Origin of the sequence: Pseudomonas sp. lyk4-TYG-107, assembly GCF_030209055.1 — a bacterium.
Classification (GTDB): Bacteria; Pseudomonadota; Gammaproteobacteria; order Pseudomonadales; family Pseudomonadaceae; genus Aquipseudomonas; species Aquipseudomonas putida_A.
In genome coordinates, this window is sequence record NZ_JARVST010000026.1 from 1 (window position 1) to 55,601 (window position 55,601).

The window sequence follows — 55,601 nt, forward strand, 5'->3', positions numbered from 1 at the left end:
TTCAAGCACCGCGGACTCACAGCTTGCCATCCACCCCTCTCACCCCAGAGTTTATCCCCTTACTCAGACACAAGCGGGCTTGCTCGCGAAGAGGCCAGTTCTATCGCCGAAAAAATCAGCCAGCCACTACTATCCGGTTACGCCCACCTTCCTTGGCCTGATACAGCGCCTTGTCCGCTGCAAACAACAACTGCTCCAGCGTCATCTCGCTCGCCGCCGTCCACGTCGCGATGCCAATACTCACCGTCATCGGCCGTTCGGCCCCGTCGACCAACGGCATCTGCTCGACCGCCTGGCGGATATGTTCGGCAATCTGCCCTGCGCCGCTGCTGTCGGTTTCGGCGAGTATCACCGAGAACTCTTCGCCACCGTAACGGGCGACCAGATCCCCTGGTCGTCGTACGTTCGCCGTGATCACCTTGGCCAATTCACGCAGCGCCTGATCACCGGCCTGGTGCCCATGCCGGTCGTTGAAGGCCTTGAAGTGGTCGGCATCGATCATCATCACCGACAGCGGCTTGCCCGAACGCTGGGCGCGGAACCATTCGTGGCGCAGCGCCTGATCGAGCATCCGCCGGTTGGCCACGCCGGTCAGCGCATCGGTGGCGGCCAGTTGCGCCAGTTCACGTTCGGCGCGCTGGCGCAGGCGCAGCTCACGGGCAAGTAGCCAGGTCAGCCACAGCAGCCCGGCACACAGCACGCCGGTGGCGCCGCTGATCAACAGCGCGGTGCGGCGCCAAGTGCCGAACACCTCATCACTGGACAGCGCGACCATAACGGTCAACGGCAGATTGCCGACCCGCGAGTAGGTGTAGAGCCGTTGCTGATGATCCATGCTCGAAGTGCTGGTGAAACTGCCACTGCCGTCCTTGTCGCCTAGAATCCGCACCACGTTGGGCCGGTTGCCGAAACTCTTGCCGATGGAGTCACTTTGCAGATAAGGCTTCTGCGCCAGCAGCACGCCGTCGCTGTTGATGATGTTCAGCGTGCTGTCTTTACCGATATCGAGGCTGTTGAACAGTTGATCGAAGTAGTCGAGTTTCATCGACGCCACCGCCACGCCGGCGAATTCTCCGGTGTCCGAGGAAATCCGCCGACTGAAGCTGATGCGCCACTCATTGGCTTCGTCGCAATCGCAACGGGTCTTGAACGGGCGGCTGATGAACATGCCCATGTCACGGTTGAAGGCATGGGCGAGGAAATAATCGCGGTCGGCGAAGTTGCCCGGTTTGGGTTCGATGCGCGATGAGTCGGCGACCACATCGCCATGCTTGTCGAGCAGGAGGATGTCGCCCTTGAAGCGCGCGGTGGTCGAGCGGTCGAACAGTGCCAGATGGCGGATCTGCGGGGTGACGTTGCGCAAGTCGTCGCGCTGGGCGGCGGCGATCAGGCCTTGCAGGGTCAGGTCGTACAGCTCGACCGTGCGCAGGACATCGGCGTCGATCAACTGGGCGATGGTGGTGGCACTGCGGGTGGCCGACTCCTGAGCGTTGGCGTGCTCACGAATCAGCAGAAAAGTGACGATGCACAGAATCGCGATCACGGTCAGCGAACTGCCGCAGATCAGCAGCAATTCGGGGCGTCCGGTCTTGCCCGCCAGAGGTGGGGTACGGCTCGCGATCATGATGGGGGCTGTCGGTTGGGGTAAGACTTATAAGAGTAGTTGCACAAACACTGCTGCTGAAGCCAGAAACCATTCCCAATGTGGGAGCGAGCCTGCTCGCGAAAGCGCTGTGTCATTCAACCTGGATGTCGAATGGTAGACCGCTTTCGCGAGCAAGCCCGCTCCCACAGGGTATATCTCTAAATTCAAGACCGTGGTGCAGGGGGGATCTTAGAAGACGTTGATCGGGTAGTCGACAATCACCCGGTATTCATCGGTATCGGTATCAATCGCGCCGTAACCGTTGCCACCCCGGTTGGTCGCCCATTGCAGGCGTACCGCGAGGTCTTTTGCCTGACCGCTCTGCACCACGTATTTCAGATCGAGGTCGCGTTCCCAGTGCTTGGCGTTGCGACCGTCAGCGCTGTACCACGAGGCATAGCCTTTGCTGCCCGGATCGACCTTGGTCAAGTCCACGGTGCCGCGCGAATAGGAAACCGCCGAAGTCAGGCCCGGCACACCGAGACCGGCGAAGTCGTAGGCGTACTTGAGCTTCCACGAGCGTTCGTTCGGGCCGTTGAAGTCCGAGTACTGTTGCGAGTTGTCGAGGTAAACGCTGTCGCCCTGGCTGATGTAGTCGAACGGCGTGTTGCCGTTCACGCGCTGGTACGCAGCGGTGACGCTGTGGTTGCCGATGCCGACGGTGAAATGCAGGCTGTAGGTGTTGTTGTCGATGTTACCCAGCAGCGCGTCGCCGGTGTCCTGCGTGTGATAGAAGTGCAGGCCCGGGTTGAGGCTGACCAGATCGTTCAACTGCCAGGTGTAATCCAGGTCGTAGTAGTACTGGTTCCAGATGTCCTTCAGCTCGGCGGCGTACAGATTGCTGGTCAGGCCTTCGACGCCGCTCCAGGACACGCCGGCCCAGTTCAGGTGACGGCTTTCGTCGCCCTCGGCGAGTTTGCCGTAGGACGTGCCGATGCGCTGGCGACCGCTCTGATTGTACGGCTTGGTAAAACTGGCCTGACCACCTTCGAACATCCAGCCGTCGAAGCTGTGGTTGGTCAGGCTCACGCCACGAAAGGTCTGCGGCAGCATGCGCGAATCACCGCCGGCAATCACCGGGTTGGTGAGGAACAGGTCACCGGCCTTCAGCTCGGTATCGAACGCGCGCATCTTCAACGTGCCGCCCGCAGTCGAGAACGAGCCCGGCGCTTTGCCGTTGCCATCGCTGATCGGCAGGATGCTCGAACCATCGGTACCGCCACCGCCGTCGAGCTTCAGCCCGAGCATGGCGTGGGCATCGATGCCGAAGCCGACCGTGCCTTCGGTGTAACCCGACTGGAAGATCCCGAGAAAACCTTGGCCCCACTCGATGTTGTCGTCCGTCTGCTGCAGACGGTTGCGATTCATGTAGTAGTTGCGGGCGTTGAGGTTGAGGCTCGAGCCTTCGATGAAGCCTTGTTTGGCGGCTTCGTCGGCGTGAGCGGCGGGGGCAATCGTTGCGGCAATTGCAATGAACAGCGAGGTGAAACTGTCTGGGTAACGCACTTGCGACGGAGCTCCTTGGGTCAACTGACACTTCAATGTCTTGAGGTGCGGGATGTTTCTTGTTTTTTACAGACGAACCAAACGGCTTTCAGACCACAACGAAAAAAGGCCGCTGAAAGGCAGCGGCCTGGAAGGACGACGGTTGAACGGGAAGAGCCAAACAACCGCGTCGAGGGAATTGTTTCGCGGTGCGCGACTCAGCTGTCTTTCTCGGCCGCTTGAGCCTGGGAAGTGGCGGCTTGAGGGGCTTGCGAGGCGTCCTGCGACTTGGCCATCACTTCTGCCTGAGATTGTTCGAAGGCGTGAGCGCGAGCGGCATTCTGCGCTACGAACGCTTGCGATTCTTCAGCCATCGCCATCGGCGACAGGATCAATGAGGACAAAACGAAAGCGCTGGCAATACCCATACTGTTGGACATCTTGAAAACCTTCTTGCTTGGCAAGTGCTGTTTGGTGCGGGCAAAGATAAGGTTGCCGGGCGCCGAGAAACAGCGTGATTTTCATAAATGACTGTTACAGCAAAAGCAAAGATCAACCGCGGGTTGACTCCATTCCCTGTGGCGAGGGGATTCATCCCCGATGGGCTGCGAAGCAGCCCTCAATCCTTTGTACTGGTTGTGTCAGGAAGATCGCGATCGCTGGATTTTGGGGTCGCTTCGCAACCCATCGGGGATGAATCCCCTCGCCACAGGGGACTTTAATCAGCGATTAAACGGGGAGGTGAATCCCGAAGGTATTCATCCCCCGATCACTGCGCACAAACACATCACCACCGTGCATCAGCGCAATCGCCTTGACGATCGCCAGCCCCAATCCATGGTTGTTGCCGCTGTTGCTGCGCGAGGCATCGACCCGGTAGAAGCGTTCGAACAGACGCGGCAAGTGCTCGCTGGCAATCGGCGATCCGGGGTTGGCCACGCCGATGCTGACCTGATGGTCTTCAACTTCGATGCACACCTCGATCATCTGGCCCGGCTCGGTGTGCTGCACGGCGTTGCTCAGCAGATTGATCAGTGCCCGGCGCAGATGCGCGATCTCGATCCGCACCTGCGCATCGCCACTGACGTGCACCTGCACTTGCGCATCTTCGAGGATGAAATCCAGGTACTCCAGAGTGGTCGCGACTTCATCAGCCAGCGAAGTTTCGGTGAGCTTGGTCGCCTTGCTGCCCTGGTCGGCGCTGGCCAGAAACAGCATGTCGTTGATGATCGAACGCAGGCGTTCCAGCTCTTCGAGGTTCGATTGCAGCACTTCGAAGTAATGCTCGGCGGAGCGCCCGCGGGTCAGCGCGACCTGGGTCTGGCCGATCAGGTTGGTCAGTGGCGAGCGCAGTTCATGGGCGACGTCGGCGTTGAACGATTCCAGGCGCGAATAGGCCTGTTCGACCCGCTCCAGGGTTGAGTTGAACGAGTCGACAAACTGCTCCAGCTCCGGCGGCAAGGGCGACATGCGCAGGCGTCCGGCCCGCAGTGGCGGTGCCAGGCGCTGGGCTTCGTGAGACAGTTTGATCAGCGGCTTGAGACCGATCCGCGCCACCCAGTAACCCAGCGCCGAGGCCAGCAGCACGCCGACAATGGCCAGGCTGACCAAGGCGATCAGCAGGCTGTGCTGAGTCTCGTGGAAAGTCTCGGTATCGATGCCGATCATGAAGCGCAGCGGCGGGCGCTGGTCCTTGGCGGGTAACTCGGTCAGCAGCACTTTCAGCGGATAAGGATGCTCGGGCAACTGCAGGTCATGCATGCCGGTTGGGCCTTTGGCGAAGGCGCGGATTTGCGCGTCCGGCTCGCCGTACTCGTAACCGGGATCACCGCTGACCACCCAGAAACGAATGCGCTTGTCTTCCTCGCCGAGCAGCTTGAGCTTGGCGTTGATCTTCACCCAATGCTCAGGCGTGCCATAACGATTGAGCGCCGACTCCAGCACGCTGTAACGCGCATCCAGCTCGGCTTCCGGCAGCAGACCCAGGCCTTTGTCGACCTGCTGATACAGCGCGCCGCCAATCAACAGAAACACCAGCAGCGCCACCAGCGTAAACATCCCGCTCAAACGCAGGGCAATCGAATTACTGGACACCACGGCTCTCCAGCACATAACCCATGCCACGAATCGTGTGCAGCAGTTTCTCGTCGAACGGCCCGTCGAGCTTGGCGCGCAGACGCTTGATCGCGACTTCGACGACGTTCGCGTCGCTGTCGAAATTGATGTCCCAGACCATCTCGGCAATCGCGGTTTTCGAGAGGATTTCACCTTGCCGGCGCGCCAGAACACTGAGCAGCGAGAACTCTTTCGCCGTCAGGTCCAGCCGGGTGCCGGCGCGGGTAGCCTTGCGGCTGATCAGATCGATCCACAGGTCGGCGATGCTCACTTGCACCGGTTCATGGCCACCGCTGCGCCGGGTCAGCGCCTGCAGGCGGGCCACCAGTTCCAGAAAGGAAAACGGTTTGCCGAGGTAATCGTCGGCGCCGTCTCGCAGGCCCTTGATCCGGTCTTCGACGCGCTCGCGGGCGGTGAGCATGATCACCGGCGTCTGCTTGCGCGCACGCAATGCGCGCAGCACGCCAAAGCCATCCAGGCCCGGCAACATCACGTCGAGGACGATCACCGCGTAGTCGCTTTCCAGCGCCAGGTGCAGGCCTTCGACGCCGTCGCGGGCCAGGTCCACGGTGTAACCCTGTTCCGTCAGACCGCGGTGCAGATAGTCCGCGGTTTTTTCCTCGTCTTCGATAATCAGAACGCGCATGACCCTGCCTCAGTCTGTGGTCGCCAGTGCCGTCGCGGGCATTGGTTTGGGCCTGTGGAAAAGCCGCTCAAGCCACAAGTATATGACCGGCGTGGTAAACAGCGTCAGCATCTGGCTGACCAGCAAGCCGCCCACCACCGCGATCCCCAGCGGCTGGCGCAGTTCGGCGCCGGTGCCGTAACCGAGCATCAGCGGCAACGCGCCGAGCAGCGCGGCGAGGGTGGTCATGATGATCGGCCGGAACCGCGTCAGGCACGCTTCGAAAATCGCATCCTGCGGCGCCAGTCCGCGATTGCGCTGGGCTTCCAGGGCAAAGTCGATCATCAGAATGCCGTTCTTCTTGACGATACCGATCAGCAACACCAGCCCGATCAACGCCATGATCGAAAAATCCTGACCGCAGATCCACAGCATGATCACCGCCCCGAGACCGGCCGCCGGCAGGGTCGAGATGATTGTCAGCGGATGTACGAAGCTCTCATAGAGCACGCCGAGAATGATGTACACCGCCACCAGCGCCGCGAGAATCAGCCACGGCTGACTGGCCAGCGAACTCTGGAACGCCTGCGCCGCGCCCTGGAAATTGCCGCTGATCGCGGTCGGCATGCCGATCTCGGCCTTGGCCTGATTGAGCAGGATCACCGCGTCGCCCAACGCCACGCCGGGCGCCAGGTTGAACGACAGGTTGGCGGCGGGGAACATGCCGTCATGGGCAATCGACAGCGGGCCGATGGTCGGCGCATCGAATTTGGCCAGCGCCGACAGCGGCACCATCTCGCCACTCAGCGGCGAGCGCAGGTAGAAATAGTTGAGGCTTTCGGCCTTGCCGCGCTGCTTGGTGTCCAGCTCGAGAATCACGTTGTACTGATTGACCTGGGTCTGGAACTCATTGATCTGGCGCTGCCCGAACGCATCGTACAGCGCTTCGTCGACATCACTGGCGGTCAGGCCGAAACGCGCGGCGGCACTGCGGTCGATGCTGATGTGAGTGATGCTGCCGCCCAGTTGCAGGTCGTTGGAAATGTCGCGGAACGCCGGGTTGCTGCGCAGTTTTTCGGTCAGGCGCTGGGTCCATGTGGCGAGGGTCGCGCCGTCGTTGCTCTTGAGCACGTATTGATACTGCGCGCGACTCGGGCCGGAGCTGAGGTTGATGTCCTGGCCGGCGCGCAGATACAGGACGATGCCCGGGACTTTCATCAGTTGCGGACGAATGCGGTCGATGAACTGGCTGGCCGAGACGTCGCGGTCGCCGCGTTTTTTCAGGGCAATCCAGAAGCGGCCGTTGGCGATGGTCTGGTTGCTGCCGGACACACCGACCGAGTGCGAGAACGCCTGAACGGCCGGATCGGCGGCGACGATTTCGGCCATGGCCAAGTGTTTTTTCACCATGTCGCCGTAGGAAATATCCGCAGCGGCTTCGGTGGTGCCGAGGACAAACCCGGTGTCCTGCACCGGGAAGAAACCCTTGGGGATAAAGATGTAACCGGCAATCGCCAGTGCCAGCGACAGGCCGAACACGCCGATCATCAGTTTCTGGTGGGCGAGGGCGCGGCGCAGACCTTTTTCGTACCAGCCGAGCAAGCGTTCACTGAAGCCCGGTTTGTCGTGGGCGTGGTGCACCGGTTTGCGCATGAACAGCGCTGCCAGCGTCGGCGCGAGGGTCAGCGACACCACCACCGAAATCAGAATGGTCGAGGTCGCGGTCAGGGCGAATTCCTTGAACAGCCGCCCGACCACACCGCCCATGAACAGCAGAGGAATGAACGCCGCCACCAGCGAGAAACTGATCGAAACCACGGTGAAGCCGATCTCGCCGGCACCTTTGACCGCCGCTTCGCGCATGCTGTCGCCGGCCTCCAGATGCCGGTGGATGTTCTCCACCACCACAATCGCATCGTCCACGACAAACCCGACCGCGACGACGATCGCCACCAGCGTCAGGTTGTTCAGGCTGAATCCCAGCAGGTACATCAGGGCGAAACTGGCGGTCAGCGATACACCGAGCACCGCCGACACAATCATCGTCGCCGACAACTGCCGCAGGAACAGCGCCATCACCGCCACCACCAGCAGGATCGCGATCAACAGGGTGATCTCGACTTCATGCAGCGAGGCGCGGATGGTCTGGGTGCGGTCGATCAGGGTTTTCACCTGCACCGAGGCCGGGAGCATGGCTTCGAGGCCGGGCAGGGCGGCTTGAATGCGGTCGACGGTTTCGACGATGTTCGCGCCGGGCTGGCGCGAGATCACCAGGTTCACCCCGGGTTGATCACCAGCCCAGGCTTGCACGTAGGCATCTTCCGAACCGTTGACGACTTTGGCGACATCCCGCAGGTGAACCGGGGCGCCGTCCTTGTAGGAAACGATGAGTTGGCTGTAGTCCTCGGGTTTGAATAACTGGTCGTTGGTCGACAGTGTCGAGATGCTCGATTCGCCGTACAACGCACCTTTGGCGAGGTTGAGGCTGGTCTGCTGGATCGCCAGACGAATGTCGGCCAGGGTCAGGCCGATGGCCGCCAGTTTGTCGGCCGAGGCTTGCACGCGAATCGCCGGACGTTGCTGACCGGTGATGTTGATCTGGCCTACGCCGTCGATCTGACTGATCTGACGCGAGAGCAGGGTTTCCACCAGATCGCTGAGTTCGGTGCCGGGCATTTGCGTCGAGCTGACGCTTAAGATCAGCACCGGGCTGTCGGCCGGGTTGACCTTCTTCCAGGTCGGTAGGGTCGGCATGTCCTTGGGCAGCTTGCCGGCGGCGGTATTGATCGCCGCCTGGACTTCCTGGGCAGCGGTATCGATGCTCTTGTCGAGGGTGAATTGCAGGGTCAGCAGGCTGGAGCCGAGCGCGCTGCTGGAGGTCATCTGGGTCATGCCGGGGATGGCGCTGAATTGCACCTCCAGCGGCGTGGCCACGGACGAAGCCATGGTGTCGGGGCTGGCGCCGGGCAACTGCGCCGAGACCTGAATTGTCGGAAATTCCGCTTCCGGCAGTGGGGCGATCGGCAGGCGCGGGAAGGCAATCACGCCGACCAGCACCAATGCGATGGTCAACAGAATCGTCGCGACCGGGTGATCGATGCACCAGGTGGAGACGCCTTTGTGCGCCTTCATGGTTTCGGCTCCGCTTGCACCACCTGTGGCGGCTCGCTCATGACCTGCACGGTCGAGCCGGGTTTGAGCCGCGACTGGCCGTCGGTTACCAGCACGTCACCGGCCTTCACGCCTTTGATGATGTCCTGGCCACTACCCTGATAGACCATCTGCACTTGTACGGCTTCGACTTTGTCGCCACTCACCCGGTAAACGAAGTGTTGATCGAGACCGCGCTGTACGACAGTGGGCGGCACCACCAGCGCATTCTTATCCAGTGCCGTCTGAATTTTTACCGTCACCAGCAGGCCCGGCCAGAGCTTTTGGCTGGCATTGTCGAATTCGGCCTTGGCGCGGATGGTGCCGGTGTTGGCGTTGATCTGGTTGTCGATCAGGGTCAGGTGACCTTCGCCGAGCAGGTTGCCGGTTTCGCCGTCGGTATCAGCGCCGATGTAGGCCTTGACCTGTGCGTGCTGCGGATCGTTGATCAGGCCTTGCAGGGTCGGCAGCATTTGTTGCGGCAGGGAGAATTCCACGGCGATCGGGTCGATCTGGGTCACGGTGAACAGGCCGGCGGTGTCGGTCATGCGCAGGAAGTTGCCTTCGTCGACGGTGCGAATACCGACGCGGCCGGTGACCGGGGAGCGGATCTGCGTGTAGGAAAATTGTACTTGCGCCGCGTCGATTGCGGCCTGGTTGCCTTGGGCGGTGGCCTTCAACTGGTTGACCAGTGCTTGTTGCTGGTCGTAGGTCTGTTTGGAGACGCCGTCGTCGACGCTGAGCAGTTTGTAGCGTTTGAGGTTGACCAGGGCGACTTGCAGTTGCGCCTGGCTTTCGCCCAGTTGTGCGCGGGCCTGGTCGAGGCTGGCGCGGATCGAGCGGTCGTCGATGGTGGCGAGCAGGTCGCCTGCTTTGACGAGTTGGCCTTCCTTGACGAGGATTTTGGTGAGGATGCCGTCTATTTGTGGGCGTACTACGACGCTGTGTAATGAGAGTACGGAGCCGATGCCGGTGGTGTAGCGGGGGACGTCTTTTTCGCTGACCGCGATCACTCGCACGGGGATGGCGGTGGGGGTGGCGAGTTTGGTCGGGGCGGGTTTCAGGGTGTACCACAGACCTGCGCCTGCGAGGACGATCAACAGGATGGCGAGCAGGGCTTTGTTCTTTTGGATTCGCATGCGGGGTGGGCGCCGGACGGAGTTTGGGCAGGGTTGTTGTCTTTATAAACCTGTCTGCAGGTCAGTAGGGTGACGGCTAGCTGTCAGCGCTGTCAGTTTCGCCGGGGTGTATATCCGTTTCTGCGGGTGTGGCTGATTACGGTTCCGCCCTTACGGCGGGTCACTTTTTACAAACGCCTAAAAAGTAACCAAAAACGCTTGCTCCTACGTTCGGCCCGCTCGCTGGGGCTCGGGGTCCCTTCGCTTCGGGATCGATCCGGGCGCAGCGCCTCCGGTTTGCTTCGCTGCACCTCCTCTCGCTGTGTTTGGCTTCGCCAAACGGTCGCTGCGCTCCCACCCCCGGATCAATCCCTCCACTCAGCCTTCCGATGTCGCCCGTGGATCAAGATCAAGATCAAGAGCGACAGCCGAGCTTGCGCTCATCCTGGAGTGGGGCGGCATGCGCCGCGTGCGGGTTGTACTTATCTTCCCTGTAGGAGCTGCCGCAGGCTGCGATCTTTTGATCTTGCTTTTGCTCTTTTGTGGGAGCTGGCTTGCCAGCGATGACGGCCTGACAGCCGACCAATCTCCGGTAGGTGTACTCGGTTCAACGGTGGGAGCGGGCTTGCTCGCGAAGAGGTCTGTCCAGTCAGCCGATTACGTTGAGCTGTTTAATTCTGTGCCAAATAACCAGAACCTTCCCACAAGGTTTTCAGGTTGTCCGTCGGAAGTGCGGTCTCTAGTCTTTGGTTGTCGCTGCAAATTCAGCGATCGGGTGTGGAAACCCGATTCAAGTAGAAACAATGCACCAGCACCGTAATCGTTGCCGACGTCTTTTTTCGTCTGCAAACTGCGTCGCGGCGGCTGTGCGTGGGCAGACTTCGGTCTGGCCGGTTGCCTACTTATCGGTTTTCCACCCCGCGCACAGTTGCCACCTTTTGTCGTGTGGAAACGACAAAGGCTGGCTCCCAAATACAAGTAGGAGCTACACCATGGATAAACTGATCCCAGACCCACCCCCCGAAACCACAACCCCGCTCGCCGAAGCCATCCGCGCAGAAGACCTCGCCAAAAACCGCGAAGCCATCAAACGCGCGCTCGACTTTTACCTCAGTCCGCAACCCGTCCCGCCGCGACAGCCAAGCACCATGTTTCTGGTCAACCCAGGCATCGACACCGAAACCCTGCTCGCCCACGCTTACGAATCGTTGGCCTCTGCCAGTGCCATCGCCAGCAATTTCGCCAATGAACTCGGCGGTCCGCAACGCAGCACGGCGTTGGCGATCCAGCAGATCGTCATGCTCGCCGAACTGGCGGTGAACCGGGCGCTGGATCGGGTTGATCCACGCACTTGATTCGTCCGAGCACCGCGTCATCGTTCATCGCGAGCAGGCCCACTCCTACAGGTTAAAAGACAGTCCACCTGTGGGAGCGAGCCTGCTCGCGAAGACGTCTGTGCGGGCGACGCACCTCTGCCGGCTATTGTTGTTAACCGGTCCCAAAAAGGGACCGATCATTCCCAATTTGGGAAACATTGCACCATCATCTACATCCGAACCGTTCGGCGTACGCTGCAAATCTTCAGGTGCCGAGTCCGGGCGCGCAGGTATACTGCGCGCCTTCGCGGCTCACTGTTCGGGCCCGACTTTTTTGCTTTGCGGAGCTTTTATGACTTCCCCGACCCAACCGCCGGTTGACGACGCTGTGAGCGATGTCCCGGCTGAACTGGCTGACGCCAGCGAGAGCAAACCCGAGATCCCGGCTTTCAAGTTCCCGTTCAAACCGGGGGAGCTGGCTGCTGCCAAGGGTTCGAATCAGCCGTGGTACAAGAACGGCGCCAAGAACGGCCACACCAAGACCCCGGGCATGGCGCCGCCGGGCACCCGTCGCTCGATGGGCAAGCGCTGAGTTTTATCCCGCCTTCAGCCATCGACTGCGATTTTCGGTCGCAGTGATGGCTAAGTGCTCAGATCCTGAGCCAGATCAATATTTGACCAATTGGTGCGCTTAGAGTCAGCAGCCCTGCCGACTCTTCCCATAAAACGAGCGCGCTTTCCATGAAGATCAATCTCCCGGTAACCGGCCGTAACGTCGATGTGGCGCCGGACGCGAACATTCTCTCGACCACTGATCTGACCAGCGCGATCACTTACGCCAACGACGATTTCATCAGAATCAGCGGCTACAGTCGCGACGAATTGCTCGGCCAGCCACACAACCTGTTGCGCCATCCGGACATGCCGGCGCTGGCGTTTGCGCATATGTGGCAGACGCTGAAGGGCGGGCGCTCGTGGATGGGGCTGGTGAAGAATCGTTGCAAGAATGGCGATCATTATTGGGTCAGCGCGTATGTCACGCCGGTTACGCAGAGCGGCGTGGCGGTGGAGTATCAGTCGGTACGCACCCGGCCGGATGCACGGCAGGTGGCGGCGGCGGAGCGGGTGTACGCGCAGTTGCGTGGAGAGTTGAAGGGACGGCGGCCGCTGCCCACTTTAGGTCTGCGTGGCAGGATCACGGTGTTGGCCAGTGCGTTGCTGGGGCTGGTGTTGGGGATCGAGGCCTGGTTGCGTCCGGAGTCGGCATGGATCGATGGGCTGGCATTTGTTGTCGGCAGCAGTCTCTGCGCGTTGGGCGTGCGCTGGATCCTGCGGCCGCTGGAGCGGCTGAGCGAACGGGCGCGGCAGGTCGCGGACAATCCGTTGAGTCAGAGCATTTACACCGGGCGCCGCGATGAAATCGGCCAGATTGAATTCGCCCTGCAGATGCTCGAAGCCCAGGTCGGCGCGGTGGTCGGGCGCATCGGTGATGCATCGCAGCAGTTGGCCGGGCATGCGGCGCAACTGGTTGATCATTTGCAAAGCAGCCACAGCAGTTCGTTGGCGCAGCAAGCGGAAACCGATCAGGTGGCGGCGGCGATTCATCAGATGGCCGCCAGCGTCGCGCAAGTTGCCAGCCATGCGCAGCAGGCCTCGGTGGCGGCGGACATGGCCGGCACGGAAACCCGCGAAGGGCATTGGCTGGTCGGCGAGAGTCGCAGTGCGGTGTTGCGTCTGGCCGAGGAGTTGCGGCGGGCGACCGAGGTGATTCATCAGCTCGAAGGCCACAGCAGCGAGATTTCCGGGGTGCTGGAGGTGATCCGCAGCATCGCCGAGCAGACCAATCTGCTGGCGCTCAACGCGGCGATCGAAGCGGCGCGCGCTGGTGATGCCGGGCGCGGTTTTGCAGTGGTGGCCGATGAGGTGCGCGGGTTGGCGCAACGCACGCAGCAGTCGACCAACGAGATTCAGCGGATGATCAGCAGCCTGCAAAATGGCGCGCGCGATGCAGTGCTGGTGATGCAGCAGAGCAGCGAGCATGTGGATAACAGCGTCGAACAGGCACAGCGCGCGGCGCGGGCGCTGGACGGGATCAGTGAGCGGGTCGAGCAGATCACCGAGATGAGCCTGCAGATTGCCGCGGCGGTGGAGCAGCAGAGTGCGGTGAGCGAGGACATCAATCGCAACATCGTCAGCATTCGCACGGCGTCGGAATTGACGGTGGATGAGGGGCGGCAGAGTCAGCGTAACTCTGAGGACGTGGCGGGGCTGGCGGGGGATTTGCGGTCGTTGGCGCGGGAGTTCTGGGGGCGGCGGGTTAGGGATTGAGGTTGCCTGGGCCGGCCTCTTCGCGAGCAGGCTCGCTCCCACATTTTGAAATGCGATCCATTGTGGGAGCGAGCCTGCTCGCGAAGGGGCCATTCGCCCCGACAAAAATTCCGGATCAAGCCGCCCGCAGCGAAATAAACGCATACGTCTGCGCCGGCTCCGTCACCACCTGCGCCCCGGCCGCCACCAATTGCCCGGCAACGTCGTCCCCGGACAGATGAAACAGCCATTCACTGGATTCCGTATTCAGCGGCTGTGCTGAAACCTGATCGATCACAGCCGCAAAAGCGTCCATCTGCGGCAAATACGCGGTAAACCCATCGCCCTTGAGCGCCGTGGTGCGAATCCCCAGCGCCGCGCAGATCGCATCCTTGATCCGGATGTCATCGCGATCGGCCTGACGCGAACGCTGGATCAACGCCAGCAGTTCCTGATCGACCAGCTCCCCGCCGACAATCAGCAGCGGCCCCTGTTGCCACGACTCCGGCGGGCAATCCTTGGCCGCCGGGTTGAGCGGAATGTGCGGATTGATTTCTGCCGGATAAATCCTGCACACCAACGGTCGGCGTTCGTAAATGCGGCACAGGTTGTCTTCGTCAAGATTCCGGCAGCGCCCGACGTTGTACGCGGCGAAGGTGATGGCCACGTGGGCCTCGGTCGTGCCGCTGCGTACCACCAGCGAACGCCGTTCGGCGTGTTCACGCTGCTGCGCCGGCAGGCCCAGGCCGTTGCCGAGAAAGGCCTCCACCAGCACGATCACCTGGCCGCCATCCGCCGCCCACATGCGGGCTTCGGCGAGGGTCAGGGGCACATGGTGGTCGGTGCAGCATTTGCCGCAACCGACGCAGGAAAAGGTCGTATTCATTGCACGATCAATCTTCAATCAGAGTGTGATACGGCGACGTAAAGTCGCCAGGCTGAGGCTGATCGAAGCAAGTTGTGCGCCAGCCCTCAAGGCTTGGCGGTCGGGCGGATCGAGTCCCATTCGGTGACGAACGCGGTTTTCGACTTTTTGCTGTACAGGCACAGCTCAGTGCCTTGCTGGCCTTTCATGTGTTTTTGCGGGTATTGGCCTTGCAACAGCACGGCGGTGTAGCCGACGCGATCATCGAATTGCGCGGGTGTGCCGACGGGTTTGGCGTCTTTCAGGCCGCTGGCCTTGGTGCAACTGGCGAGCACGGTTTTGTCGTAAGCGGCCCAGGCGTCGGGGCTGGAGGCGTGGGCCTGTGAGGCCAGGGCGGCGAGGCAGAGCAGGCTTAGGGTGAGGGCTTTCATAGTGGGCGTCCTTGGTCGTGGGTGGCCAAGGTTGGAGTCTGCCCGGGAAGGGAAGTTGCCTGTGCTGGCCTCTTCGCGAGCAGGCTCGCTCCCACAATTTGAAATGCATTCCAGGGTGGGAGCGAGCCTGCTCGCGAAGACGGTCGATCAGTCCGGTACAGGTTCTCGGCGAACCACCATCATCCCGGCACTCTCATACAACCGCTGCGCCCGCAGATTGTCTTCCAGCACCTTCAGATCGACAAATCCTTCGCGCCTTTGCTGAAATACCTTGAATGCATTCAACAGCAACGCCCGACCCAAACCTCGGCCCTGAGCGCGCGGATGCACCACCAGATTCTTGATGTACGAACTGGTCCAGCATTGCGCAACGCCGATCACGCCTTCGGCATCGCTGGCAATGAAACACAGCGCCGGGTCGTATTCGGGATCGCTCTCGAAGCGCTGCTGCCATTCCTCCAGTGCCGGCACCCGACCGCCGCCCTCACGGTAGCCGAGTTGCATCAGCTGATGCACCGCCGCCGCCAGTTCCGGACGATAGGTGCTCAGCTCAATGTCATCCGGCCAGTGGATCGGCGGCACGTCTTGGCGAAGGTCGCGCCTCATCAAAAAGCAGTATGTCTGGCCCAAGACTCAGTGACCGTTGGCGGCGACGTGTTTGGCCGCTTCGATCAGGCGCTGGGTCAGCTCTGGCGAGGAGAACTTGGTCAGCACCGCGTTGGCCCCGGCCAGGCGCGCTTTCTCGCTGTTCATCGCGCTGTCGAGCGAGGTGTGCAGCAGCACGTAGAGGTGGGCGAAGTCCGGCGTCTCGCGCAGGGTACGGGTGAAGGCATAGCCGTCCATCTCGGACATTTCGATGTCGGAGACGATCAGGTTGATCTGCTGCGCGGTGCCTTGCAGATCCAGCAGGCAGTCGATGGCTTCCTTGGCACTGCGCGCGGTGTGGCATTGCAGGCCGAGGTTGCGCAGGGTGTGCACCGATTGTTGTAGCGCCACCTGACTGTCGTCGACCACCAGAATCCGTGCGTTGCCCAGCACTTCGGCGTCTTCCATGCTCAGGTCGGTCGGGGCCATCTCGATCTGCGCCGGGGCGATGCTGTGGATGACTTTCTCGATGTCGAGCACTTGTACCAGCGTGCCGTCGACCGAGGTCACGCCGGTGATGTAGGCGCGCGAGCCGCCGGAGCCGAATGGCGGCGGCTTGATGTCGGTGGTCAGGCAATGGACGATTTTGCTCACCGCCTGCACGTGCAGACCCTGCTTCGAACGGCTGACATCGGTGACGATCAGGCAGCCGCCGTTCGGGTCTTCCAGTGGTCGTTCACCGATGGCGCGGCTGAGGTCGATCACCGACAGCGACGCGCCGCGCAGGGTGGCGATGCCTTTGATGTGCGGGTGCGACTCGGGCATTTTGGTCAGCGGCGGGCAGGGGATGATTTCACTGACTTTCAGCAGGTTGATCGCCATCAGCTTGCCGCTGCGCAAGGTAAACAGCAGAAGCGAAAGTGAATCTGCGCGGGCTTTGTTGGAAGACATAAAAACCTTCTGTGGAAAAAGGTGATGGGCGAGGGTGCAAATCGCCAGAAACTATTGATGCCGGGTTATCGGCGTTAATGGGGTGGGCTTTAGGTCGGTTATCGGGTAGGGCAAGAATCACCTGTGGCGAGGGGATTTATCCCCGATGGACTGCCCAGCAGTCCCATTTCCTGGTGCCGCTGCGCAGCACATCGGGGATAAATCCCCTCGCCACAAGGAATCCACTCAAACTGGATGAAGTGATTATTTCATGCCTAATCGCTTGGCCAACCGCCCAAGATTCGCCCGGTCCAGCCCCAACTCCCGCGCCGCACTGGCCCAGTTATCCTGATGACGCTCAAGCGCAGCACTGATCAACTGCCGCTGATATTGCTCGGTGGCGCTGCGCAGATCGCCGTTGATCAACGGCATCGCGGGCACCTCGGCAGCCGGCTCAATTGAGTTATCCACAACCTCCCGCGGCAGATCCAGATCCGCCGCACTCAAACTGAGGATCTTCGGCCTTACCTTGCAATTGCCCAGCGCCTTCAGTGCGCTGCGGCCGATCAAATGTTCCAGCTCGCGCACGTTGCCCGGCCAAGTGTAGGCGAGCAACGCGTCCTGGGCATCGCTACTCAAACGCAGGCTGTTGAGGCCCATGCGCGAGCGGTTCTGTTCCAGAAAGAAGCCGCTGAGCAGCAACACATCGCGGCCGCGATCGCGCAGCGCCGGCACTCGCAGCGGGTACACGCTCAGGCGGTGATAGAAGTCGGCGCGGTAGCGGCCGCTGCGCACTTCTTCGGCCAGATCGCGGTTGGTCGCGGCGATCAGGCGCACATCGACCTGATGTTCCTTGTCCGAGCCGAGCCGCTGCAACTGGCCGCTTTGCAGCACGCGCAGCAACTTGGCCTGTACGGTCAGCGACAGTTCGCCGACTTCATCGAGAAACAGCGTGCCGCCATTGGCCAGTTCGAACTTGCCGCGGCGGTCGCTGGTGGCGCCGGTAAAGGCGCCGCGCACGTGGCCGAACAGTTCGCTTTCGACCAACGTATCGGGCAGAGCGGCGCAGTTGAGGCTGATGATCGGTTTGTCGGCGCGCGGCGAGGCGGCGTGGATCGCTTGCGCCACCAACTCCTTGCCGACCCCGGTTTCGCCGGTGATCAGCACGGTCAGGTCGCTGCCGCCGACCAGATTGATTTCCTCCACCAGTCGTTTGTGCGCTTTGCTCTGGCCGATCATTTCGCGTTGCTGCTGGCCGCTCGCCTGGCGGTAGACCTCGGCGCGTTGGCGTTCGTCTTCGGCACGCAGCGCCAGGCGCTCAATGCGTTCGGCGGCGTTGACCGTGGCCGAGGCGAGACTGGCGAAGGCTTGCAAGGCGTCGAGTTCGATCGGTTCGAAACGCTCCGGATCGAGCGCATCAAGGGTGATCAGGCCCCAGAGTTTTTCATCGACGAACAGCGGACAGCCGAGACAGTCATGTACCTCAAGGTGATCGCCCAGACCATCGACCAAGCCGTCGTAAGGATCGGGCAAGTCGCTGTCGGCGGCGAACCGCGTTGGCCCGGCGCCGTCCAGCAGGATCTCGAAACGGGGATGTTCGCTGACCTTGAAGCGCCGGCCGAGGGTGTCGGTGCTCAAACCATCCACCGCCAGCGGCACCAGCCATTCGCCGTCCAGGCGCAGCAACGCGGCGGCATCGCACGGCAGCAGGGCGCGCATGGCTTCGAGCAGGCGCCGATAGCGCTCGCCCTCGGGCAGTTCGCGGGACAGGTCGGAGACCAGTGGCAGTAGAGCGGTGAGCAGGGATTTGGCGGTCATGGTCTTGTAGTCAAAGAGACTCGATGTAGTCGTGATGACTATAAAGCGCTTTGAGTCTAAATGACTACGTAAAAAATAAGTCATTGATTCATAACGATAAATGATCTGGCACGAAAACTGATAAGCCTAAGGTAATTCTCAAAAAGCTCAGGAGTCATTCTTATGCTTAGCGTCCAGGATCGTGCCATCGTCAAATCCACTGTGCCTCTGTTGGAAAGCGGCGGAGAAGCGCTGATCACCCACTTCTACCGCATGATGCTCTCCGAATACCCTGAGGTGCGCCCACTGTTCAACCAGGCGCATCAGGCCAGTGGCGACCAGCCCCGTGCGCTGGCCAATGGCGTGTTGATGTACGCCCGGCACATCGATCAGCTCGACCAGTTGGGCGATTTGGTGGCGAAGATCATCAACAAGCACGTCGCCCTGCAAATCCTCCCGGAGCACTACCCGATTGTTGGCACCTGCCTGCTGCGCGCCATTTCCGAAGTGCTCGGCGACGAGATCGCTACGCCTGAAGTGATGAGCGCGTGGGGCGCGGCGTACGGGCAATTGGCCGAGATTCTGATCGGCGCTGAAGCCGCGATCTACGACCAGAAAGAACAGGCAGTCGGCGGCTGGCGTGGCGCGCGGGAGTTCATCGTGGTGGACAAGGTCGAGGAGAGCGCGGAAATCATTTCGTTCTACTTCGAGCCGGCGGACAAAGGCCCGATCCTTGCCGCAGAACCGGGTCAGTACATTGGCATGAAGCTGATCCTTGATGGCGAAGAAGTCCGTCGCAATTACTCGCTGTCGGCGCTGGCCAATAAAGGTCAGTACCGCATCAGCGTCAAACGCGAACCGGGCGGTCGTGCGTCCAACCACTTGCATGACCAATTGCACGTCGGCGCGAGCATTCAGCTGTTCCCGCCATCGGGCGAGTTCACCCTGACTGCCAGCGACAAACCGCTGGTGCTGATCAGTGGCGGGGTCGGCATCACTCCGACCCTGGCGATGCTCGAAGCAGCGCTGCAAACCGAGCGCCCGGTGCACTTTATCCACTGCGCGCGCAACGGCAGCGTGCATGCGTTCCGTGACTGGATCGATGGGTTGGCGGCGCGTCATCCGCAGCTCAAGCGCTTCTATTGCTACGCCGAAGACGACGGCGTGAGCCCGGCGGCGGACAAGGTCGGGATCCTCAGTCAGGAGCAGTTGGGCGAGTGGCTGCCTACACAACGTGACGTCGACGCTTACTTCTTGGGGCCGAAGGGCTTCATGGGCGCGATCAAGCGGCATTTGAAGGCGCTGGGTGTGCCGGAGCAGCAGAGCCGTTATGAGTTCTTCGGGCCGGCGGCGGCTTTGGAGTGATCTGAAACCGGGTTGTCTTCATTCGCGAGCAGGCTCACTCCCACAGGATTTGTGTTCAACGCAGATCCAATGTGGGAGCGAGCCTGCTCGCGAAGGCCGTTACGCGGTCTCGATTCTTAAATTCTGTTTAAAGGTTAATCGTTTCTTAACCGGTTTATCGTTTATTCCCCGATGCTGATGATAGGCGCTCGTTCGTTTAACTGATCAGGATCGCCCCCATGTCGCACATCATCTTCTCCTCTCGTCTGAACCTGGCAATGCTTGGCCTGTCGGCCGCTTTGCTGGCCAGTCCGTTTGCTGCGGCCGAATCGGCGTTGATCGCACCACAGACCCTGGTCGTCGATCAGAGCCTGCCCAAGGCTCAGCGCGATGCAATGGAGTTGGCGGCGCGGCGTTACGGCAGTTTCTGGAACAGTGGGGAAGAGGCCCTGGCCACGGCAGCCTTGTCGCCGCAGTTTGTCGACAAAACCCCGCCCGAAGGTCGGGTGCAGGGGCCGACCGGGCCGTTGCTGGCATCGAAGTTCTTTCGTACGGCGGTGCCGGACCTGAGCTGCGAGATCGAGCAAATGATCATTGCCGGTGACCGCGTGGTGGTGCATCTGCACTTTCGCGGACACTTCAGTGGGACCTTCAAGGCTCTCAAAGGGCAGGGCCAGCGTGTAGACTTCCGGGCAACCGATATCTATCAGATCGACAACGGTCGCATCGCGGCCAATTGGCATATCGAAGACAACATCAGTCTGATGGCGCAACTGCAAGCGCAGCCGCCAGCCAGCTGAACCATGGACATACAAGGGAAACGCGATGAGCGAGGAAACGATTCGACTGGGACGTGAGCGGCGCTTTCTGGTGCTGCTGGGCATCATCTGTCTGGCACTGATCGGCGGCGCGCTGTACATGCAGATCGTGCTGGGCGAGGCACCATGCCCGCTGTGCATCCTGCAGCGTTATGCATTGCTGCTGATTGCGCTGTTCGCGTTTATCGGCGCGGCGATGCGCACCCGCCGCAGCATCACGGTGTTCGAAGTGCTGGTGGTGATCTGCGCGATCGCCGGCGCCGGTGTTGCCGGGCATCACGTGTACACCCAGTTCTATCCGGCGGTGAGCTGCGGAATCGATGTGTTGCAGCCGATTGTCGACGACCTGCCGCTGGCGAAGATCTTCCCGCTGGGCTTCCAGGTCGATGGTTTCTGCTCGACGCCGTACCCGCCGATCCTCGGTCTGTCGCTGGCGCAATGGGCGCTGTTGGCGTTCGTGCTGGTGGTGATTCTGGTGCCGCTGCTGACCTCGCGTAACCGAAAAGCACTGCGCTGAATCAACTCTTCGGCAGATTGGCCGATACAGAAAACGCCCCGATTTGCGTATCAGCCGATCGGGGCGTTTTGCATTTCAGAGTGTTTGTGAAATCACCGTGACGAACGGCAATGGAGAGTGCGGCAGATGTGCGACATGTTGTCACACGCGCCCTGTCGCAGGGCGTTTCGGCGACGCGGATTGGCGTAATGTTACAAAAAAGGATTGGTCTGTTTCGGCATTTTTCTGGTTTTGCACGCAGGTGCCAGATCAGGCAGTTTTAACAGGCTCTGGCAGATGGCCAGAGGCCTTTGAATGTCGGGCTTTGCGCCGATTCGCTGCCGGGAAAATCCCTTCGGAGCTGTCTGAACTGAGGTGTATAGGCCTACATTTTTTGGTGTTTTTGTTGAGAATCGATTTCGATAACATGCGGAACTTTTGCAAAAACGGTGATGGATTGTTGCTCTGAGCGATAAAAATTATTTCGGGATAAGACATGGTGTATAGGGCGCTACCTATCTACAATCGCCCGCACTGAATTCCCGGCACTGTTCAGCCTTTATTAAGGAACTGGACAGGAAGTCGGGTGTCGAGCGGGCCGAAAGGCTTTTGCGACACCCAGGTGTCGGTGCCTTCCAACTTTCCGCACCAAATGGAATTGGTCTGTAACAAGGCCTTTGACCACGAATTCGAATAAGAACTGACCGCTGTCCATGGTTTTGTCGAGCGTCTGACGCGCGACGGGCGGCCCTTATTCAATCCAAAGAAAATGCCAACCCTTGGCAGGGTGAAGTGTTGGCGATCAAAACCCAACTGCATTGCGCAAGCTGCTTTAGAGGTCGTGAGATGAGTAAAAACAGGTACCCCAGATTACTAGGCCTAGTGCCGCTGCTCGGCACGTTGTTGCTGGGAGGCTGCAACATGACCCTGCTCAATCCAACGGGCCAGGTCGGCCTGGAACAGCGCAACCTGATCATCACCGCCACGCTGCTGATGCTGTTGGTCGTTGTGCCGGTTATCGTCATGACCTTCCTGTTCGCCTGGAAGTACCGCGCGTCCAACAAGGATGCCGTCTACACCCCGAAATGGTCGCACTCGACCAAAATCGAAGTGGCGGTCTGGACCATCCCGGTTCTGATCATCATCGCCCTGGGTTACATCACCTACATTTCGACCCACAAACTGGACCCGTACCGTCCGATTGAATCCGACGTCAAGCCGGTGACCATCGAAGTCGTTGCGCTGGACTGGAAGTGGCTGTTCATCTACCCGGAACAAGGCATTGCCACGGTCAACAAGATCGTGTTCCCGGCGCACACTCCGGTCAACTTCCGGATCACCTCCGACGCCGTGATGAACTCGTTCTTCATCCCGGGCCTGGGCGGCCAGATCTACGCGATGGCGGGCATGACCACCAAGCTGCACCTGATCGCTGACCGCAACGCTGAAATGGACGGTATCTCCGCCAACTACAGCGGCGCTGGTTTCACCGGTATGAAATTCAAAGCGATCGCAACTTCTCAGGAAGATTTCGACGCCTGGGTAAGTGAAGTCAAAAAGGCACCTAAACAGCTTGAACAAGCTGAATACGCAGCCCTTGCCAAGCCAAGCCAGAACAATCCAGTCGAGCTCTACTCCTCGGTCACGCCGAACCTGTTCCAGACCATCGTCGACAAGTACGAAGGCATGAAACCGGGCAAGCCGCTGAAGCACGAGAAGAAAGAGAAAGAAGTGGCGGCAACGGACATGGACTCGAATTCGCATTCAGCTGCCGGGGCAGAGGAGTAAACGATGTTTGGTAAATTAAGTTGGGAAGCGATCCCTTTCCACGAGCCGATCGTGATGGTCACCATCTCGATGATCGCGCTCGGTGGTCTGGCGTTGTTCGCTGCAATCACCTACTTCAAGAAGTGGACCTACTTGTGGACCGAGTGGCTGACGTCGGTCGACCACAAGAAAATCGGTGTGATGTACATCATCGTTGCCATGGTCATGCTGCTGCGTGGCTTTGCCGACGCCATCATGATGCGTACCCAGTTGGCCATGGCCACCGAGGGTTCGCCTGGCTACCTGCCGCCTGAACACTATGACCAGATCTTCACCGCTCACGGTGTGATCATGATCATCTTCATGGCGATGCCATTCTTCACCGGCCTGATGAACCTTGCAGTGCCGCTGCAGATCGGCGCGCGTGACGTTGCCTTCCCGTTCCTGAACTCCCTGAGCTTCTGGCTGCTGGTGTCCGGCGTTGTGCTGATCAACCTGTCGCTGGGTGTCGGCGAATTCGCCAAGACTGGTTGGGTTGCCTATCCGCCGCTGTCGGGTCTGCAGTACAGCCCTGGCGTGGGGATGGACTACTACATCTGGGCGCTACAGCTATCCGGGTTAGGTACGACGCTGACGGGGGTCAACTTCCTCGCCACCGTGCTGAAAATGCGTACCCCTGGCATGAAACTGATGGACATGCCGATCTTCACCTGGACCTGCACCTGGGCTAACGTCCTGATCGTGGCTTCGTTCCCGATCCTGACCGCTACCCTGGCACTGCTGACCCTCGACCGTTACATGGATTTCCACATTTTCACCAATGAACTTGGTGGCAATCCAATGATGTACGTCAACCTGTTCTGGGCCTGGGGCCACCCTGAGGTTTACATCCTGATCCTGCCGGCATTCGGCATCTTCTCGGAAGTGATCTCGGCGTTCACCGGCAAGAAACTGTTCGGCCACCACTCGATGATCTACGCTTCGGGCGCGATCTCGGTACTGGGCTTCATGGTTTGGCTGCACCACTTCTTCACCATGGGTTCGGGTGCCAGCGTCAACGCCTTCTTCGGTCTGGCGACGATGCTGATTTCCATCCCGACGGGTGTGAAACTGTTCAACTGGCTGTTCACCATCTACCAGGGCCGTCTGCGCTTCACCAGCCAGGTTCTGTGGACCCTGGGCTTCATGGTGACCTTCGCCATCGGCGGCATGACCGGCGTACTGCTGGCCATCCCGGGTGCTGACTTCGTTCTGCACAACAGCCTGTTCGTGATCGCGCACTTCCACAACGTGATCATCGGCGGCGCGGTATTCGGCTACATCGCAGGTTTCGGCTTCTACTTCCCGAAAGCGTTCGGCTTCAAGCTGCACGAAGGCTGGGGTAAAGCAGCGTTCTGGTTCTGGATCTCGGGCTTCTTCGTCGCGTTCATGCCGCTCTATGCACTGGGCTTCATGGGCATGACCCGTCGTCTGAACGCCACCACCAACCCTGAGTGGGTACCGTACCTGTACGTTGCCATGTTCGGTGCGGTGATGATCGCTGTCGGTATCGCCTGCCAACTGATCCAGCTGTACGTCAGTGTGCGTGACCGCAACAAGCCAGAGAACATGTGCGAACACGGTGACCCGTGGAATGCCCACACTCTGGAATGGTCGACCTCGTCGCCACCTCCGTTCTACAACTTCGCTGTGCTGCCTAAGGCTGACTGCATCGACCCGTTCACCGAAGCCAAGGAAAACGGTACTGCGTACCAGGCTCCGGCCAAGTACGAGCCGATCCACATGCCGAACAACACCGCCACTGGCGTGGTGATGGGCGCACTGCTGACCGTCTTCGGTTTCGCGATGATCTGGCACATCTGGTGGTTGGCGATCGCCAGCCTGGCCGGCACTGTCATCTACTTCGTGATCCACGCCGCACGTGACGACCAGGGCTACATGGTTCCGGTTGAAACGATCGAGCGCATCGAAGCCGAGCAGCACAAGCGTCTGGTCGCGGCAGGGAAAATCCCGGCCAATGCCACCCGTGTAACCTCGTTGGAACAGGCTTAAACCATGTCGAACTTAGTGACCAATGTTGGACACGCCCATGGTGACCATGGGCACGATGACCATCACCACGACTCGGGCGAGATGACCGTATACGGTTTCTGGCTCTACCTGATGACCGACTGCATTCTGTTTGCGTCGATCTTCGCGGTGTACGCAGTACTGGTAAACAACGTTGCCGGTGGCCCGTCGGGCCACGACATCTTCGAGCTGCCATACGTGCTGGGCGAAACCGCTCTGCTGTTGTTCAGTTCGATCACCTACGGCTTCGCCATGCTGGCGTTGTACAAAGGCAAGAAGCAGCAGGTTCTGGGCTGGTTGTTCATGACCTTCCTGCTCGGCGCAGGCTTCATCGCCATGGAGATCAACGAGTTCCACCTGCTGATCTCCGAGGGCTTCGGTCCTAGCCGTTCGGGCTTCCTGTCGGCGTTCTTCACCCTGGTCGGTACCCACGGTCTGCACGTGTCCGCGGGTCTGATCTGGATGGGCATCATGATGTACCAGGTCAACAAGCACGGCCTGACGGCGACCAACAAGACCCGTCTGAGCTGCCTGAGCCTGTTCTGGCACTTCCTGGACGTGGTGTGGATCTGCGTATTCACCGTTGTTTACCTGATGGGGACTCTGTAATGGCTAATGCACACTCCCATGACAGCCATGATGCTGGCCACGGCAGCGTAAAGTCGTACGCCATCGGCTTCATCCTGTCGGTGATCCTGACTGCCATCCCGTTCGGCCTGGTGATGTTCCCGACCTTGCCGAAGTCGACCACGCTGGCAATCGTTCTGTTGTTCGCAGTCATCCAGGTGATTGTTCACCTGTACTACTTCCTGCACCTGGACCGTTCGATTGCGCAACGTAACAACGTGATCGCGTTTGTCTTTACGGCCATCGTGATCCTGCTGCTGGTTGGCCTGTCGCTGTGGATCATGTTCAGCATCCACACGTACATGATGGCGAAGTGAGGTAGACCCGATGTCGCTCAAGCACTTTATCCAAATCACCAAACCGGGGATCATTTTCGGTAACGTGCTTTCTGTGGCAGGCGGGTTCTTCCTGGCCTCGAAAGGGCATGTAGATCTGGCGGTGTTCCTGGCCGCCATGATCGGCACATCCCTGGTTGTGGCCTCCGGTTGCGTGTTCAACAACTGCATCGACCGCGACATCGACCTGAAGATGGAACGCACCAAGAACCGGGTGCTGGTGCAGGGCTTGATCTCCCTGAAACTGGCCCTGGTCTACGCGACCATCCTGGGTGTTCTCGGCGTTGCCTTGTTGTACAAGGTGGCCAACCCGTTGGCCGCCCTGTTCGCGGTAATCGGCTTCATCATCTACGTCGGCTTCTACAGCCTGTACCTCAAGCGCAAGTCGGTGCACGGCACGCTGGTGGGCAGTCTGTCGGGCGCCATGCCGCCAGTGATCGGTTACGTTGCCGTAACCAACAGCTTCGACATGGCCGCATTGACCCTGCTGGTGATGTTCAGCCTGTGGCAGATGCCGCATTCCTACGCCATCGCGATCTTCCGTTTCAACGACTACCTGGCCGCATCGATTCCGGTGCTGCCCGTCAAGCGCGGAATCGAAGTGGCCAAGAAGCACATCCTGCTCTACATCCTGGCGTTCCTCGTGGCGACCTTGATGCTGACCTTCAGCGGTTACGCTGGCATGAGCTACCTCGCCGTTGCCGCAGCCATGGGCATGTACTGGTTGTACATGGCCTGGACCGGCTACAAAGCGGTGGATGACACGGTCTGGGCACGCAAGTTGTTCGTGTTCTCGATCTTCACCATCACCGCCCTGAGCGTCATGATGTCCCTGGACTTCAAGGTGCCGGCCGAGCTGCTGCTGACGTACGCGCCGTAAGGCTGGATGGTTTCAAGAAAAACCCCGCACATTGAGAGATGTGCGGGGTTTTTTGTTGATCGGATGTTTATCAAAGGACGAATTTGTTGATAGTCTCTCTATGGGCAAGTTGCCTATAGTTTGCCCATGCGAACCGTATTTTTTGAAACCACAATATTCACCGCGAGCGTTGGTCGTTACCTGACGGACAATGAGTATCGGGAGTTGCAGAATTATCTGCAGTGCAATCCAGCGACGGGCGACGTAATACCGCGAACTGGCGGCTTCCGGAAATTACGTTGGTCTGACGCTCGGCGTGGCAAAGGCCGACGAGGTGGCTTGCGGGTCATCTACTATTGGCTTATGAATGATCGTCAGTTCTGGATGTTTGCGATTTATGACAAAGATGAGCTTGAGAATCTGTCCGCCGAGAAAGAGAAGGCGCTCAAAAAAGCCATTGAGATAGAGTTGAGAAAAAGAGGTGCCTCATGAAAAAACGCGACCTGTTTGCGGAATTGATGCAGGGCGTTGAAGAGATGGCCGCCCATCGCGAAGGTAAAATTACGCTGCGCAATACGGTCGTCGAGGACAAACCGGTTCCCGAGGTTGGTGCACAAGAGATCGTTGCACTGCGTGAAAAATTGCACATGTCACAAGCGGTATTTGCAAAGCGAATCAGGACCAGCCCGAGCACGTTGAGGAATTGGGAGCAGGAGAAGTCCAAGCCCAATGCTCAGGCGGCACTGTTGATCCGCTTGGTGGAGAAATTCCCTGATATGGTTGAGCGCTTGGGCGCTGTGTAGATAGTTCGTTGATATACGTCATCAAGCCCCGCGATTCGATAGAGTCGCGGGGTTTTTCGTCCAGAACGGCAGGTTGCGGTATCGCCGCAAACCACCTAGATTTGGATCCAGTCCTTAGTGATAGCGCCATGCCACTTCCTCGGCGCTCAACTGTTCCACTCCGCGATTCTTCATGCACTGATCAAAAGGCTGGGCGAAATGACTGAGAGGATGACCTGCGACGAACGCTTCATTGCCCTGGCACAAGAGCTGAACTACGACATCTATGGCGAGAACACCGCCGGCGGCAATTATGCGCCGCTGATCCGTCATCGCGATGAGTTGTACATCAGCGGCATGGTGCCGCGGGTCAATGGCAGGATTCTGTATCCCGGTCGCGTGGGGTTGGAGTTGACCCTCAAGGACGCCCAGGCTGCCGCGAGCATCAGTGCCATGCGCTGCCTGGCGCTGATTGTCGATGCGGTGGGTTCGCTGGACAAGATTCGGGCGTTGTTGCGGGTCACGGTGTATGTGAAGTCGACCCCGGACTTCGTAGACCTGAGCGAAGTGGCCAACGGTGCATCGGATGTATTCAGCCATGTGCTCGGCGATGCCGGCCGGCACACTCGCACTACGGTCGGTGTCTATCAGTTGCCAAAGAACGCCGCGGTTGAAGTCGACATGATCGCGGCGGTGCAGCCGGAAGTCTGACCGTTATGCCGCCCAACAAAAAGCCCCGCCTGAATCTCAGAGCGGGGCTTTTTTGTCGGTGCCGGGATTACTGCGCGGCGATGCTGTAACCATCGAACGCGGTTTGCTGTTGCAGGGCGGTGATAATGTTCTTGCGGTTGATCGCGTGTTCGGTGCCGGCGTTGTCGATGAAGGTCTCGCCCTCCAACTCGGCTTCTTCGCCTTCACCGATGAAGGTGAAACCGAGGAACTCCAGCGCTTCACGGTCAACGTTCAGACGCGAACGCGGCGTGCGCAGCGGCAGGGTCACGCTGCTGCCGTCCTTGCTGATGGTGAAGATTTCCAGTTCTTTCTTCTTGGCAGCCTTGCCCTTGCCGCCACTCGGATTGCTGATCGCCTGGTGGGTCTGATTCAGCACTTTGAGCGCGAGGCCGTAAACGATTTCCTGGAACGCCGGATCGTCCTTGAAGCAGGACAGGATGCGGCCGATCGAGAACTTGCTGCTCAGGTCTTCGAGGGCGGCGAGGTCGGCGGCCTCGGCGTCTTTCAGCGCCTTGAGCTGGCCCATCAGCTCGTAGGCCTTGTCGTCATCGAAGCTGTCGTGCGCCTGACGGATCGCGGCGCGCAGCTCGCGGATCTGGTCACTTTCGCGGGTCGACTGGAAAGCATCCAGCACCATCTCGCTGATGATTTTGGCTTGTGGAAGGTGTTGTGAAAGATTGATGGAGTTTTCGTATTCCGCTTTGGACGATTCGGTGACTACGGATTCAGCGGTGTTGAAATCGGACATTGAAATTTCACTACTTTTTTAACTTGAGTGGAAACGAGAAAGCGCGAGGTCTTTTTCAGGCCGGTTAATTTAGGGGAGCGGGGCGGCGTTGTCACGGAACAACAGTCCGGTGGTGCGGATTATTTGTCTGGCGTGTTCAGGTTCATCGAGCGCACCATCCACTGTTCAGCGGTTTGCTGATCGGTCGGCAGCGTGAAGCGGAAAGTCGCCCCGCGCCCGGCGACATCGATCAACTGAATCTCACGCCCGTGCAGTTGCAGGATGCGGTGGACGATCCGCAGGCCCAGTCCACCGTCACGCCGCGCGCCGCCAATATTGAAAGGACGCAGGAACAGACCTTCGCGCAGATCCGGAGCGATGCCGGGGCCGGTGTCGCTGACCGTGACTTCGACCAAGGCGCCCAGGGGTTTCAAATCCAGCTCGATTTCACCGCCCGCAGGCGTGTAGCGCAAGGCGTTATCCACCAGGTTGGTCAGCACCCGTTCGATCAACCCAAGGTCGGCGCACACCGTCGGCAGGTTCGGACCGAAGCTGGCCTTGAGTTCGACGTGGCGTGCTTCGGCGGCCAGTTCGAATTTCTGGAAGATGTCCTGCAGCAGATCGATCAGCGAGAAGCGCTCCAGTACCGGCTGCACGAAACCGTGCTCCAGACGTACCAGCTCCAGCAGCGATTGCGCCAACCCGCCGACCTTGCGGCTCTGATCCAGCGCGATGCCCAGATACCGGCGGCGTTCTTCGGCGGTGAGTGTGGCGTCCTTGAGCGTCAGGGTTTCCAGATAGCCGTGCAACGAGGCCAGCGGTGTGCGCAGGTCGTGAGAAATGTTCGCCACCAGTTCGCGGCGCTCCTGATCCTGGCGGGTCAACGAGCGCCACTGTTCACCCAGTCGGTTTTGCATCTGCCGGAAGGCGCCATTGAGTACGGCGATTTCATCCGGGTCAGCGCTTTTATCCACAGCCACTGAAGGTGCAGGCAGAGGTTGCGGCGCGCCATCAATGTCGAACCGGCTGACGGTTTCGGTCAATCGGCGCAGTGGCCGGGTGATCAGGTTGAACGCCGTGAGACCCGCGATCAGGCACAACAGCGCCACCAGCCCGATCGACAGCAACGCCGTATTGAGTGCAGCACTGGTCGCGCCCCGTTCAGCGAAGCGATCGTGTTCTTCACTGAGCAACACCACGTACAGATAACCGGCGGGCTTGCCGTTGACCCGTAACGGCGCGGCACTGAAGACCTTGCGCCCGTCGGCACTGCGCGGGTCATCGCCGAGAATAGGCAACGGCTGGTCATCGAGCAGCCGGCGGATCGGCGCCAGATCAACCGTTTCCCGGCGCAGATGTCCTTCCGGTGCCGCATTGCCGACAATCCGTCCCTCGGGGTCGAGCAGGTACACCTCGACACTCGGGTTGACCAGCATCAGCTTGCTGAACAGTTCGCGCACGGCGCCGGGCATCAGGCCATTGCTGTCCATCAGCACCGTGTCATGGGCGATGTGCTGCGCCAGATCCCGCGACAGGCCTTGCACCACTTCCAGTTCATGCATCTTGCTGGAGCGCACCTGCAGCCATGCCGAGGTGCCGCAGCACACCAGCAGCAAAACGGCGAACACCAGCGACAGGCGCTGCGACAGGTTCAGTCTCATGGTTGTTCCGTGCCGAATTTATAGCCGCGACCCCACACAGTGAGGATGCGTGTCGGTTGCGCCGGATCGCTTTCGATTTTCGCCCGCAGGCGATTGATGTGCGTGTTCACCGTGTGTTCATAACCCTCGTGGCTGTAGCCCCACACCGCGTTGAGCAGGTCCATGCGTGAGAACACCTTGCCCGGCTGTCGGGCGAAGAAATACAGCAAGTCGAACTCTCGCGGAGTGAGGTCCAGACGCGCACCGTTGAGGGCGACGTCGCGGGTGATCGGGTCGATGCTCAAACCATCGAGACTGAGGCTGCCGGCGTCCATTTTCAGGTTGCGCGCCATGGCGTCGACCCGGCGCAGCAAGGCTTTGACCCGAGCCACCAGTTCCAGCATTGAAAACGGTTTGGCAAGGTAATCGTCGGCACCCAGCTCCAGACCCAGAATGCGGTGCAATTCGCTGGAACGCGCGCTGGTGATGATGATCGGCGTATAGCGCGCCATCGCCCGGGCGCGGCGGCAGATTTCCAGGCCGTCGACCCCCGGCAACATCAGGTCGAGGATCAGTGCATCCCATTGTCCCTGTTGCAACAGGCGCATGCCTTCGTCGCCGTCTGCACAGTGCACGACGTCGTAATGCTCATCGCGCAGGTGCAGGCAAATCAAATCGGCGATGTGTTGGTCATCCTCGACCACGAGGATGCGTCTGGTTAATTCCATCAAGCTCAATCCTTCGGCGCAGTGAGCGCATTGTGCGGGTTTTCCTCGGGGCGAGTTATCACGAATTCGTTAACTTCCCGTGAGGATTTGGCGATCAACCCAAGCCTAGGCTGTGTTCCATGACAGGCACCTGGAATTTTTGGAGACGGCCATGTTTTCACGGCGACAGATTCTCGTAGCGAGCGGCGGGCTGGGGGTTGCAGCTCTGGTGGCGGGTGTATTGCCAAAATTTTCCTCGGGCTCCGCACTGATCGAGCAAGCCCATGCCGATGAGGTTTTCGAGGTGAGCCACAGCGACAGTGAATGGCACTCGCTGCTCTCGGACGAGCAGTACGCCATCCTGCGCGAAGAAGGCACCGAACGGGCCTATACCAGCCCGCTCAACGACGAGCATCGCAACGGCACATTCGCCTGCGCGGGTTGTGATCTGGCGCTGTTTTCATCGGCGACCAAGTTCGACAGCCGCACGGGCTGGCCGAGTTTCTGGGCACCGTTGGAACATGCGGTGGCCACGCGTCAGGACCGATCGTTCGGTATGTCACGCAATGAAGTGCACTGCCGACGCTGCGGCGGGCACTTGGGACATGTGTTCGACGACGGCCCGAAACCCACCGGCCTGCGCTATTGCATGAATGGCCTGGCGATGACGTTCAAACCCGTGGCGGCATGAGCCATGGCCATTTTTCGATGTTCACTTTCTACAGGACGACACCATGTGGCTCTTGGTTCTCGCTTATCTGGGCGGTGTGCTGACGATCGTCAGTCCGTGCATCCTGCCTGTTCTGCCTTTTGTCTTCGCTCGCACCGGGCAGCCGTTTATCAAGAGTGGCTTGCCGCTCTTGGCCGGGATGGCGCTGACTTTCGCCCTCGTCGCCACGCTGGCGGCGGTGGGCGGCGGTTGGGTGGTGCAAGTCAATCAGTACGGGCGCTGGCTCGCGTTGCTGTTCGTTGCACTGTTCGGGCTGACGCTGCTGCTGCCGCGCCTCGCCGAGCGCCTGACGCGACCGCTGGTCTCGGCCGGCAGTCGGCTGTCCGAGGCCGCCGGCCAGGACAATCGTCCGCGTCCCGGCGCCTCGTTTCTGATCGGTGTTGCCACGGGGCTGCTCTGGGCGCCGTGCGCAGGGCCCATCCTCGGTTTGATTCTGACCGGCGCCGCGCTGCAAGGGGCAAGCATCGCCACCACGCTGTTGTTGCTCGCCTACGCGGCGGGCGCCGCGACTTCACTGGCGGCGGCGCTGCTGCTGGGCGGTAAGGTCTTTGCGTTGATGAAACGCTCGATCGGCACCGGTGAGTGGATCCGGCGCGGGTTGGGGGCGGCGATGCTGGCGGGTGTCGCAGCGATTGCGCTGGGCCTCGACACCGGGCTGTTGGCGCGGCTGTCGACGGCTTCCACGGGCGGGATTGAACAGGCGCTGGTCGGCAAGCTGACCAGCAAATCGCCGACGGGCAACGGAACCATGATGGCGCAGATTCCTGCTGCCGGCGGGGCGATGAAAGTTGCCGACAAGGCACCGGGAACACTACCGGTCGAAGGCCAGTTGCCGCTGCTCAATGGCGCCGTGCAATGGCTCAATTCGCCACCGCTGGACGCCCAGGCATTGAAGGGCAAAGTGGTGCTGGTGGATTTCTGGACCTACTCCTGCATCAACTGCCTGCGCACCCTGCCGTACGTCAAAGCCTGGGCGGAAAAGTACCGCGATCAAGGCCTGGTAGTGATTGGCGTGCACGCCCCGGAATTCGCTTTCGAGCGCGATGTCGGCAATGTCACTAAAGCCATGAAGGAGTTGGGTATCAACTATCCGGTCGCCATCGATAACGACTACAAGATCTGGCGTGCTTTCAACAACGAATACTGGCCGGCGCATTATTTTGCCGATGCTCAGGGACGGATTCGTTACCACCATTTTGGCGAAGGGGATTACGCCGAGTCGGAACGGGTCATACAGCAGTTGCTGCGTGAGGCCGGGGCGAAAACCGTCGCCGACGGCTTGATCAACGCCGATGCCCAAGGCGTGCAACAGGCGCCGGACATGAATCAGGTGCTGTCACCGGAAACCTACGTCGGCTACCAGCGTGCGGAACATTTCGTACCGGAAACCGGGCTGGTGCCTGACAAGGTCGCGACCTATAACCCACCCGCCAACCTGACCCTGAATGACTGGAGCCTTGGCGGCCAGTGGGCCGTCGGTGCCGAGCAGGCCACCGCCAGCGCGCCGGCCAGTCGCATCGTCTACCGCTTCCACGCCCGCGATCTGCATCTGGTGCTGGGCCCGGGTGCGGATGGCAAACCGGTGCGTTTCAACGTGTCGATTGACGGGCAGGCGCCGGGTGACGCCCACGGTGTCGATGTCGCCGCGGATGGCAGCGGCCGCGTGACCGAGCAGCGCCTGTATCAACTGGTACGGCAAACCGACGAGGTGAAGGACCGGACCTTCACCATCGAATTTCTTGACCCGGGCGTATCGGCTTACGCCTTCACCTTCGGCTGATCGGGAGTGCGCAACATGAAAGCTCAAAACAACTGGCGCCGTGCACTGCTCGGCGTCGCCATGGCTGGTGTGCTCGGTCAGTGCTCGGCGTTCTCTTTCGGTGCAGAGGACGCGGTGGCCATCCCGCCACCGGCCCTCGACGAAACCACTCAGGCGCACAGTGAAACCGCGGTGTTCGCCGGTGGTTGTTTCTGGGGCGTACAAGGGGTTTTCCAGCACGTCAAAGGCGTGCAGAAAGCCGTCTCCGGTTATGCCGGAGGTACGGCGAACACGGCGGAATATGAGCGGGTCAGCGAAGGTGATACCGGTCATGCCGAGTCAGTGCAAGTCACCTTCGATCCGACGCAAGTCAGCTACGGCAGCCTGCTGCAGATCTACTTTTCGGTGGCCCACAACCCGACCGAACTCAACCGCCAAGGGCCGGACAGCGGCACGCAATATCGCTCGGCGCTGTTCCCGGTCAATGCCGATCAACAACGTGTGGCCCAGGCCTACATCGCCCAACTCGACGCGGCGCATGCCTACAACAAACCGATCGTCACCCAACTGGAAACCTACAACGGCTTCTACCCGGCGGAGGACTATCACCAGGATTTCCTCACCGAACACCCGAGCTATCCGTACATCGTGATCAACGACATGCCCAAGGTGGCGCAGTTGAAGCAGTTGTTTGCGCAGCGTTATCAGGAGAAACCGGTGTTGGTGAAAAGCGGGAGTTGATTCTCACGTGTTACTTGAGCCTTGGGCGCTCCATGGCAATCACTGATGTTTCAAACCCCAAACTGGCAAAAAACGCCTCCGCACCTTCGCGCCCGGCGCGCAGGACCCAAGTGATCTCGGGGTTGTCCCCCATGACATGCTCGACCAGTGCGCGCCCGACGCCAGCACGGCGATACTGGTCATCGACCACGACCATCGACAGATAGCCGTTGGACAAACCATCGGTGATGCCTCGGGCAAAACCGATGATTTGTTCGCCGCTCAGTGCGACGGCAGTGCGTTGCGAGTTTTCGATCAGTTGAGTGAAGTAGTCGCCGGAGCCTGTTCGGTGTCCCCAGCCATGTAGGCCGAGAAACAGCCGAACTGGCTCCACTTCGTCGGGCAACAGATCGCGTACGGTAAGGTCGTTTCTCATCGATAACAGCATCCTTGTCGGCAATCACCGGAGCGTAGTCGATAGCAATTGAGTCAGGATCTGCCCCAGGTTTTCATCGCGAACTCGACGAAGCGCCGCAGCTTGGGCAAACGATAACGATCCGGGGCATAGAGCAAATGCAAAGGGCGGCTCGGGGGCTGGTAATCGGGTATCACCGTCACCAGTTTGCCGTCGCGCAGATCCTGTTCCACCAGCGCATCCGGCAGCATCACGATGCCCATCCCGGTGCGTGCCGCCTGATGCAGGCCGGCGGAGGTGTTCATCAGCATCGGGCCGCTGACGTCGACCAGAATCTCGCCTTCCGGGCCGCTGAGGCGCCAGCGTTTTTCCACCGATTGCCAGTCGTCGCCGGCAGGGTAGGCGAAGGACAGGCAGTCGTGTTGTTGCAGGTCTTCCGGGGTGATCGGCATGCCGCGTCGGGCGACGTAAGCCGGCGAAGCGCACACGGTCAGCGTGTAGTCGATCAGCGGCCGGGCGATCAGGTTCGACTGCTCGAAATGTCCCAGCCGAAACGCTACATCGAGGCCGCTTTCCAGCAGATCCGGGCGGCGGTTGGTCAGCACCACATCCATTTTCACCTGCGGGTATTGCAGGGAAAATTCACTGAGCGCTGGGGCCAGGCGTTCGACACCAAAGGTCAGCGGCGCGGTGATGCGCAACAGTCCGCGCGGCTCGTCTAGGGCCTGTTCGGCCAAGCGTTCGGAGTCGGCCACCAGACCCAGAACGTCCAGACAGCGCTGGTAGTACACGCTGCCGAACTCGGTCAGTCGCTGCCGGCGAGTGGTGCGCTGCAGCAACTGCACGCCGAGCCGTTGCTCCAGTGCGCGCAGGTGATTTCCGACCATGGTCGTGGACATTTCGCACTGCAACGCGGCCGCCGTCATGCTCCCGGCTTCTACAACCTTCACGTACACGCTCATTGCCTGCAACAGGTCCATTATCAAACTCTGCTTTTAAATGATTGAAGTTTTACCGAGTTTATCCAGTTCTGGTGGCTAACCATACTGCAAACACACCGACCTTCACTGGAGTTTGAAGTCATGACCGCCGCCCTGATGAACACCTACCAATCGCTGGCTCTGAGTTTCACCAGAGGTCTGGGCACTCGCCTGTGGGATCAGGCCGGTCGTGAATACCTGGATGCCGTCGCCGGGGTTGCGGTGACCAATGTCGGGCACTCGCACCCACGGATCGTCGCGGCCATCAGTGAGCAGGCCGGAATGCTGCTGCACACCTCCAATCTGTACAGCATCGACTGGCAGCAGCAACTGGCCAAACGGCTGACTGAGCTGTCGGGCATGGATCGCGCGTTCTTCAATAACTCGGGTGCTGAGGCTAACGAAACCGCACTGAAACTTGCGCGCTTGTACGGCTGGCGCAAGGGTATTGAACAGCCGCTGGTGGTGGTCATGGCCAACGCATTTCATGGCCGCACGCTGGGCACGTTGTCGGCGAGTGATGGCCCGGCGGTGCGGCTGGGCTTCAATGATCTGCCGGGGGATTTCGTCAAAGTGCCTTTCGGTGATCTGGCGGCGCTGGATCAGCTGCAGCAAAAGCATGGCGAGCGCATCGTGGCGATTCTGGTCGAGCCGATCCAGGGCGAAAGCGGCGTGCAACTGGCGCCGCCCGGCTACCTCAAAGCTCTGCGGGAAGTGTGCAATCGGCGCGCCTGGCTGCTGATGCTCGACGAAATCCAGACCGGCATCGGCCGCACCGGTCAGTGGTTTGCGTTCCAGCATGAAGGTATCGTGCCGGACGTCATGACCCTGGCCAAAGGCCTCGGCAACGGTGTGCCGATCGGCGCCTGTCTGGCGCGGGGCAGAGCGGCGGACCTGTTCACGCCCGGTAGCCATGGCAGCACCTTCGGCGGCAACCCGCTGGCCTGCCGGGTCGGTTGCACGGTGCTGGATATCATCGAAGAACAGGGCTTACTGGAAAATGTCCGGGTGCAGGGTGAGCGCCTGTTGACCCGCCTGCGCGCCGAACTGGCAGACAACCCCAATGTGTTGGCGATTCGCGGGCAGGGCTTGATGATCGGCATCGAGTTGAAACAGCCGATTCGCGATCTGACGCTGATTGCGGCGCGGGATCATGGATTGCTGATCAACGTGACGCGTGGCAAGACGATACGGCTGTTGCCGCCGCTGACGATTGATGAGCGGGAGGTGGGGATGATTGTCAGAGGTGTGGGGCTGGCGGTCTCAACTGACTGAGAGGCACGAAATTGAACGAAGAGGCGTCCGTATTTGCACGAATTCCATTGTGCATTTCTGCGATAGATCTCAGCAGCCTTCTAGCATTGGCCGGGGAGCTTAAAAGGTAAGTCGTTGTATCGATTTCTAAAGGGTCTGGCTTTCTTTTTCGCATGGCTCTGCTTCCTGTGTAAGGGAGGCAGAGTATGAACCAGCGATTCCAGAGATGTTTCCTTAAAAACTGTAATCCCCTTCCGACTACTTTGACGTCTTAAATCCGCTGTATCTGTCAGGAAGTTCGGCGCCTGTTAGCAGGCAGTCGAAAACAATCTCTGGATCTACCTGGCACCAATATACAAATCTCAACTCTTCCAAATTGACCAGTGTCGACTGGGCGTCGACCAGAAAACGCGGCTCCCGCCATTGTTGGGCAACTACAGCTAGGGCCTGAGGGCCGCGTACGATCCAGGTCGCACATCCACCAGCAATGCTTGGCAGATAACCATTGTGGAGTAGTAGGCGCAGGGCATCCTCCAGGGTTTCACTCACTTGCAGGTTGATCCAGCGCGCATGGGGAGCCTCGCAATCATCGCCGGCATGTACGCTGTCGCGGGTGATAAGTAATCGCGAAGGTATCGTCATTGCAATCTCACTATGGGCAAAAGGAAACCATATCAATCAGGATAATCCCCCAACTCCGGCGCCAGCATCCGCGTCTTCAGCGCCCCGTTCGAATTGTGCTGAATGATCTCGCTCGGCTGCCCCTGCGCATTGAAAAATACCTGGCCGATCCCCGCCGAATTCCACAGCCGTTCACCCGCTTCGGCATGTTCCGGGGTATAGGGCATGATGCGCATGCGTCGGCGTTTGGTGAACCAGTTCAACGGCGAGCGCGGCGAGTAGAGCCAGCGGTTGAGGCGGTCAAACCATTCCAGCAGGGTTTTCGGGAACTCGTTCTTGATCCCGCTGCTGGTGATCTGCCAGATCCGTGGCCCGGCCTTGCGATGTCGGATAAGCACTTCGTAGACGAAGGAATAATGCACATCGCCGGACAGCACCACGTAGTTTCCGGGTGTGCGGGTGTGTCGGAAAATGTTCAGGATTACCTGCGCCGCACCGCGATGAGCCATCCAGTTTTCGGCGTCGACCAGCAGCGGATAGCCGCACCAGCTGAAAACCTTCTGCACGGTTTCAATCAGCTTCACGCCGAAGATCGGCGCCGGTGAAACGATGATTGCTGACGGATGATCAAGTAGTTCCTGCTGCAGTTCGCTCAGCGCTTCCCAGTCCAGTAAACCGGAGGGTTGCTTGAGTGCCATCTCGCTGCGCCAGCGCCGGGTGCGGGTGTCGAGCACTACCAGCGCCGGGCTGCTCGGCAGCACGAAATGCCAATGCTGAAAGCGCAGCAAGTCATCGATCAGCGCGTCCTGCACCGGGCTGTCGAGATAACGATCGTTACCGCTGGCGCTCAGACGTCGTGTGTTCTCCAGCACATCCTTGAACGCATCCGGATTATTGCCCCAACCCTGGCACAACATGTACGCAATCAAGGCGTTGCCGATGATGCGTTTGGAGAACGGATGGCCGTAGGCGGTTTCCTCCCATTGCGCGGAAAGATTCCAGTCATCGGTGATGTCGTGATCGTCGAAAATCATCAGGCTCGGCAGGTGCGCCAAGGCTCGGGCGACGTTGCCCAAACCGGCCTTGAAGCCATCAATGCGGGTTTGCTCCAGGGTGTAGCGCTTCAAGCGTTCAGGCGTCAGGGACGGAACAGCAGGATTGATCAGCGTCCAGGCAACCGGCGACCACACCAGCAAGTACATCGCCATCACTTCGGCGAACGTGACCAGATGATTGTCGGCGCTGCTGCTGGTGAAAATCGGCTTGCGCGCACCGCCGAAAAATCGCTCGCGCAAGGTCTCGTTGCTCTCCAGCGCCGGTAACAGATCCGCGCGGTGGTAGTAGCTGGCCGGGTGTTCGTAGAGTTTGGCGCTGTCGCTGACTACGGCACCGTCGAGGTATTCGTCGAACAGACCGAGGCGCTCGATCAACGCATGAATCGCCCGCAGCATCGGGCCGGCAACATCGTCGGCGTAGATCTGGTCGCCGCTCATCATCAACAGGGCGGGGCGTTGTTGTGGATCGGTTTCGCCAGACAGCAGTTGATCGACGCACAGCAGACCGTCTGCCGCCGGATGATGTGGCTTGCGGCAGGAGCCATGCAGCAACTGATCAATCCGTGAGCGCACGACAAAGTTCGGGCAAGTAGCATCGCCATACACCAGATGTGGTGCCCAGTCGGCAATTCGCTGCTGGCCATCGATCAGCAAGTCGTAACCCACAACGGTGTCGCAGGGCAGGGCGCTGTCGAGCACAACGTCAATCAAATGAACGAACGCATGACGGCCTACAGGAATGACCGTGCACTTCCCGGCATCGAGAGGGATGTCTCCTACGCCTTGCAGGCGCAACGTCAGCGACAGTTGACGCGTACCGACCACCCACAGCACCACGCGCGTGGTTTCCAGCCGGCGCAGCAGTGGGCCGGCCAAGACGGGAGGCAGCGGATTCAGGTCAGCAGGTATCGGGGACATTCAGGGGCAAAGCTCAAGACGCACAGGCTGGCGATGATAGCGCAGCCGGCGCCTTGAACCCTTAAACGAGGCTTAAGAGTCAGCCTTCTGCAGCTTCAGCGCCAGCAGTCGCCATTCGGCGGACGCAGGTTGCTCCTGCACCGAGCAGTCGAAGCGATAAGTGACGTCATCGCCGTTCATGTTGCGCGCGGTGACCTTGTTGCTGAGGGTGTAGACCTGATTCTTGAAGCGCTTGGTGACAATGGCAGAACTGTCGGCGAAGCGCTCCGACGCTGGGAAGCGCAGTGTGCTGGTGACCACCGTGCCGCACATGACATACGCGAGCATCGATTTATCGCTGTCGGCATTTTGCCCAAGCTTGTCGCGCAGCGCGGTGAGCGCTTTACGGCCCTGCGCGTCGCTCTGATCCAGGACGGTTTTTTCCGATATCGATTTCGGCGCCCGGCTGGCGTAATTCGGCAGCAGTGCGGAATCCGGCGGAGAAGGTTGGTTATCCGGCTCGATCGCGGCAAAGCCCGGCGCGTTTTCCAGCACCGCGGACGTTGAATCCGACTCGGCTTCGGGCAACAGACTGGTGGTGACATCGTTCTGTGCGATCACGTCTTCGACTGGCGCCTTTTCGGCTTTATGCGCGGACGGGAACAACGACAGGAAGATCGACAGCACCACCATGCCGACGATAAAACCGCCCGCCGCGCCAACGATGTTGCCGTAAAACAGATTCCAGCTGCCGCGGTTTTTCACCACCCAGCGCCACATCAAACCCCAGGCGGCGATAAATGCCAGAAAACTCAGAAACTCCATTCGATCCTTTCCTTAACCCTTCAATAGCCTGCAAAACAGCACTCACTGGCGGTGAGTGCTGAAGATGGACGGCAAGATATCAAAATAGAGGTCTGACGCCACGAAGACATTCACATGCCGAGATTGGGCGGATTGATCTGAACAAAAAACATGATCGCCGTTATGCCGGCCACAACGCCGCAAAGGCCGGCCAGTAGCTGACGCGCGACAGGGTGTTCGACCTGCGAGCGACGGGCCACCAGCATCCATACGCCGGTCAGCGCCGCGGCAGTCGCCAGCATTTCCAGAAGCGATCCCATGACCCCCGGGATCGGTGGCCGGCTAGAGCCGAACAGACCGACACAAAGCTGCGAAACCACCAGGCCGACAATCATGCCGCTGGCCGCACCCAACACATTGGCGAGTAGCAGATTCCACGCACCACGCTGCCTGACGACCCAGACCCACATGCCTATCCAGGCGATAAAGAAAAACACAACATCCATCGTATCCATCCTTCGAAACCCGTCACGGTACAAACGCTCGGCACCTTGCCGACAGTGGACGGCACGATAGCAAAATAGTAGCGTCGCGCCACTTTCTTGATTCCTGTAATGGACTACTCATGCCAAAAGCCGCTTCTGTTCTGCGCTTGCTCTGTGCAATCACCTGCGCCGCTGTCATTACCCCGGCATTCGCCGAGTGGAAGGAGCCCCCGGAAAGCAGCTGGCAGTATTACCTCGCCAACTGCCAGCGAATGCAGGAGAAAATCGCCGACGTCCAAAGCGGTCGCGTACCCAGCGCCTATGAGGTGATCGGCGACCTCGACAACAGCCTGCGGAGCATGAACCAGCGCCGCTCGAACCTGACGCCCCAATACCTCGGCTCCCGCGAATTCGCGCAATGCGAAAACGTCGCCGGCCAAGCCGAGGCAACCATTGCGCAAGGCAATGCCGAGTTCGCCGCCAGAATGAACCAGTCCGCCGAACAAGGCCGCATCGCCCACCAGAACTCCCCCGAATACAAACGCGCCCGTTCACTCGGCTACAGCGACGTCGGCGACATCTCCTTCCTCAAACTCCACGAAGACATGGACGGCGAAGCCCGCCTGAAAACCATGCTGATCACCGTCGACGAAATCTGCGGCCAACACTTCCGCGCCACGCAATACGTGAAGCCGTATGTGATCTATACCGTGCGCCCGTCGGATGGCGGCTGTGGCGAGGAAAAACGCGTGGCGATCGTCGGTGGCCGGTCGGTGGAGAAGGGCGATTACATCGATGAGCGGGGCGAGTTTCAGTATGTGGGCTGGAAGAAGATTGTGGGGGCGGATGGATTTCCCACGGATATTCGGGTTTTGAAGGCTCGACGCTGAAAGGTCAGCGCGTGAAGCAACTGATCAAAGAATGTCTTTCAGATAACCCTTGAGCGCGAGGAGCGGTTGATCAAGCTGCTCCAGCGACTGCGCCTGACTGAAATCGGCTGACAGCTTGTGCAGCTCCCGCCCCAGCGGTTTCTCGACGCCGCCCAACGCATCCATCGCCAAGCCCAGGCACTCGTTCATCTTGAACTGGATGGTCTCGACATCACCCCGGCGCACCAGCAGTTCGAAAACGTCTTTCTGATAGTCACCCATAACCATGTCATCCCGCAGAATCGGGCTCAGGCCTTCCTCCTCGTAAGCGAGTTTGAGAGAGAACAGGGCGACGGTTTCCAGTGACTTTTCCATGGTTGGCCTTGGAGGTCCTTAAGCATGAGTCTTGAAAGTCGGAACGACCAACGAAAGCCGCTACGGGCGGCAGACCGCGTGCGGGCGGGCGTGATTATACTGAGCGGACGCATCAGGTGCAGTCCTTAGGCAAAACAGGTTGCACGGACAGCGCCGAGACATTCAATGACCTAAGCAACAGAACGAGTTTCTCAGGATAGCCAGCGAGTATGAGGTGCCAGACAAACTCAACGTTAGTTCAGACACATGAGCGGAGCGACGATCATGGAATACGACGAAAAGTTGATTGAAGAGGCTGTGCTTGCCCTGTTGGCCGCTTTCAGTTCCGACGACGGCAATGCATGGAAAGGATTCGATTTTGAAGTCATGAACCGATTGCATGAACAGGGTCTCATCAGTAATCCGGTAAACAGGAACAAATCGATCTGGTTGACGGAGGAGGGCCAGGAACGAGGTCGTCAGATAGCTGAGCGTTTGTTTGGGGGAGTTGTTCAAGCCCCGCGTGCGCCTGATCCAGATATCTGAGTTCCTGTATCGGCTCGTCGTTTGAACTGCGCCGCGCCAGTGGAACGCAAATGGAGGGGTTTTCCCGTTGGAGCATTTTCTGAATGAACCACAACTGAAAAACGTTAGAGCTGCACTGTCCGAACCGTTCAACCATTTTCCCACTGATTACGATTACATCGCATGCCAGCTAAAAGGCGTCGATCCAGCGGTGCTCTACGAGATTTTTTATTCAGAAGTAGCGCCGGTGTGCTTTATGAACATTGCAGCGGTCTTGCCGACTGTCTGGACAGGTTTTGACCCTGATTGGCTCAGGGGCGAGATAGAGGAAAGGCTTGTGGCGCGGCAGCGTAATTGGTTTCGCAGGTTGTTCGACAAGTTGCTGATTCGTTGGTTGAAATACAACTACGACCATATGTGGCAAGAAATCGCCAGCAGGCTTTGAGCTTGTGGCGAGCGTCTGAAGTTCTTCGCTTTTAGCGATCAATACTTCGCCAAGTTTATCGCGCAACCGGTCTCGTCGCTGGTGAGCAGGTGGCCATTGAGTGGAGAGGGGGCACTTTCCGACAGACGAAAAAAAAGGCCTTGCTAAGCAAGACCTTTCTTAATTTTGGTGCCCCGAGGGAGACTCGAACTCCCACTCCTTTCGAAAACGGATTTTGAATCCGCCGCGTCTACCAATTCCGCCATCAGGGCTCAATGGCGGCGAAGTATAGAGAGGTGATTACCGTTGGTCAATCACGTTTCATGGTCAATTTTTGATAATTCCGCTAGACTTTCCGGCCCTGCTAGACGAACCCCATCATGCGCGTTGCTGACTTTACCTTCGAGCTTCCTGATTCGCTGATCGCCCGCCACCCGTTGGCCGAGCGTCGCGCTAGTCGCCTGCTGACCCTTGATGGGCCGAGCGGCGCCCTTGCACACCGTCAATTCACTGATTTGCTTGAGCATTTGCGCCAGGGCGATTTGATGGTATTCAACAATACCCGGGTGATTCCGGCGCGGTTGTTCGGGCAGAAAGCCTCGGGCGGCAAGCTGGAAATCCTCATCGAACGCGTGCTCGATTCGCACCGCGTGCTGGCCCATGTGCGCTCCAGCAAGTCGCCGAAGCCGGGTTCGAAGATCCTCATCGACGGCGGTGGCGAAGCCGAGATGCTCGCGCGTCACGATGCGCTGTTCGAGCTGGGCTTTGCTGAAGAAGTGCTGCCGCTGCTCAATCGCGTCGGGCACATGCCGTTGCCTCCTTATATAGACCGCCCGGATGAAGGCTCGGATCGCGAGCGCTATCAGACCGTGTACGCCCAGCGCCTGGGGGCGGTGGCGGCGCCGACGGCGGGGCTGCATTTCGATCAGCCGCTGATGGAGGCGATTGCCGCCAAGGGCGTCGAGACCGCGTTCGTCACGCTGCACGTCGGTGCGGGGACGTTCCAGCCGGTGCGCGTCGACAAGATCGAAGATCACCACATGCACAGCGAGTGGCTGGAAGTCGGCCAGGACGTGGTCGACGCCGTTGCCGCGTGCCGTGAGCGTGGCGGGCGGGTGATTGCCGTGGGCACCACCAGTGTGCGTTCGCTGGAAAGTGCCGCGCGCGATGGCGTGCTCAAGCCGTTCAGTGGCGACACCGACATCTTTATCTACCCGGGCCGGCCGTTCCATGTGGTCGACGCCCTGGTCACCAACTTCCATTTGCCGGAATCCACGCTGTTGATGCTGGTTTCGGCGTTCGCCGGTTATCCCGAAACCATGGCCGCTTATAAAGCCGCCGTCGACAACGGCTACCGCTTTTTCAGCTACGGTGATGCGATGTTCATCACCCGTAATCCCGCCCCGACTGCCCCTGAACACACAGGCCCAGAGGAAACAGAATGAGTCGCGAATGTCGCATGTCCTTTGAACTGCTTGCCACCGATGGCAAGGCTCGTCGTGGTCGGCTGACCTTCCCGCGTGGCACCGTCGAGACCCCGGCCTTCATGCCGGTGGGCACCTATGGCACGGTCAAGGGCATGTTGCCGCGTGACATCGTCGCCACTGGCGCGGAAATCATTCTGGGCAACACCTTTCACCTGTGGCTGCGCCCGGGCACGGAGGTGATCAAGGAACACGGCGACCTGCACGATTTCATGCAGTGGAAAGGCCCGATCCTCACCGACTCCGGCGGTTTCCAGGTGTTCAGCCTGGGCGCGATGCGCAAGATCAAGGAGGAGGGCGTGACCTTCGCCTCCCCGGTCGACGGCTCGAAAGTGTTCATGGGCCCGGAAGAATCGATGCAGGTGCAGCGCGATCTCGGTTCCGACATCGTGATGATCTTCGACGAGTGCACGCCGTACCCGGCTGACGAAGATGTCGCTCGCGTATCCATGGAGCTGTCGCTGCGTTGGGCCCAGCGCTCGAAAAACGCGCATGGCGACAACACCGCGGCGCTGTTCGGTATCGTTCAGGGTGGCATGCACCAGGATCTGCGCATGCGCTCGCTGGAAGGCCTCGACAAGATCGGTTTTGACGGCCTGGCCATCGGCGGTCTGTCGGTGGGCGAGCCGAAGCACGAGATGATCAAGGTGCTGGATTATCTGCCGGGCATGATGCCGGCTGACAAACCTCGTTACCTTATGGGCGTTGGCAAACCGGAAGATCTGGTTGAGGGTGTGCGCCGCGGTGTGGACATGTTCGATTGCGTGATGCCAACCCGTAATGCCCGCAATGGGCATCTGTTCATTGACACAGGCGTGCTGAAGATCCGTAACGCGTTCCATCGCCATGATGATTCGCCGCTGGATCCGACCTGCGATTGCTATACCTGCCAGAACTTCTCCCGCGCTTATCTGCATCACCTGGACAAGTGCGGCGAAATGCTCGGCAGCATGCTCAATACCATCCATAACTTGCGCCATTATCAGGTGCTGATGGCTGGTTTGCGCGAGGCTATTCAACAGGGTACATTGGCCGCCTTTGTCGATGCCTTCTACGCCAAACGCGGGCTCCCCGTTCCGCCTTTGGACTGAGTTTTCTGACCCCAAGATTCAACATTTGCAACTGGAGTGCTAAATGAGCTTTTTTATCTCTAACGCCATGGCTGACGCAGCTGCACCGGCTGCTGCAGGCCCAATGGGCGGCGGCTTCGAGTGGATTTTCCTGGTCGGTTTCCTGGTCATCTTCTACCTGATGATCTGGCGTCCACAGGCCAAGCGCGCCAAAGAGCAGAAGAACCTGCTGAGCAGCCTTGCGAAGGGTGACGAAGTGGTCACCACCGGCGGCATCGCCGGCAAGATCACCAAAGTGGCCGATGACTTCGTGGTTCTGGAAGTTTCCGACACCGTGGAAATGAAGTTCCAGAAGGGCGCCATCGCCGCCACGCTGCCAAAAGGCACGCTGAAAGCGATCTAAGGTTCCAACTTCTACTCAATCGACGGGGCGCGCAAGGCGCCCCGCGTTCATAACGGGCGGCGTGATGCTGAACAAATATCCTCTGTGGAAATACATTCTGATCCTGGCGGTGCTGGCGATCGGTCTGATTTATTCCGCTCCCAATCTATACCCCGATGACCCGGCCATTCAGATCAGCGGCGCCAGCACGGCACTGCAGGTCAATCAGGCCGATCTGGATCGCGTCAGCACCGCGCTGCGTGAGTCCGGGATCAACGTCAAGGCAGCTTCGCTGGCCGCCAACGGCAAGGGCGGTCTGATCCGTCTGACCAAGGCTGAAGACCAGCTGCCGGCCAAGGACGTTGTGCGCAAGGCATTGGGTGATGACTACGTCGTCGCACTGAACCTGGCACAGACCACCCCGCAATGGCTGCGCAACCTGGGCGCGCACCCGATGAAGCTGGGTCTGGACTTGTCCGGTGGTGTGCACTTCCTGCTGGAAGTGGACATGGACAAAGCCCTCGACGCCCGCCTGAAAGTCTACGAAGGCGACGTCAAGAGCCTGCTGCGCAAAGAGAAGCTGCGCTATCGCAGCCTGCCACAACTGGGCGGCGCCATTCAGTTGGGCTTCAGCGATGCTGACTCCCGCGAACAGGCCCGTGCGCTGATCCGCAAGAACTTCAACGATTTCGACATTGTTCCGGCCGACCTCAACGGTCAACCGGTGCTGCGTCTGGCGATGACCCCGGCCAAGCTGGCGGAAATCCGTGAATACTCCATCAAGCAGAACCTGACCACGGTACGTAACCGCGTCAACGAGCTGGGTGTTGCCGAACCGATCGTTCAGCGTCAGGGCGCCAACCGCATCGTGGTTGAGCTGCCGGGCGTGCAGGACACTGCCGAAGCCAAGCGTATTCTCGGCAAGACGGCCAACCTTGAGTTCCGTCTGGCTGCAGAGCCGGGTGCTTCGAAAGCCACTTCCGAGACCTTCGAGTTCCGTGAAGGCAAGCGTCCTCCTGCGCAGATCGAGCGTGGCCTGATCATCACCGGTGACCAGGTGACCGACGCCAAGGCCGGTTTCGGCGAGCACGGCACACCAGAAGTGAACATCCGTCTGGACGGTCACGGTGGCGAGCTGATGAGCCGCGCGACCCGTTCGAACGTGGGCCGCAGCATGGCGGTGATCTTCATCGAACAACGTCCGGTGACCACTTACACCAAGCAGGTTGTCGACGGCGTCGAGAAAGACGTGCCGGTTCAGACCTTCAAGGAAGAGAAGAAGATCATCAGTCTGGCGACCATTCAGTCGCCGCTGGGTGCGCAGTTCCGTATCACCGGCCTGAACGGCCAGGGCGAATCGTCCGAGCTGGCACTGCTGCTGCGTGCCGGTGGTCTGGCCGCGCCGATGTACTTCGCTGAAGAGCGCACAATCGGTCCGAGCCTGGGTGCTGACAACATCACCAAAGGTATCGATGCATCGCTGTGGGGCATGCTGTTCGTCTCGCTGTTCATCATCGCCATCTACCGCTTCTTCGGTGTGATCGCCACGGTCGCACTGGCGGTGAACATGGTGCTGCTGCTGGCGCTGATGTCGCTGCTGGGTGCAACGCTGACCCTGCCGGGTATCGCCGGTATCGTCTTGACCATGGGTATGGCGGTCGACGCCAACGTGCTGATCTTCTCGCGGATCCGTGAAGAGATCGCCGCCGGCATGACCGTGCAGCGTGCAATCAACGAAGGCTTCGGCCGGGCATTCACCGCGATTCTCGACGCCAACCTGACCACTCTGCTGGTCGGCGGCATCCTCTTCGCCATGGGCACCGGCCCGGTGAAGGGCTTCGCAGTGACCATGTCCCTCGGGATCTTTACCTCGATGTTCACGGCCATCATGGTGACCCGCGCAATGGTCAACCTGATCTTCGGCGGACGTGACTTCAAGAAGTTGTGGATTTAAGGGGCTGCCATGTTACGTACAATCAACTTCATGGGCGTTCGCAACTTTGCGTTCGGCGTCACTGTGTTTCTCACCGTTCTGGCCTTGTTCAGCGTTTTCCACAAGGGCATGAACTGGGGTCTGGACTTCACCGGCGGTACGCTCATCGAGCTGACCTACGAGCGTCCGGCTGACGTCACCAAAGTGCGCGAGCAACTGGCGACTTCCGGTTACCACGAAGCCATCGTGCAGAACTTCGGTGCGACCACCGATCTGCTGGTGCGCATGCCGGGTGAAGACCCGCAATTGGGTCATCAGGTAGCAGACGCGCTGCAGAAAGTCGGCGGCGACAACCCGGCGACGGTCAAGCGCGTCGAGTTCGTCGGCCCGCAGGTCGGTGAAGAACTGCGCGACCAGGGCGGCCTCGGCATGCTCCTGGCGCTCGGCGGCATCCTGATCTACCTGGCTTTCCGCTTTCAGTGGAAATTCGCGGTCGGCGCTATCGTTTCGCTGATTCACGACGTGATCGTGACTGTCGGTATCCTGTCGTTCTTCCAGATCACCTTCGACCTGACGGTGCTGGCGGCGGTACTGGCGATCATCGGTTACTCGCTGAACGACACCATCGTCGTGTTCGACCGGGTTCGTGAAAACTTCCGTGTGCTGCGCAAGGCTTCGTTGATCGAGAACATCAACATCTCGACCACCCAGACCTTGCTGCGGACCATGGCAACGTCGATCTCCACCTTGCTGGCGATCGCTGCGCTGCTGTTCTTCGGTGGCGACAACCTGTTCGGCTTCTCCATCGCCCTGTTCATCGGCGTTCTGGCGGGTACCTACTCGTCGATCTACATCGCGAACGTGGTGCTGATCTGGCTGAACCTGAGCACCGAGGATCTGATTCCTCCGGCCAACACCGAGAAGGAAGTCGACGACCGTCCATAACGGCCATCGCTTCACCGGTTGTCAGCCCGAAAAAGGCGCGAGTTGAACTCGCGCCTTTTTTTATGCTCCAAGGCTGGGAGAAGCGCGGGCGCGTCCCGCATGTGATGGTCAGGAGGTTCATGTGAACAAGTCGTTGCTGGTTGGTGCGGTATTGGGTGCTGTCGGTGTGACTGCCGGGGGTGCTGTTGCCACCTACAGCCTGGTTAAAAGCGGCCCTGAGTATGCGCAAGTGCTGGCCGTAGAACCGGTCAAAACACAGATCAAGACTCCACGTGAAGTGTGCAAGGATGTTGCTGTAACCCGCCAGGCGCCGGTCAAGGATCAACACCAGATCCTCGGTACCGCGATTGGTGCGGTAGCGGGTGGTTTGCTGGGTAACCAGATCGGCGGCGGTACCGGCAAGAAGATTGCCACGGTCGCTGGCGCGGTCGGTGGCGGTTATGCCGGTAACAAGGTGCAGGAAGGCATGCAGAACCGCGATACCTACACCACCACCCAGACTCGCTGTAACACCGTGAATGACATCAGCGACAAGGTTGTCGGTTACGACGTGCGTTATTCGCTCGATGGCAAGGAAGGCAAAGTGCGGATGGATCGCGATCCGGGCAACCAGATTCCGGTCGACAAGGAAGGCAAGTTGATTCTGTCGCAGAATCAGCCGGCTCAGTAAGGACCGACTGTTTAACAAGAAGCACCCTGCGGGGTGCTTTTTTGTGCCCGGAATTTCTGGCTAAACCCGGATTTCTTGTGGGAGCGAGTCTGCTCGCGAATGCATTCTGACAGTCAATATTGATGTCGGCTGGCATACCGCATTCGCGAGCAGGCTCGCTCCCACATGAAGGTTTTGGTGATCTGAAGATCGAATTCCAGGCATAAAAAAAGCACCCCAAAGGGTGCTTTTTGCTTTTCGCAGGAAGCTTAGCGCTTCAGCGAAGCCGGCAGGTGCGGCTGGATCGCCGTCAGTACTGCCTTGAAGCATTTGGTATTGCCGGCAACGATGTGGCCTTTTTCAAGGAAATCGTGACCGCCGGTGAAGTCGCTCACCAGGCCGCCAGCTTCTTGAATCAGCAGGGCGCCTGCAGCCATGTCCCACTCGGACAGACCCGATTCCCAGAACGCGTCGAAACGACCGGCAGCCACGTAGGCCAGGTCCAGGCTGGCGGAGCCGGCGCGGCGGATGCCGGCAGTCTGGCCAACCAGGGCGCGGAACATGCCCAGGTAGTTGTCGAGGTTGTCCATCTGGTCGTCACGGAACGGGAAGCCAGTGCCCAGCAGAGCGCCGTCGAGGCTGGTGCGACCGCTGACGCGCAGACGACGACCGTTCAGTTGAGCGCCGCGACCACGGCTGGCGGTGAATTCTTCCTGGCGAACCGGATCCAGAACCACTGCGTGCTCCAGGCGACCACGGTATTTGCAGGCAATGCTGACAGCAAAGTGAGGAATGCCACGCAGGAAGTTGGTGGTGCCGTCCAGTGGATCGATGATCCACAGGTACTCTTCGCCTTCGATGCCGTTACCGACGTGCATGCCGGTCTCTTCGCCCTGGATCGAGTGATTCGGGTAAGCCTTGCGCAGAGCATCGATGATTTTCTGTTCGGCGGCGCGATCGACCTCGGATACATAATCCTTGGCGTCTTTTTCGTCGACCTTGATGGTATCCAGGCGCTCGATGGAGCGGAAGATCAGTTCACTGGCGCTGCGGGCGGCGCGCAGCGCGATATTCAGCATGGGCTGCATGGATGTGTCACCTAAGGTTGTTAAAGAAAGCCGCGCATTCTATCAGAACTTTTCTTCAGGTGAAGGTCGCTGTTCGCTTTCATAGCTTAACGGTAGGCTGTTCTGTAAGATTTGCACCCCTTTCCTGTGTCCGAGAGCGCCTCCCTTGCTGCAGAACATTCGTGTCGTCCTGGTCAATACCAGCCACCCCGGCAACATCGGCGGGGCCGCGCGCGCCATGAAAAACATGGGTCTGTCGCGGCTGGTGCTGGTCGAACCGCGCCTGTTTCCGCATCACGAAGCCGATGCGCGTGCTTCCGGTGCCGGTGACATCCTTGAAAACGCGCAAGTCGTCGCCACTCTGGAAGACGCCCTGGTCGGCTGCAATCTGGTGCTCGGCACCAGCGCCCGTGACCGGCGCATTCCCTGGCCGCTGCTCGATCCCCGCGAATGCGGGAGCAAAGTGGTCGAGGAAGCGGGGCAGGGCGCACAAATCGCGTTGGTGTTCGGTCGTGAAGACTCCGGCCTGACCAACGAGGAGCTGCAGCGATGTCACTTTCACGTGCACATCCCCTCCGATCCTGAGTTCAGCTCGTTGAACCTCGGGGCGGCGGTGCAGGTGTTGAGCTACGAAGTGCGCATGGCCTGGCTGGCCGCTCAAGGGCAGCCGACCAAGATCGAGAAAGAAGAAGTGGCCTCGGTGAAAAGCGCCGAGCTCGCGACCATGGATGAGCTGGAGCGCTTTTACGAGCATCTGGAGCAGACGCTGGTTGCCATCGAATTCCTCGATCCGGAAAAGCCACGGCACTTGATGGCGCGCCTGCGCCGATTGTACGGACGCAGCTCGGTCAGCCGGGCGGAAATGAATATTTTGCGTGGCATCCTCACGGAAACCCAAAAAGCGGCCCGTGGTGAGCTTCTTAAGCGGAAGGACTGAATGATGTTTGAGCGTTTGCGTGAAGATATCCAGAGCGTATTCCATCGAGACCCGGCGGCGCGTAACGCTTTTGAAGTCCTGACCTGCTACCCCGGTATGCACGCGATCTGGATTCATCGGTTGGCCGGGATGCTGTGGCGCAACGAGCTGAAATGGCTGGCGCGACTGGTGTCGAACTTCGGTCGTTGGTTGACCGGGATCGAGATTCATCCGGGTGCCAAGGTCGGTCGGCGTTTCTTCATCGATCACGGCATGGGCATCGTCATTGGTGAAACCGCCGAGATCGGCGATGACGTGACCATTTATCAGGGCGTAACCCTCGGTGGTACCAGTTGGAACAAAGGCAAGCGCCACCCGACGCTGGGTGATGGCGTGGTGGTTGGTGCTGGCGCCAAAGTGCTCGGCCCGTTCACGGTAGGGGCTGGCGCCAAAGTCGGCTCCAACGCAGTGGTCACCAAGGAAGTGCCGCCGGGCGCCACAGTGGTGGGGATTCCGGGGCGGATCATCGTCAAGTCCGATGAAGAGCAGGACGCCAAGCGCAAGGCGATGGCTGAGAAGATCGGCTTCGATGCTTATGGTGTCAGCGAAGACATGCCCGATCCGGTGGCCCGTGCCATCGGTCAGTTGCTCGATCACCTGCAAGCGGTGGATGGACGGCTGGAAGGGATGTGCGGCGCGCTGAAGGATCTGGGCAGTAATTACTGTGCGAAAGATCTGCCTGAGCTGCGCGAAGAAGACTTTGCCTGCGTGAAGGGCAAGGATCAGAGCCAGGCCAGCTAAACCGGGGCGCCGCGTTTCGCGAGCAGGCTCGCTCCCGCTGGTGAATGCTTTCCAATGTGGGAGCGAGCCTGCTCGCGAAGAACGATCTCGCGGTTGCGCTGGCTGTACGCCGCCAGCCTTTGCTATGATGCGCGCGCTCTTTTGCGGGTAAACCTGACTAAAGCACTAGGTCTTATAGTTGACTTAAATGCTCGGGAATTGCATACTCCCGCCCATTCCGAACTCCGTGGTAACTGTCCATGCGACTGACTACAAAAGGCCGATACGCCGTGACCGCCATGCTTGACCTGGCGTTGCACGCGCAGCACGGGCCGGTGTCCCTGGCCGATATCTCCGAGCGCCAAGGCATCTCCCTGTCCTATCTCGAACAGCTTTTCGCCAAGCTGCGCCGCAGCAACCTGGTTTCCAGCGTTCGCGGTCCAGGCGGTGGTTACCAGCTGTCGCGCGACATGCAGGGCATCCAGGTGGCTCAGGTGATCGATGCGGTCAACGAATCGGTCGATGCTACAAAGTGCCAGGGCCAGGGCGATTGCCATTCCGGCGACACCTGCCTGACTCATCACCTGTGGTGCGACCTGAGCCTGCAGATTCACGAATTTCTCAGCGGTATCAGCTTGGCCGACCTCGTAACTCGCCGTGAGGTGCAGGAAGTGGCCCAGCGTCAGGATCAGCGTCGTTGCAATGGCAAGGCGCCGCGCCTGGACAAGATTGAAGCGTCCGCCGTCGAATGACAGCCAAAGAGCTAGCGGCACGCCAGCCAGCCTGATTTAGGAGATAGTCCATGAAATTGCCGATTTACCTTGATTACTCTGCGACCACCCCGGTCGATCCGCGCGTTGCGCAAAAGATGAGTGAATGCCTGCTGGTCGACGGAAACTTCGGTAACCCGGCGTCCCGTTCCCACGTGTTCGGCTGGAAAGCTGAAGAGTCCGTCGAAAACGCCCGTCGTCAGGTGGCCGACCTGGTCAACGCCGATCCGCGTGAAATCGTCTGGACATCCGGCGCCACCGAATCCGACAACCTGGCGATCAAAGGTGCGGCGCATTTCTATGGCTCCAAGGGCAAGCACCTGATCACCAGCAAGATCGAACACAAGGCTGTCCTCGATACCATGCGCCAACTGGAGCGTGAAGGCTTCGAGGTCACCTACCTCGAGCCGACCGAAGACGGTCTGATCACTCCGGCGATGATCGAAGCGGCACTGCGCGAAGACACTATCCTGGTGTCGGTGATGCACGTGAACAACGAAATCGGCACCATCAATGACATCGCTGCCATCGGCGAACTGACCCGCTCCAAGGGCGTTCTGCTGCATGTTGACGCGGCTCAGTCCACTGGCAAGGTCGACATTGACCTGCAGAAGCTGAAAGTCGACATGATGTCGTTCTCCGCCCACAAAACCTACGGCCCTAAAGGCATCGGCGCGCTGTACGTCAGCCGCAAGCCGCGTGTGCGCATCGAAGCGACCATGCACGGTGGCGGTCACGAACGTGGCATGCGTTCCGGCACCTTGGCGACCCACCAGATCGTCGGCATGGGCGAAGCGTTCCGTGTAGCCAAGGAAGACATGGCTGCCGAAAACGTGCGCATCAAAGCCCTGAGCGACCGCTTCTACAAGCAGGTCGAGCATCTGGAAGAGCTGTACGTCAACGGCAGCCTGACCGCCCGCGTTCCGCACAACCTGAACCTGAGCTTCAACTACGTTGAAGGCGAGTCGCTGATCATGGCGCTCAAGGATCTGGCGGTATCGTCCGGTTCGGCCTGCACCTCGGCATCCCTGGAGCCTTCGTACGTTCTGCGCGCCCTCGGCCGCAACGACGAACTGGCGCACAGCTCGATCCGTTTCACCTTCGGCCGTTTCACCACCGAAGAAGAAATCGACTACGCCGCGCAGAAAGTCTGCGAGGCCGTTACCAAGCTGCGCGCTCTGTCGCCGCTGTGGGACATGTACAAAGACGGTGTCGACATTTCGAAAATCGAGTGGGCGGCACACTGATTTCAAGTCGCCGCGAACCGGCCCTGCGACCCCAGGTTGCAGGGCTTAAAGAGCGACTCTCTGATGAGTGAGGATTAAGCACCATGGCTTACAGCGAAAAGGTCATCGACCACTACGAAAACCCGCGCAACGTTGGCAAGATGAACGCGGAAGACCCGGATGTCGGCACCGGCATGGTCGGCGCTCCGGCGTGCGGCGACGTGATGCGTCTGCAGATCAAGGTCAACGATCAAGGCGTTATCGAAGACGCCAAGTTCAAGACCTATGGCTGCGGTTCGGCAATCGCTTCCAGCTCCCTGGCCACCGAGTGGATGAAGGGCAAGACGCTGGACGAAGCCGAGACCATCAAGAACACTCAGCTGGCCGAAGAACTGGCTCTGCCGCCAGTGAAAATCCACTGCTCGGTACTCGCTGAAGACGCTATCAAAGCGGCTGTTCGCGACTACAAGCAGAAGAAAGGCTTGATCTAAGCATTGCGCGACGAGTAAGGAGTCAACGATGGCTATCAGCATGACAGAAGCGGCTGCTCGACACGTGCGACGCTCCCTCGACGGGCGCGGCAAAGGTGAAGGGATTCGTCTGGGTGTTCGCACCACGGGCTGTTCCGGCCTTGCCTACGTGCTGGAGTTTGTCGACGAGGTGGTTGCCGAGGATCAGGTGTTCGAAAGTCACGGCGAGAAAGTGATCATCGACCCGAAAAGCCTGGCCTACCTGGACGGCACCGAGCTCGATTTCGTCAAGGAAGGGTTGAACGAAGGCTTCAAGTTCAACAACCCCAACGTACGCGGTGAATGTGGCTGCGGCGAAAGCTTCAACATCTGAGGCTTGTCGTGGGTATTCCTTGTCATTTCGCTTTATTCGAGCTGCAACCGAGCTTTCGCCTGGATCTCGAGCAGTTGGCCACGCGCTACCGTGAGTTGGCGCGCGGTGTTCATCCTGACCGCTTCGCCGACGCCTCCGAGCGTGAGCAGCGCTCAGCGCTCGAGCAGTCTGCGCGGCTTAACGACGCGTATCAGACGCTCAAGAGTCCTGCCCAGCGTGCACGCTACCTGCTGACCATCAGCGGGCATGAAGTGCCGATGGAAGTCACGGTCCATGATCCCGAGTTTCTTCTGCAGCAGATGCAATGGCGCGAAGAACTCGAAGACCTTCAGGACAGCGCCGACCTCGACGGTGTCGCGGTATTCAAGCGG

57 protein-coding genes, 1 tRNA gene and 1 pseudogene (1 of these 59 running past the window's edge) are annotated in these 55,601 nt (G+C 59.8%); 35 read left to right on the forward strand and 24 right to left on the reverse strand.

The window, feature by feature from the left end; genetic code table 11:
* Positions 1-115 precede the first annotated feature (115 nt).
* From QRN61_RS21005 to QRN61_RS21035, 7 genes are all read right to left on the reverse strand, one after another.
* Positions 116-1,624 (reverse strand): sensor domain-containing diguanylate cyclase, encoded by a 1,509-nt coding sequence (locus QRN61_RS21005; protein ID WP_285375249.1) that lies wholly within the window; start codon positions 1,622-1,624, stop codon positions 116-118.
* Between the two features lie 210 nt (positions 1,625-1,834).
* The gene (locus tag QRN61_RS21010) at positions 1,835-3,151 is read right to left on the reverse strand and encodes an OprD family porin (protein ID WP_285375251.1); all 1,317 of its coding nucleotides are present in this window, start codon (positions 3,149-3,151) and stop codon (positions 1,835-1,837) included.
* Between the two features lie 197 nt (positions 3,152-3,348).
* Positions 3,349-3,570: a hypothetical protein gene (locus QRN61_RS21015; RefSeq protein ID WP_027612176.1), complete on the reverse strand. Its 222-nt coding sequence runs from the start codon at positions 3,568-3,570 to the stop codon at positions 3,349-3,351.
* A 289-nt stretch (positions 3,571-3,859) separates the two neighbouring features.
* Positions 3,860-5,224 (reverse strand): heavy metal sensor histidine kinase, encoded by a 1,365-nt coding sequence (locus tag QRN61_RS21020; RefSeq protein ID WP_096795482.1) that lies wholly within the window; start codon positions 5,222-5,224, stop codon positions 3,860-3,862.
* A complete protein-coding gene (locus QRN61_RS21025; protein WP_007916978.1) occupies positions 5,214-5,891 on the reverse strand; it encodes a heavy metal response regulator transcription factor in 678 nt (225 codons plus the stop codon). The genes QRN61_RS21020 and QRN61_RS21025 overlap by 11 nt, the downstream gene beginning before the upstream one ends.
* Positions 5,892-5,900: 9 nt before the next feature.
* A complete protein-coding gene (locus QRN61_RS21030) occupies positions 5,901-9,002 on the reverse strand; it encodes a multidrug efflux RND transporter permease subunit (protein ID WP_247268082.1) in 3,102 nt (1,033 codons plus the stop codon).
* Positions 8,999-10,159, reverse strand: coding sequence for an efflux RND transporter periplasmic adaptor subunit (locus QRN61_RS21035; protein WP_285375259.1), 1,161 nt, complete (start codon positions 10,157-10,159; stop codon positions 8,999-9,001). The genes QRN61_RS21030 and QRN61_RS21035 overlap by 4 nt, the downstream gene beginning before the upstream one ends.
* 971 nt (positions 10,160-11,130) lie before the next feature.
* Here QRN61_RS21035 and QRN61_RS21040 point away from each other — a divergent pair.
* The 4 genes and pseudogenes from QRN61_RS21040 to QRN61_RS21050 all read left to right on the forward strand — a co-directional run bounded on the left by QRN61_RS21040 (position 11,131) and on the right by QRN61_RS21050 (position 13,782).
* On the forward strand, positions 11,131-11,493 hold the full coding sequence (locus tag QRN61_RS21040; protein WP_096795485.1) for a DUF6124 family protein: 363 nt from the start codon (positions 11,131-11,133) through the stop codon (positions 11,491-11,493).
* A gap of 313 nt (positions 11,494-11,806) precedes the next feature.
* Positions 11,807-12,046 carry a hypothetical protein gene (locus tag QRN61_RS21045; RefSeq protein ID WP_064589103.1) on the forward strand — a complete coding sequence of 80 codons (240 nt, stop codon included), beginning with the start codon at positions 11,807-11,809 and terminating at the stop codon, positions 12,044-12,046.
* A gap of 149 nt (positions 12,047-12,195) precedes the next feature.
* Positions 12,196-12,477, forward strand: a pseudogene (locus QRN61_RS27815) (PAS domain-containing protein); the annotation flags it as partial.
* 204 nt (positions 12,478-12,681) lie between these two features.
* Positions 12,682-13,782 (forward strand): methyl-accepting chemotaxis protein, encoded by a 1,101-nt coding sequence (locus QRN61_RS21050; protein ID WP_502942642.1) that lies wholly within the window; start codon positions 12,682-12,684, stop codon positions 13,780-13,782.
* A gap of 115 nt (positions 13,783-13,897) precedes the next feature.
* Here the strand turns inward: QRN61_RS21050 and QRN61_RS21055 are convergent, their stop codons facing one another.
* From QRN61_RS21055 to norR, 5 genes are all read right to left on the reverse strand, one after another.
* Entirely contained in the window at positions 13,898-14,647 is a 750-nt protein-coding gene (locus tag QRN61_RS21055) for a YkgJ family cysteine cluster protein (protein WP_285375266.1), read from the reverse strand.
* 86 nt (positions 14,648-14,733) lie between these two features.
* Positions 14,734-15,057, reverse strand: coding sequence for a hypothetical protein (locus QRN61_RS21060; RefSeq protein ID WP_285375267.1), 324 nt, complete (start codon positions 15,055-15,057; stop codon positions 14,734-14,736).
* Positions 15,058-15,204: 147 nt separating this feature from the next.
* Positions 15,205-15,663, reverse strand: a complete 459-nt coding sequence (locus tag QRN61_RS21065; protein ID WP_285375269.1) for a GNAT family N-acetyltransferase — start codon at positions 15,661-15,663, stop codon at positions 15,205-15,207.
* A gap of 27 nt (positions 15,664-15,690) precedes the next feature.
* Positions 15,691-16,593, reverse strand: a complete 903-nt coding sequence (locus QRN61_RS21070) for a chemotaxis protein CheV (protein WP_027612166.1) — start codon at positions 16,591-16,593, stop codon at positions 15,691-15,693.
* 243 nt (positions 16,594-16,836) lie between these two features.
* On the reverse strand, positions 16,837-18,390 hold the full coding sequence (norR, locus tag QRN61_RS21075; RefSeq protein ID WP_285375271.1) for a nitric oxide reductase transcriptional regulator NorR: 1,554 nt from the start codon (positions 18,388-18,390) through the stop codon (positions 16,837-16,839).
* A 162-nt stretch (positions 18,391-18,552) separates the two neighbouring features.
* Here norR and hmpA point away from each other — a divergent pair, with 162 nt between their 5' ends.
* The 11 genes from hmpA to QRN61_RS21130 all read left to right on the forward strand — a co-directional run bounded on the left by hmpA (position 18,553) and on the right by QRN61_RS21130 (position 28,178).
* Positions 18,553-19,734, forward strand: coding sequence for an NO-inducible flavohemoprotein (gene hmpA / locus QRN61_RS21080; protein WP_285375272.1), 1,182 nt, complete (start codon positions 18,553-18,555; stop codon positions 19,732-19,734).
* 218 nt (positions 19,735-19,952) lie between these two features.
* Positions 19,953-20,513 carry an ester cyclase gene (locus tag QRN61_RS21085; RefSeq protein WP_210558536.1) on the forward strand — a complete coding sequence of 187 codons (561 nt, stop codon included), beginning with the start codon at positions 19,953-19,955 and terminating at the stop codon, positions 20,511-20,513.
* Between the two features lie 25 nt (positions 20,514-20,538).
* Positions 20,539-21,048 carry a disulfide bond formation protein B gene (locus tag QRN61_RS21090; protein ID WP_007916948.1) on the forward strand — a complete coding sequence of 170 codons (510 nt, stop codon included), beginning with the start codon at positions 20,539-20,541 and terminating at the stop codon, positions 21,046-21,048.
* Positions 21,049-21,873: 825 nt separating this feature from the next.
* Positions 21,874-22,815 (forward strand): ubiquinol oxidase subunit II, encoded by a 942-nt coding sequence (gene cyoA, locus QRN61_RS21095; RefSeq protein ID WP_027612162.1) that lies wholly within the window; start codon positions 21,874-21,876, stop codon positions 22,813-22,815.
* Positions 22,816-22,818: 3 nt separating this feature from the next.
* A complete protein-coding gene (gene cyoB, locus QRN61_RS21100) occupies positions 22,819-24,846 on the forward strand; it encodes a cytochrome o ubiquinol oxidase subunit I (RefSeq protein ID WP_007968380.1) in 2,028 nt (675 codons plus the stop codon).
* Between the two features lie 3 nt (positions 24,847-24,849).
* Positions 24,850-25,473 (forward strand): cytochrome o ubiquinol oxidase subunit III, encoded by a 624-nt coding sequence (gene cyoC / locus QRN61_RS21105; protein WP_003227982.1) that lies wholly within the window; start codon positions 24,850-24,852, stop codon positions 25,471-25,473.
* Positions 25,473-25,808, forward strand: a complete 336-nt coding sequence (gene cyoD, locus QRN61_RS21110; protein ID WP_003227981.1) for a cytochrome o ubiquinol oxidase subunit IV — start codon at positions 25,473-25,475, stop codon at positions 25,806-25,808. The genes cyoC and cyoD overlap by 1 nt, the downstream gene beginning before the upstream one ends.
* A 10-nt stretch (positions 25,809-25,818) precedes the next feature.
* Positions 25,819-26,706, forward strand: coding sequence for a heme o synthase (gene cyoE / locus QRN61_RS21115; RefSeq protein WP_003227980.1), 888 nt, complete (start codon positions 25,819-25,821; stop codon positions 26,704-26,706).
* Positions 26,707-26,832: 126 nt separating this feature from the next.
* On the forward strand, positions 26,833-27,177 hold the full coding sequence (locus tag QRN61_RS21120) for a toxin (protein ID WP_285375276.1): 345 nt from the start codon (positions 26,833-26,835) through the stop codon (positions 27,175-27,177).
* On the forward strand, positions 27,174-27,488 hold the full coding sequence (locus QRN61_RS21125) for a helix-turn-helix domain-containing protein (RefSeq protein ID WP_047599259.1): 315 nt from the start codon (positions 27,174-27,176) through the stop codon (positions 27,486-27,488). Before QRN61_RS21120 ends, QRN61_RS21125 begins: the two co-directional genes overlap by 4 nt.
* 198 nt (positions 27,489-27,686) lie before the next feature.
* Positions 27,687-28,178: a RidA family protein gene (locus tag QRN61_RS21130; protein ID WP_097086183.1), complete on the forward strand. Its 492-nt coding sequence runs from the start codon at positions 27,687-27,689 to the stop codon at positions 28,176-28,178.
* A gap of 67 nt (positions 28,179-28,245) precedes the next feature.
* On the opposite strand, the gene QRN61_RS21135 is transcribed toward QRN61_RS21130, so the two are convergent.
* From QRN61_RS21135 to QRN61_RS21145, 3 genes are all read right to left on the reverse strand, one after another.
* The gene (locus QRN61_RS21135; protein ID WP_027612160.1) at positions 28,246-28,947 is read right to left on the reverse strand and encodes a hypothetical protein; all 702 of its coding nucleotides are present in this window, start codon (positions 28,945-28,947) and stop codon (positions 28,246-28,248) included.
* 119 nt (positions 28,948-29,066) lie between these two features.
* Positions 29,067-30,587 carry a sensor histidine kinase gene (locus QRN61_RS21140; RefSeq protein ID WP_285375281.1) on the reverse strand — a complete coding sequence of 507 codons (1,521 nt, stop codon included), beginning with the start codon at positions 30,585-30,587 and terminating at the stop codon, positions 29,067-29,069.
* Entirely contained in the window at positions 30,584-31,294 is a 711-nt protein-coding gene (locus QRN61_RS21145; protein WP_027612158.1) for a response regulator transcription factor, read from the reverse strand. The genes QRN61_RS21140 and QRN61_RS21145 overlap by 4 nt, the downstream gene beginning before the upstream one ends.
* 151 nt (positions 31,295-31,445) lie before the next feature.
* On the opposite strand from QRN61_RS21145, the gene msrB reads away from it, so the two are divergent.
* From msrB to msrA, 3 genes are read left to right on the forward strand one after another with little or no spacing between them, the layout of a single operon-like run.
* Positions 31,446-31,964 (forward strand): peptide-methionine (R)-S-oxide reductase MsrB, encoded by a 519-nt coding sequence (gene msrB, locus QRN61_RS21150; RefSeq protein WP_096795498.1) that lies wholly within the window; start codon positions 31,446-31,448, stop codon positions 31,962-31,964.
* A 43-nt stretch (positions 31,965-32,007) separates the two neighbouring features.
* The gene (locus QRN61_RS21155; protein WP_285375285.1) at positions 32,008-33,783 is read left to right on the forward strand and encodes a cytochrome c biogenesis protein DipZ; all 1,776 of its coding nucleotides are present in this window, start codon (positions 32,008-32,010) and stop codon (positions 33,781-33,783) included.
* A 15-nt stretch (positions 33,784-33,798) separates the two neighbouring features.
* Positions 33,799-34,503 (forward strand): peptide-methionine (S)-S-oxide reductase MsrA, encoded by a 705-nt coding sequence (msrA, locus tag QRN61_RS21160; protein WP_285375287.1) that lies wholly within the window; start codon positions 33,799-33,801, stop codon positions 34,501-34,503.
* 10 nt (positions 34,504-34,513) lie between these two features.
* Here the strand turns inward: msrA and QRN61_RS21165 are convergent, their stop codons facing one another.
* Positions 34,514-34,918 carry a GNAT family N-acetyltransferase gene (locus QRN61_RS21165; RefSeq protein WP_285375289.1) on the reverse strand — a complete coding sequence of 135 codons (405 nt, stop codon included), beginning with the start codon at positions 34,916-34,918 and terminating at the stop codon, positions 34,514-34,516.
* Between the two features lie 53 nt (positions 34,919-34,971).
* The gene (locus QRN61_RS21170) at positions 34,972-35,877 is read right to left on the reverse strand and encodes a LysR family transcriptional regulator (protein WP_285375290.1); all 906 of its coding nucleotides are present in this window, start codon (positions 35,875-35,877) and stop codon (positions 34,972-34,974) included.
* A 102-nt stretch (positions 35,878-35,979) separates the two neighbouring features.
* Here QRN61_RS21170 and QRN61_RS21175 point away from each other — a divergent pair, with 102 nt between their 5' ends.
* Positions 35,980-37,152, forward strand: a complete 1,173-nt coding sequence (locus QRN61_RS21175) for an aspartate aminotransferase family protein (protein ID WP_285375292.1) — start codon at positions 35,980-35,982, stop codon at positions 37,150-37,152.
* Positions 37,153-37,389: 237 nt separating this feature from the next.
* Here the strand turns inward: QRN61_RS21175 and QRN61_RS21180 are convergent, their stop codons facing one another.
* The 4 genes from QRN61_RS21180 to QRN61_RS21195 all read right to left on the reverse strand — a co-directional run bounded on the left by QRN61_RS21180 (position 37,390) and on the right by QRN61_RS21195 (position 41,014).
* Entirely contained in the window at positions 37,390-37,773 is a 384-nt protein-coding gene (locus QRN61_RS21180; RefSeq protein ID WP_097086172.1) for a hypothetical protein, read from the reverse strand.
* A 32-nt stretch (positions 37,774-37,805) separates the two neighbouring features.
* Positions 37,806-39,725, reverse strand: coding sequence for an alkaline phosphatase D family protein (locus QRN61_RS21185; protein ID WP_285375294.1), 1,920 nt, complete (start codon positions 39,723-39,725; stop codon positions 37,806-37,808).
* 72 nt (positions 39,726-39,797) lie between these two features.
* Entirely contained in the window at positions 39,798-40,529 is a 732-nt protein-coding gene (locus QRN61_RS21190; RefSeq protein WP_285375296.1) for a hypothetical protein, read from the reverse strand.
* A gap of 110 nt (positions 40,530-40,639) precedes the next feature.
* Positions 40,640-41,014, reverse strand: coding sequence for a hypothetical protein (locus tag QRN61_RS21195; protein WP_115988955.1), 375 nt, complete (start codon positions 41,012-41,014; stop codon positions 40,640-40,642).
* 119 nt (positions 41,015-41,133) lie between these two features.
* Here QRN61_RS21195 and QRN61_RS21200 point away from each other — a divergent pair, with 119 nt between their 5' ends.
* Positions 41,134-41,883 carry a hypothetical protein gene (locus tag QRN61_RS21200; RefSeq protein WP_285375298.1) on the forward strand — a complete coding sequence of 250 codons (750 nt, stop codon included), beginning with the start codon at positions 41,134-41,136 and terminating at the stop codon, positions 41,881-41,883.
* Between the two features lie 24 nt (positions 41,884-41,907).
* Here QRN61_RS21200 and QRN61_RS21205 read toward each other — a convergent pair whose 3' ends face one another.
* Positions 41,908-42,237 carry a hypothetical protein gene (locus tag QRN61_RS21205; RefSeq protein ID WP_027612146.1) on the reverse strand — a complete coding sequence of 110 codons (330 nt, stop codon included), beginning with the start codon at positions 42,235-42,237 and terminating at the stop codon, positions 41,908-41,910.
* Positions 42,238-42,501: 264 nt separating this feature from the next.
* Here QRN61_RS21205 and QRN61_RS21210 point away from each other — a divergent pair, with 264 nt between their 5' ends.
* A complete protein-coding gene (locus QRN61_RS21210; RefSeq protein WP_027612145.1) occupies positions 42,502-42,762 on the forward strand; it encodes a DUF6429 family protein in 261 nt (86 codons plus the stop codon).
* Between the two features lie 67 nt (positions 42,763-42,829).
* A complete protein-coding gene (locus QRN61_RS21215) occupies positions 42,830-43,186 on the forward strand; it encodes a DUF7079 family protein (protein ID WP_115988957.1) in 357 nt (118 codons plus the stop codon).
* 166 nt (positions 43,187-43,352) lie between these two features.
* Here the strand turns inward: QRN61_RS21215 and QRN61_RS21220 are convergent.
* Positions 43,353-43,437 (reverse strand) — tRNA-Leu (locus QRN61_RS21220).
* 108 nt (positions 43,438-43,545) lie between these two features.
* Between QRN61_RS21220 and queA the strand changes: the two genes are divergently transcribed.
* The 6 genes from queA (at position 43,546) to QRN61_RS21250 (ending at position 49,649) form a co-directional block, all read left to right on the forward strand.
* The gene (gene queA / locus QRN61_RS21225; protein ID WP_285375302.1) at positions 43,546-44,610 is read left to right on the forward strand and encodes a tRNA preQ1(34) S-adenosylmethionine ribosyltransferase-isomerase QueA; all 1,065 of its coding nucleotides are present in this window, start codon (positions 43,546-43,548) and stop codon (positions 44,608-44,610) included.
* A gap of 14 nt (positions 44,611-44,624) precedes the next feature.
* Positions 44,625-45,740 carry a tRNA guanosine(34) transglycosylase Tgt gene (gene tgt / locus QRN61_RS21230; RefSeq protein ID WP_161794909.1) on the forward strand — a complete coding sequence of 372 codons (1,116 nt, stop codon included), beginning with the start codon at positions 44,625-44,627 and terminating at the stop codon, positions 45,738-45,740.
* Positions 45,741-45,783: 43 nt separating this feature from the next.
* The gene (gene yajC / locus QRN61_RS21235; RefSeq protein ID WP_003227923.1) at positions 45,784-46,122 is read left to right on the forward strand and encodes a preprotein translocase subunit YajC; all 339 of its coding nucleotides are present in this window, start codon (positions 45,784-45,786) and stop codon (positions 46,120-46,122) included.
* A gap of 64 nt (positions 46,123-46,186) precedes the next feature.
* A complete protein-coding gene (gene secD / locus QRN61_RS21240; RefSeq protein WP_096795518.1) occupies positions 46,187-48,055 on the forward strand; it encodes a protein translocase subunit SecD in 1,869 nt (622 codons plus the stop codon).
* Positions 48,056-48,064: 9 nt separating this feature from the next.
* Positions 48,065-48,979, forward strand: a complete 915-nt coding sequence (secF, locus tag QRN61_RS21245; RefSeq protein ID WP_096795519.1) for a protein translocase subunit SecF — start codon at positions 48,065-48,067, stop codon at positions 48,977-48,979.
* A gap of 121 nt (positions 48,980-49,100) precedes the next feature.
* Positions 49,101-49,649 (forward strand): glycine zipper 2TM domain-containing protein, encoded by a 549-nt coding sequence (locus QRN61_RS21250; protein ID WP_027612139.1) that lies wholly within the window; start codon positions 49,101-49,103, stop codon positions 49,647-49,649.
* Between the two features lie 248 nt (positions 49,650-49,897).
* Here the strand turns inward: QRN61_RS21250 and suhB are convergent, their stop codons facing one another.
* Entirely contained in the window at positions 49,898-50,716 is an 819-nt protein-coding gene (suhB, locus tag QRN61_RS21255; protein WP_003227916.1) for a type III secretion system regulator SuhB, read from the reverse strand.
* A 145-nt stretch (positions 50,717-50,861) separates the two neighbouring features.
* Here suhB and trmJ point away from each other — a divergent pair, with 145 nt between their 5' ends.
* The 7 genes from trmJ to hscB all read left to right on the forward strand — a co-directional run.
* Positions 50,862-51,632, forward strand: coding sequence for a tRNA (cytosine(32)/uridine(32)-2'-O)-methyltransferase TrmJ (gene trmJ / locus QRN61_RS21260; protein WP_027612138.1), 771 nt, complete (start codon positions 50,862-50,864; stop codon positions 51,630-51,632).
* Positions 51,633-51,635: 3 nt separating this feature from the next.
* Positions 51,636-52,412, forward strand: a complete 777-nt coding sequence (gene cysE / locus QRN61_RS21265) for a serine O-acetyltransferase (protein ID WP_025109222.1) — start codon at positions 51,636-51,638, stop codon at positions 52,410-52,412.
* 239 nt (positions 52,413-52,651) lie between these two features.
* A complete protein-coding gene (gene iscR, locus QRN61_RS21270) occupies positions 52,652-53,143 on the forward strand; it encodes a Fe-S cluster assembly transcriptional regulator IscR (protein WP_007956690.1) in 492 nt (163 codons plus the stop codon).
* Between the two features lie 50 nt (positions 53,144-53,193).
* Positions 53,194-54,408 carry an IscS subfamily cysteine desulfurase gene (locus QRN61_RS21275; RefSeq protein ID WP_007964423.1) on the forward strand — a complete coding sequence of 405 codons (1,215 nt, stop codon included), beginning with the start codon at positions 53,194-53,196 and terminating at the stop codon, positions 54,406-54,408.
* 83 nt (positions 54,409-54,491) lie between these two features.
* Positions 54,492-54,878, forward strand: coding sequence for a Fe-S cluster assembly scaffold IscU (gene iscU, locus QRN61_RS21280; protein ID WP_003227907.1), 387 nt, complete (start codon positions 54,492-54,494; stop codon positions 54,876-54,878).
* Positions 54,879-54,906: 28 nt separating this feature from the next.
* Positions 54,907-55,230: an iron-sulfur cluster assembly protein IscA gene (iscA, locus tag QRN61_RS21285; RefSeq protein ID WP_003227904.1), complete on the forward strand. Its 324-nt coding sequence runs from the start codon at positions 54,907-54,909 to the stop codon at positions 55,228-55,230.
* 8 nt (positions 55,231-55,238) lie between these two features.
* A protein-coding gene (hscB, locus tag QRN61_RS21290; protein WP_003227901.1) for a co-chaperone HscB crosses the window boundary here: on the forward strand, positions 55,239-55,601 show its 5' portion. Its footprint extends 159 nt past the window's final position; the window shows 363 of its 522 coding nt (coding positions 1-363); its start codon is at positions 55,239-55,241; its stop codon lies beyond the right edge, outside the window.

Bases quoted from the DNA above. Each gene is read 5' to 3' on its own strand.
- QRN61_RS21135 (WP_027612160.1), bottom strand. From the start codon at position 28,947: ATGTCCGATTTCAACACCGCTGAATCCGTAGTCACCGAATCGTCCAAA.
- QRN61_RS21145 (WP_027612158.1), bottom strand. From the start codon at position 31,294: ATGGAATTAACCAGACGCATCCTCGTGGTCGAGGATGACCAACACATC.
- QRN61_RS21190 (WP_285375296.1), bottom strand. From the start codon at position 40,529: ATGGAGTTTCTGAGTTTTCTGGCATTTATCGCCGCCTGGGGTTTGATG.
- norR (WP_285375271.1), bottom strand. From the start codon at position 18,390: ATGACCGCCAAATCCCTGCTCACCGCTCTACTGCCACTGGTCTCCGAC.
- yajC (WP_003227923.1), top strand. From the start codon at position 45,784: ATGAGCTTTTTTATCTCTAACGCCATGGCTGACGCAGCTGCACCGGCT.
- msrB (WP_096795498.1), top strand. From the start codon at position 31,446: ATGTTTTCACGGCGACAGATTCTCGTAGCGAGCGGCGGGCTGGGGGTT.
- QRN61_RS21205 (WP_027612146.1), bottom strand. From the start codon at position 42,237: ATGGAAAAGTCACTGGAAACCGTCGCCCTGTTCTCTCTCAAACTCGCT.
- tgt (WP_161794909.1), top strand. From the start codon at position 44,625: ATGTCCTTTGAACTGCTTGCCACCGATGGCAAGGCTCGTCGTGGTCGG.
- QRN61_RS21015 (WP_027612176.1), bottom strand. From the start codon at position 3,570: ATGTCCAACAGTATGGGTATTGCCAGCGCTTTCGTTTTGTCCTCATTG.
- cyoD (WP_003227981.1), top strand. From the start codon at position 25,473: ATGGCTAATGCACACTCCCATGACAGCCATGATGCTGGCCACGGCAGC.
- QRN61_RS21155 (WP_285375285.1), top strand. From the start codon at position 32,008: ATGTGGCTCTTGGTTCTCGCTTATCTGGGCGGTGTGCTGACGATCGTC.
- QRN61_RS21025 (WP_007916978.1), bottom strand. From the start codon at position 5,891: ATGCGCGTTCTGATTATCGAAGACGAGGAAAAAACCGCGGACTATCTG.
- QRN61_RS21140 (WP_285375281.1), bottom strand. From the start codon at position 30,587: ATGAGACTGAACCTGTCGCAGCGCCTGTCGCTGGTGTTCGCCGTTTTG.
- QRN61_RS21065 (WP_285375269.1), bottom strand. From the start codon at position 15,663: ATGAGGCGCGACCTTCGCCAAGACGTGCCGCCGATCCACTGGCCGGAT.
- iscU (WP_003227907.1), top strand. From the start codon at position 54,492: ATGGCTTACAGCGAAAAGGTCATCGACCACTACGAAAACCCGCGCAAC.
- queA (WP_285375302.1), top strand. From the start codon at position 43,546: ATGCGCGTTGCTGACTTTACCTTCGAGCTTCCTGATTCGCTGATCGCC.
- QRN61_RS21210 (WP_027612145.1), top strand. From the start codon at position 42,502: ATGGAATACGACGAAAAGTTGATTGAAGAGGCTGTGCTTGCCCTGTTG.
- QRN61_RS21045 (WP_064589103.1), top strand. From the start codon at position 11,807: ATGACTTCCCCGACCCAACCGCCGGTTGACGACGCTGTGAGCGATGTC.
- QRN61_RS21125 (WP_047599259.1), top strand. From the start codon at position 27,174: ATGAAAAAACGCGACCTGTTTGCGGAATTGATGCAGGGCGTTGAAGAG.
- cyoC (WP_003227982.1), top strand. From the start codon at position 24,850: ATGTCGAACTTAGTGACCAATGTTGGACACGCCCATGGTGACCATGGG.
- QRN61_RS21005 (WP_285375249.1), bottom strand. From the start codon at position 1,624: ATGATCGCGAGCCGTACCCCACCTCTGGCGGGCAAGACCGGACGCCCC.
- QRN61_RS21040 (WP_096795485.1), top strand. From the start codon at position 11,131: ATGGATAAACTGATCCCAGACCCACCCCCCGAAACCACAACCCCGCTC.
- QRN61_RS21275 (WP_007964423.1), top strand. From the start codon at position 53,194: ATGAAATTGCCGATTTACCTTGATTACTCTGCGACCACCCCGGTCGAT.
- secF (WP_096795519.1), top strand. From the start codon at position 48,065: ATGTTACGTACAATCAACTTCATGGGCGTTCGCAACTTTGCGTTCGGC.
- QRN61_RS21035 (WP_285375259.1), bottom strand. From the start codon at position 10,159: ATGCGAATCCAAAAGAACAAAGCCCTGCTCGCCATCCTGTTGATCGTC.
- QRN61_RS21195 (WP_115988955.1), bottom strand. From the start codon at position 41,014: ATGGATGTTGTGTTTTTCTTTATCGCCTGGATAGGCATGTGGGTCTGG.
- QRN61_RS21185 (WP_285375294.1), bottom strand. From the start codon at position 39,725: ATGTCCCCGATACCTGCTGACCTGAATCCGCTGCCTCCCGTCTTGGCC.
- QRN61_RS21120 (WP_285375276.1), top strand. From the start codon at position 26,833: ATGCGAACCGTATTTTTTGAAACCACAATATTCACCGCGAGCGTTGGT.
- suhB (WP_003227916.1), bottom strand. From the start codon at position 50,716: ATGCAGCCCATGCTGAATATCGCGCTGCGCGCCGCCCGCAGCGCCAGT.
- QRN61_RS21060 (WP_285375267.1), bottom strand. From the start codon at position 15,057: ATGAAAGCCCTCACCCTAAGCCTGCTCTGCCTCGCCGCCCTGGCCTCA.
- QRN61_RS21165 (WP_285375289.1), bottom strand. From the start codon at position 34,918: ATGAGAAACGACCTTACCGTACGCGATCTGTTGCCCGACGAAGTGGAG.
- QRN61_RS21090 (WP_007916948.1), top strand. From the start codon at position 20,539: ATGAGCGAGGAAACGATTCGACTGGGACGTGAGCGGCGCTTTCTGGTG.
- QRN61_RS21030 (WP_247268082.1), bottom strand. From the start codon at position 9,002: ATGAAGGCGCACAAAGGCGTCTCCACCTGGTGCATCGATCACCCGGTC.
- QRN61_RS21130 (WP_097086183.1), top strand. From the start codon at position 27,687: ATGACTGAGAGGATGACCTGCGACGAACGCTTCATTGCCCTGGCACAA.
- cyoE (WP_003227980.1), top strand. From the start codon at position 25,819: ATGTCGCTCAAGCACTTTATCCAAATCACCAAACCGGGGATCATTTTC.
- QRN61_RS21070 (WP_027612166.1), bottom strand. From the start codon at position 16,593: ATGTCTTCCAACAAAGCCCGCGCAGATTCACTTTCGCTTCTGCTGTTT.
- QRN61_RS21170 (WP_285375290.1), bottom strand. From the start codon at position 35,877: ATGGACCTGTTGCAGGCAATGAGCGTGTACGTGAAGGTTGTAGAAGCC.
- QRN61_RS21175 (WP_285375292.1), top strand. From the start codon at position 35,980: ATGACCGCCGCCCTGATGAACACCTACCAATCGCTGGCTCTGAGTTTC.
- msrA (WP_285375287.1), top strand. From the start codon at position 33,799: ATGAAAGCTCAAAACAACTGGCGCCGTGCACTGCTCGGCGTCGCCATG.
- cysE (WP_025109222.1), top strand. From the start codon at position 51,636: ATGTTTGAGCGTTTGCGTGAAGATATCCAGAGCGTATTCCATCGAGAC.
- QRN61_RS21085 (WP_210558536.1), top strand. From the start codon at position 19,953: ATGTCGCACATCATCTTCTCCTCTCGTCTGAACCTGGCAATGCTTGGC.
- cyoB (WP_007968380.1), top strand. From the start codon at position 22,819: ATGTTTGGTAAATTAAGTTGGGAAGCGATCCCTTTCCACGAGCCGATC.
- hmpA (WP_285375272.1), top strand. From the start codon at position 18,553: ATGCTTAGCGTCCAGGATCGTGCCATCGTCAAATCCACTGTGCCTCTG.
- iscA (WP_003227904.1), top strand. From the start codon at position 54,907: ATGGCTATCAGCATGACAGAAGCGGCTGCTCGACACGTGCGACGCTCC.
- QRN61_RS21200 (WP_285375298.1), top strand. From the start codon at position 41,134: ATGCCAAAAGCCGCTTCTGTTCTGCGCTTGCTCTGTGCAATCACCTGC.
- iscR (WP_007956690.1), top strand. From the start codon at position 52,652: ATGCGACTGACTACAAAAGGCCGATACGCCGTGACCGCCATGCTTGAC.
- secD (WP_096795518.1), top strand. From the start codon at position 46,187: ATGCTGAACAAATATCCTCTGTGGAAATACATTCTGATCCTGGCGGTG.
- QRN61_RS21055 (WP_285375266.1), bottom strand. From the start codon at position 14,647: ATGAATACGACCTTTTCCTGCGTCGGTTGCGGCAAATGCTGCACCGAC.
- cyoA (WP_027612162.1), top strand. From the start codon at position 21,874: ATGAGTAAAAACAGGTACCCCAGATTACTAGGCCTAGTGCCGCTGCTC.
- QRN61_RS21180 (WP_097086172.1), bottom strand. From the start codon at position 37,773: ATGACGATACCTTCGCGATTACTTATCACCCGCGACAGCGTACATGCC.